The organism is Streptomyces sp. NPDC018964 (genome assembly GCF_044390325.1).
Classification (GTDB): Bacteria; Actinomycetota; Actinomycetes; order Streptomycetales; family Streptomycetaceae; genus Streptomyces.
Genome location: NZ_JBIRYZ010000003.1, coordinates 61812 through 118028, shown reverse-complemented (window position 1 = coordinate 118028; position 56217 = coordinate 61812). Strand labels below are relative to the sequence as shown.

The following is a 56217-nucleotide window of genomic DNA, read 5'->3' as shown; positions in this document are numbered from 1 at the left end:
ACCGGCGGTACGACGCACGGCCCCGGTGCCCGCCACCGACGCGCCCGCCGAACCGGCCGTACGGCGTACGCCCTCCGTCTCCGCCGTCGATGCGCCCACCGGGGTGCCTACTGGGGTGCCTGCGAAACCGGCGGTACGGCGCACGCCCCCGGTGCCCGCCACCGACGCGCCCACCGGAGCGCCCGCCGAACCGGCGGTACCACGCACGGCACCCGTCTCCGCCGCCGACCTGCTGGCCAAGGTGCGCACCTGCGCCCCCGTCTCCCACGGCCGCTACCGCGAGGACCACGGAGCCGAGGCCACCGTCCCGGTGTGCGGCACCCGCGACGCCGTCTTCTGGAAGGCCGACATGGACATCGACTGCGACGGCAGCCCAGGCCCCCGCTGCAACGCCCTCACCGACCCGTACTTCTCCGCGTCCACGGCCTTCACCCGGTCCGACGGACGCCCGCTGAGCTCCGAGGAGACCCCCTACGTGGTGGTACCCGCACCCAGCACCGTGTGGAACCACCGGTCCCACGGCGTGCACGGCGGATCGGTCGTGGCGGTGGTGTACCGCGACCGCGTGCGGTACGCGGTCGTCGGCGACACCGGCCCCGCCGACATCATCGGCGAGGCGTCCCACGCCACGGCCGAGTCGCTCGGCATCGACCCCGACCCGCGCACCGGCGGCACACCCTCCGGCGTCACCTACATCGTGTTCCGGGACAGCCGGGTGACCCCCATCGAGGACCACACGGCCGTGGTGACGGCGGGGGAGCGGCTGGCCCGGCGGTTCGTGGACGCCGACGACTGAACCGGCCGGGCGACACCACCGCCCTCCTCACACCTTCCGGTACGCGTACGCCTCGACGGCCGCCGCCTCCACCGCCGCCAGGTCCGCCCCCGTGGAGGCCGTGACCACCGCGGCCACCGCACCCTCCACGAACGGAGCGTCCACCAGCCTGGTCCGCTCGGGGAGTTCGTCGCCCTCGGCGAGCAACGCCTTCACGGTGAGCACCGCGCTGCCCAGGTCGGCCAGCACGGCCACCCCCGCCCCGCGGTCGACGGACGCGGCCGCCGCGGCGATCAGTTCGGCACTCGTGCCGAGCCCACCGCCCTCGGTGCCGCCCGCCGGTGCGACGGGGACCGCCCCGCCGGCGCCCGCCAGACCCTTCGCCAGCTCCGCCACCGCCGCGGCCACCGCCGCACTGTGCGACACCAGCACGATCCCCACCGGCTTCTCGTCACTCACCGTCGGCCTCCGCGTCCGCCCCGGCCGTCACGAGCCCGGCGATCAGCAGCGCCGCCGACGTGGCCCCCGGATCCTGGTGCCCGATACTGCGCTCACCCAGATAACTGGCCCTGCCCTTGCGCGCCCGCAGCGGCGTCGTCGCCACGGCACCCGCCTCGGCGGCGTCGCGCGCGGCGGCGAAGGAGTCACCGAGGGCCTCCACCGCGGGCACCAGCGCGTCGATCATCGTCTTGTCGCCCGGTGCGGCACCACCGAGCTGCCGCACCGCGTCCACCCCGGCGCGCAGCGCCTCGGCCAGCTGACGCCCGTCCACCTCGGCGGCGTCGCCGAGCGCCTTGCCGGTGCGCCGCAGCAGCGTCCCGTACAGCGGACCGGACGCGCCGCCCACCGTCGAGACGAGCAGCCGCCCGGCCTGGATCAGCACCGCCCCGGGAGTGGCGGGCGGCTCCTTGTCCAGCGCTTCCCTCACCGCCCGGAACCCGCGCTGGAGATTGCTGCCGTGATCGGCGTCCCCGATCGGCGAGTCGAGCGCGGTGAGCCGCGCCGCCTCGCGGTCCACGGACGCGGCGGCGGCCGTCATCCAACGGCGGAAGAAATCGGCGTCGAGCACGGAAACTCCTCGTGTGGTCATGGTCCCAGCGTCCCTCACATGCCCCAGCGCAGCCCCGGGGTGCGCACCGGCGCGTCCCACAGCCGCAGCAGCTCCTCGTCGATCTGGCACAGGGTGACCGAGGCGCCCGCCATGTCGAGGGAGGTGACGTAGTTGCCGACCAGGACCCGGGCCACGGGGACCCCGCGTTCGCCGAGCACCCGCTGCACCTCGGCGTTGAACCCGTACAGCTCCAGCAGCGGGGTGGCGCCCATGCCGTTGACCAGGACCAGGACGGGGTTGCGCGGCGTGAGGTCCTCCAGGATCGCGTCGAGGGCGACCTCGGCGATCTCGCCGGACGTCATCATCGGCCGCCGCTCCCGGCCCGGCTCGCCGTGGATGCCGATGCCCAACTCCAGCTCACCGGAGGGCAGATCGAAGGTGGGGCTGCCCTTGGCCGGCGTGGTGCAGGCGCTCAGCGCCACCCCGAAGCTGCGGGAGTTCTCGTTCACCTGCCGGGCGATCGCCTCCACCTGCTCCAGCGGCTGCCCCTCGTCCGCCGCCGCGCCCGCGATCTTCTCCACGAACAGGGTCGCGCCCGTGCCCCGCCGGCCGGCCGTGTACAGGCTGTCGGTCACCGCCACGTCGTCGTCGACCAGCACCTTCGCGACCTGGATGCCCTCGTCCTCGGCCAGTTCGGCGGCCATGTCGAAGTTGAGCACGTCGCCGGTGTAGTTCTTCACGATGTACAGCACCCCGGCCCCGCTGTCCACGGCCGCCGCGGCCCGCACCATCTGGTCGGGCACCGGTGAGGTGAACACCTCGCCGGGACAGGCCGCCGACAGCATCCCCGGCCCCACGAACCCGCCGTGCAACGGCTCGTGCCCCGAGCCCCCGCCGGACACCAGGGCCACCTTCCCGGCCACGGGCGCGTCCTTGCGTACGATCACCCGGTTCTCCACGTCCACCGCCAGCTCGGGATGGGCCGCGGCCATCCCCCGCAACGCGTCCGCGACCACGCTCTCCGGGACGTTGATCAGCATCTTCACGGGTACCTCCTGGGGAGCTTGGCAGGCAGCTTGCCGGCCTGCGTTCTTGCTGGTCAGAGTATCTATGGACAGTTCTTGATCTTGGCGGTCCACGGCGGTCGTGAGCGGGCTCCGGCGGTACTGATGCCGACTTGTCGCTGACTTTGACGACGCGACGTCAGATTCCTGCGGCAGGTCGACTGCGTACCGGCAGGAGCCCTACAGGGGCAGTATCGACCTTGCGACCGCGAAGGTCACGTGAGGCGGCATCCGGAGAGGCCGGGGAATATCGGTCCGGTGGATACGGCCAGAGCTGCTGCGCCGGTTGTTCTGGCTTGGCAGGACCAGAGCGACCGCTGGGAGTTGCTGCCCTTTCTCGCCGTGGATCGTGGAGAACGGCAGCGCGGGGCGGACGTGCGCCCGCCAGAGAGCGACCGTGCCCCGGACGGTTCACCTCCGCCTGCGCGGAGCGGACTTCAGCATACGTAACGCGCGCGAACACGTCCGCTCCGCGCAGGCGGAGGTGAACCGCTGTGGGAAGCCGGGCTCCTCGAGTCCGAGCGCCGCGCCGGCTGGGTGTACTACCGCGTTGCGCCCGGGGTGTTGACGGCCATGGCGGGCCTGCTGTCGCAGCGCACCTGAACGGTCGGTACCGGCCGTCCGCGGGTGGACGCGTCCGGCCGGACGCGGCGGCTCCCGGGCGCGTGGACGTGCGTGCCCACCGGTGACGGATCCCGGAAGGGGTGTGGGCAGGGGGCGCCATGGGCCGGAAAGGGGCCGGCTCGGCTTGTGGTGGTACGTGCTCGGAGCCGAGGGCGTACGTGCCCGGAGCCGGCGCGGCCGACACGGTCTGGTGGGCCGATGCGTTCGAGGTCCTCGGGGACCCGGTTCGCCCGCGGTTGCCGATGTGGCTCGCGGCACGGCGGTGACCGGGCGGTGGGGCGGGGCGGCCGCGTGCGTGTCCGTGGCCGGGCTCCGGCGGGAGAGACCGGGTTGTCGGGTTCCGGCGTAGGATCGGATGCCGATATCGGTTTCGTCACTGCCGGAGGGTGGGTCAGGGTGCGGGAGTTCCAGCGGGGTGCGGTGCGGCTGCACATCCTGCACCACGCGGCCGAGGAGGAGATCCACGGCGCGTGGATGACCGAGGAACTGGCCTCCCACGGCTACCGGATCAGCCCCGGCACCTTGTACCCGACGCTGCACCGGCTGGAGGCGGACGGACTGCTGGTCTCCGAGCAGCGGGTGGTCGACGGCCGCACCCGGCGCGTCTACAAGGCGACCGAGGCCGGGAAGCGGGCTCTGGCGGACGACCGGCGGGCACTCAGGGAGCTGGCCCGTGAGGTTCTGGGCGACGAGGTGCCGTAGCGCACCGGCCCGGTCCGTGGCGTGCGGGAGTCGGGAGCCGCGCGGGGGAACCGGGCCGGAGGCGTGGGCGAGGACCGCGAGCGGCGCCGAGCGGCTCGCGCCCTCCGGGCGGGTGTGCCCCGGACGGCCCGGTGCCCGACGGCGGCGCCGTCACGCCGACCGGCCCGCCGACGGACGACCGTCCGACCGCCACCCGGTCACGACGTGCGTGCGGCCACCGCGCGCCGGACCCCGTAGACGGCGGCACCGGCGGCCAGCACCGCTGCCCCGGCGGCCACCGAGGACAACGGCAGGGCGAAGGCCAGGAGGAGGCAGCCGGCCAGCCCCGCCACGGGGATGATCCGCGCGGGGCGGCCCTCCTGCGGCCGCAGGGTCCAGGCGGAGGCGTTGGCGACGGCGTAGTACACCAGCACACCGAACGAGGAGAACCCGATCGCCCCGCGCACGTCCGCGGTCGCCGCCAGCACCGCCACCACCGTGCCGACCGCCAACTCGGCGCGGTGCGGCACCTCGTACCTCGGGTGGACGGCGGCCAGGACGTGCGGCAGGTGCCGGTCGCGGGCCATGGCCAGCGTGGTGCGGGAGACACCGAGGATCAGCGTGAGCAGCGAGCCGAGCGCGGCGACGGCGGCGCTGACGCGTACGACCGGTGCGAGCCGGTCGGCGCCCGCCGCCCTGGCCGCGTCCGACAACGGCGCGGCGGACTCCGCCAGCCCCTTCGGACCGAGGACCGTCAGGACGGCGACGGCGACGGCGGCGTAGACGACCAGGGTGATGCCCAGCGCGATCGGGATCGCCCGGGGAACGGTGCGCTCGGGATCGCGGACCTCCTCGCCGAGGGTGGCGATGCGCGCGTACCCGGCGAACGCGAAGAACAGCAGGCCCGCGGCCTGGAGCACCCCGCCGAACGTGGCGTCGTCGCCGATGTCCAGACCGGCCGCGTCCGACGCGGACGAGGTGAGGCCGGTGACCACCACGGCGGCGAGGACCGCCAGCACCACCGCGACGATCGCGCGCGTCAGCCAGGCCGACTTCTCCACTCCGGCGTAGTTCACCGCGGTCAGCGCCACCACCGCGGCCACCGCGACCGCGTGCGCCTGGCCGGGCCAGGCGTACGAGCCGACCGTGAGCGCCATCGCCGCGCAGGAGGCGGTCTTGCCCACCACGAAACTCCACCCGGCGAGATAACCCCAGAAGTCGCCGAGGCGTTCGCGACCGTAGACGTAGGTGCCGCCGGAAGTGGGGTAGCGGGCCGCGAGACGCGCGGAGGAGGTCGCGTTGCAGTAGGCGACGACGGCGGCGAGCGCCAGGGCGACCAGCACCCCGGAACCGGCCGACCGCGCGGCCGGGGCGAGCGCGGCGAAGATCCCGGCGCCGATCATCGACCCCAGGCCGATCATGACGGCGTCCGGCACCCCCAGCCGCCGGCGCAGCTCGTCCGGTGTCCCGGCGGCGGTCGATGGCTCGCTCATGACTTCTCTCCTCGGCGGCAGGGCCATTCTTACGGACTTCGATATCGGGAGACGATATATGAGCGCGTGAGGCAACCCGGAGGGGAACGAGGCTCCGTCCGCCTGCCGCGCCGGACCGCGCCGGACCACGCCGGTAGGCGTACCGGCCACGGCAAGCACCGGGGAGCCGTGTCACACGCCGTCATCCGGCGGGAGTACCGAACTGCGGCCCGCCGTGCGGCGGCAGGCACCCTCGGGCATGCTCATCGCGAGACAGAACCGCACATTCCGCCCCGCCGGATGGAGGCGTCTTTGAAGACGACCCTGCTCATAGCCCTGGCCACCGCGCTGTCCACCGCCGCCCTGTCGACCGCGGCACCGGTCACGGCCGCGCCGGCCGCGGCCGAACCACTGCGATACGTCGCGCTCGGCGATTCCTACGCGGCCGCACCGCTGGTGCCGCCGGCCGATCCGGCCGATCCGATGTGCCTGCGTTCCCTGGCCGGTTATCCGCGCGTCGCGGCCGAGGAACTCGGCGCGCAACTCACCGACGTCACCTGTTCCGCCGCCACCACCGACGACCTGAGCACGTCCCAGTTCCCGGGCACCGCACCCCAGTACAACGCGCTCACGCCCTCCGCCGAGATCGTCAGCGTCACCATCGGCGCCAACGACGCCGACGTCCTGAGCGAAGCGCTGGACTGCGTCAACACCCTGCCCGAGCCCCACGGCACCAGCTGCGCGGAGGAGAACACCGCGGGCGGTACCGACGAGGTCAGGGCCCGCATCGACGCCTGGGCACCGGTCTTCGGCACCGCCCTGGACGAGATCGCCCGGCGCGCGCCGAACGCCAAGGTCTTCGTCGTCGGCTACGGCAACTACCTCCGCACCGACGGCTGCCACCCCACCCAGCCCTTCTGGAAGCAGGACGCCAACTACATCCAGGGCGTGGTCAACCACCTCAGCGCCGTACTGAGGCGGACGGCCGAAGAGCACGGCGCGACCTTCGTCGACACCTACACCCTGGGGAGCGGACACGACATCTGCGCCGACCCCGCCGACCGCTACATCGAGGGCCTGACGTCGACACGCCAGGCCGCGCCCCTGCATCCCAACGCTTCGGGCGCCCGGGCCATCGGAGAGGCCCTCGCCGCGGCCGTCCGCGCGACGCCGGCGCCGTCCCGCGGGACGGACACCGTACTCCCGAAAGCCTCGTGACCTCCGGGACACGTGTGGCGAGGACGCCCGGAAACCGAACAGGCGGAACGGCCCGCGGGCGTGCCGCCGGCGCGGCGGCAGGGCCATGACGGCACCCGGGGCGATGGGGGGGCGATGGGGGGCGATCGGGCGACGGCGGGGACGAGCACTCCGTCGCGGACCTCCCGCCGACGCCCGGCGGAGGAGCGTTCACCGGGAGCGCGCCGCCCTTCACGGTCCGGCCCCGGTCACCGTCACGGCCCCGTGGGCGTCCGAGCGGGTTCCGCTCCACGCCCGGACGGGTCCCGTTCCGCGCCCGGACGGCGGACGCGGTACGGAGTGAGGTGCGGCGCCGACGGTGGCCGCGGGCCGTTCTCCGGGGGGAACGGGACCGTCGGCCCTCATCTCCCGGCCGCGCCCGGCCCAGGGTGGAAGGACGCAGGACCGCTGCACCAGGCGAAGGACGGGCTGGCGATGTACCCCAATGACGGTTTCCGCGAACTCGGGCGGCAGGAGTGCCTGCGACTGATGGCCGGGGCACCCGTCGGCCGCATCGTCTTCACGCGCCGGGCCCTGCCCGCCGTGCTGCCCGTCAACTTCCGCCTGGACACCGGCGGCGCGGTCCTGCTGCGTACCGCCGCCGGTTCGGAACTGGCCCGCGCGGTTGACGGCGCGGTGGTCGCCTTCGAGGCCGACGACGTCGACGCCGCCCGGCAGTCCGGCTGGAGCGTCGTCGTCACGGGCCCGGCCGCGGTGGTGACCGATCCCGCCGAACACCGGCGCCTGGCCCGCACCGGACCGGTCCCCTGGGCGCCCTCGGCGCGGGAGGTCTTCGTCCGCATCGAGGCCGAACTGGTCACCGGTCGCGAACTCGTCGGCGGACGCTCCCTGTACGGGGTGAGCCTGACGGTCGCGGACGGATGAGGACCTCCGGCGGGGACCGGAGCGAAGGACGGCCGTCCCCGTCGTCCAGGAGCGCGGGTCCCGCACCGGGCCGGGCCGGGTCGGCCCGGCTTTCGCGCACGCGCGCGGGCGTCGGGGACTCTCCCCGCTGACGGGCCGCGTCCTCCTGCCGGACGGGGCGCCGGGCATGCCGGCCGCCCCGATCGCCTACCACCGCCCGGTCCACGGCGTGGTCCTCCTCGCCTCCCGCCGACACTGCCCCGGGACCGGACGGGCCTGTGCTCCGCCGGCCGGCGCCCCGACCGCTCCGACGGCCCGGGCCCGCGGGTGGGGCCGGACCGGCCCGGACCGGGGCGATGGGGCCGATCGGCCCTGGTCTCCCGGCCCTGGAACGCGCAAGATGTGGGAGCCGGGGATTCCGGACGGCCCGTACGGTCACACAGCGTGGAACGAGGAGCAACCGATGGCGGACGGCGAGCAGCCCGGACCCGACAGCCCGATCCGGGTCTTCCTGCTGGACGACCACGAGGTGGTCCGGCGAGGGGTGCACGACCTGCTGAACGACGAACCGGACATCACCGTGGTCGGTGAGGCCGCCACCGCGGAGCAGGCCCTGGTCCGCGTTCCCGCCCTGCGCCCCCGGGTCGCGGTCCTGGACGTACGGCTGCCGGACGGGGACGGGGTGAGCGTGTGCCGCGAACTGCGCTCGGCCATGCCCGACCTGGCCTGTCTGATGCTGACCTCGTTCGACGACGAGGAGGCCCTGCTCGACTCGATCATGGCCGGCGCGTCCGGATACGTGCTGAAGCAGATCCGCGGCTCCGACCTGGTGACCGCCGTGCGCACGGTGGCCCGTGGCCAGTCGCTGCTCGATCCGAGCGCCACCACCCGGCTGATGGCCCGGCTGCGCGGCGGACAGCGGAAGGAGGAGGAACAGCCGGACGCGCTGCCCGGGCTGACCGAACGGGAGCGCGAGATCCTGGCCCTGATCGGTGAGGGACTGACCAACCGCCAGATCGGCCAGCGGCTGTACCTGGCCGAGAAGACGGTCAAGAACCACATCTCCCGGCTGCTCGCCAAGCTCGGCGTGGAACGCCGCATCCAGGCCGCCGTCATCGCCACCCAGGTCCAGGACCGGCTGAGGCAGGAAGGCCGCTGACGGCACGCGGCGAGCCGCGTCGGCCGTGCGCCGGGGCTCACCGCCCGGCCGCCGCCCCCTGGACTCGCGTCCGGTGACGATCCCGCTCCGGCCGGAGCGGGAATCCGCCCGTCTCGAAGGCGGCCCCGGTGCCGTCGGCAACGACGACCCGCTCCTCGCCCTCCGGCACGGTCAGCGTGCCGGCCCTCCGTTTCTCGAGCAGCCGGACGACGTCCTCGAACGGGGTGCCGCGGCCGGCGGTCACGACGGCGCGCGCCGTGAGGCCGCCCACGGTGTACGGGCCGCCGTTCACGGCCCGTCACCCGGTTCCGCTGCCGTAGGGGGCGTACAGGTCGAGCAGCCGGACCCGGGTGGCGTGCAGGCGCTGGGCGACCACCCGGCCGACCCACACGGCGATCACGCGGCCGAACTCGGGATCACCGGCGCACAGCGCCCGTACGGCCTCCGCGTCGAACTCCCAGGCCCGCACCGGGCTCGTGGTCTCGGCGCCCAGGTGCCACATGCACGGCGGGTAGTGCCAGGACCAGCCGATCAGCTCGCCGTGGCCCAGCGACTCGATCACGGCCGCGCGGTGACCGGGGACCTGCAGGTCGAGGGCGACGGTTCCGGTCCGGACGATCCAGAACCGGTCGGCGCGCCGTCCCTCCTCGAACAGCCGCACCCCGGCCGCGAAGGAGACCTCGCGGGCGTGCCGCAGCAGCTCTTCGCGGTGTGCGACCGGGAGACCCGCGGTCAGAGTGGTGGTGGATGTCATCGTCCCGTCTCCTTCCGTGCCCGCCGCCACGGTCGAACGGCGGTTTCGGCCCCCGATGTTCAGGGTGGGCCCGTCCGACGGAGGACACCACGGGCCTACCGGCCCCGTCCGGGGACCGGTCGGCCCCATCGGGACGGCGGCCCCGCGGCGAGGACCCGGCCGCTCCCGCTCACCGGCCGCTCCCGCTCACCGGCCGGGTCCGCCCGAGGGCGGTGTGTCGCCGGTGTGCCCGGATCCGGGGGCGTACGGCCGCTGCACCTCCCCCTGGATCACCCGCGGGGCCGTGCCGGCCTCCCCGGTGGCGTCCTGCTCCTTCACGGCACGGGCCTCGGCCTTGAGGATGCGGGCCGACCTGCCTGCCGAGCGGGCGAGTTCAGGGAGCTTCTTGGCGGCGAGGACGGCTATGACGACGATGAGGACGACAGCCAGTTCACTCAGTCCGAACATGGATGCGATGCTCCTTCTCGCGAGCCCGGGCGGGGCGCAGGTCCGGGGCCCGCGGCGCGGACCCGCAGCAGAATCTACATCACTGTAGATAACTGTCGGGCGGCGTGCGGGGGTTGGGAGCGTCTATACGATGTCTGCCCGGCGAACAGGCGGCGACGGAAGGGAGGCGGGGCGCGTGGCGGAGCAGCGGGAGGGTTCCCGGCGGCGGGGGCAGGGTGAGCTGGAGGCGCTGGTTCTGGAAGCGCTGCGGGAGGCGGACGGACCGGCGACGGCCGGCTGGGTGCAGGAGCGCCTGGGCGGCGGCCTCGCCTACACGACCGTCATCACCATCCTGACCAGGCTGCTGGCCAAGGGAGTGGTCACCCGGGAGCGTACGGGCCGGTCCTTCGCCTGGACGCCCGCGTCCGACCAGGCGGGCCTGGCCGCCCACAAGATGCGCAGGGTGCTGGACTCCGAGAGTGACCGGGAGGCGGTGCTGGCCAGCTTCGTCACCGGCCTCGGCCCGGACGACGAACGCCTCCTGCGGGAACTGCTGGGCCGGTCGGGGGACGAAGGGGAAGACTGAGGCCGCCATGGGGGTGTTCGTCCTGTTGCCGCTGGTGCTGCCCCTGACGGCGTGGCCCATCGCGCGCCTCGCCGAGCAGCATCTGCACCCGCGCACGGCGACACGGCTGCTGACCGGGGTGGCCGCGGTGATGGCGGTGTGCAGCACGGTCTGCCTGGGACTGCTGATGGTCGTCGGCACCGCCCAGCTGCCCGGGAACCCGCTCCCCGACGGCTGGTCGGACCCCGAGGTGCGCGCGGCGGTGCCGTACGACGAGGTGGCCGGCAAGGCGGCGATCCCCGCCCTGTGCGCGGTGCTGGCGGCGTGCGGGCGGACGCTGTGGCGGCACGGGCGGGTGCGCCGCCGCGCCCACCGGGCGCTGGCCGGACTGCGGGAGACGGAGGCGGCGGTCCTGCCGGACGACGTGCCCTACGCCTACGCGCTGCCGGGCGGCCGACGGGACCGTGTCGTGGTGACCACGGCCATGCTGGAGTGCCTGGAACCGGCCGAACGCCGGGCGCTGTTCGCCCACGAACGGGCCCACCTCGCCGCCCGCCACCACCGCTTCCTGCTCGCCGTCCGGCTGGCCGCGCGGGCCAACCCCTTCCTGCGGCCGCTGCGCACGGCGGTGGCGTACACGGCGGAGCGGTGGGCGGACGAGGACGCGGCGCGGACGGTCGGCAGCCGCCGTACCGTGGCCCGGGCGATCGGCAGGGCGGCCCTGGTGTCGCGCGGCACCCCGGTGGCCACGCTGGCGGGCCTCGCCTCGGCGGGCCCTGTGCCGCGCCGGGTGGCGGCCCTGCTCGGGCCCGCTCCGGCGGCGCGCCGCCTGCCGTCGCTGTTCACCCTGGTCGGCCTGGCGGTGTGGGGCGCCGCCGCGGGGACCACCGTCTCCGCCATGTCGTCCGCGAACTCCGCCGTGACGATGGTCCTCATCCTGTACGCGGCCACGCCCCTGTGACCCCGCGGCGGGCCGGCCACCGCGGGACCGGGGCCGCTCAGAGGTCGAACTCGTGCGGCGGCAGGTCGAGGGCGTAGCACGCCTCGCGGACCACGGCCCGTTCGTTCTTGTCGAAGTCGCCGTCGGCGCCGCCGATGACGATGCCGATCTGGACGACCGCCCGCGCCTCGGCGGGCTTCTTCCTCGCCTTGGCGATCTCCTGCAGGACGCTCACCTTGCCGAAGGCGAAGTCGGCGGTCAGCTTGTCGATGTTGTCCTCGAAACGGCGGCGCAGGTCGTCGGCGGGGAAGTTCCGCAGCACCTCGTTGGCGGCGATGAGCTGGGCCACGCGCTGCCGCTCGGACGGGTCGACCGTCCCGTCGGCCGCCGCCACCAGGGCGCACATCGCCATGCTCGCGTCGCGGAAGGCGCCGCTCTTCAGATCGTTCTTCCTGGCCGTCAGCTGGGTCTGCATCGTCGACGCGGACTCCTTGAGGCGGTCCCACAGGGCCATGAGTACTCCGTACGGGTCGGGAGGCGCCCGGAGCGAAGTGCGCCGGGCGCCGTTACTTCTACAGTAATGTAGAAGTCACTCCTCTTCTTCCCCGCCCTGGAAGAAGTCCCCGATCTCGTCCACGGCCTCCGCCGCGACCATGCCCCCGAGCACGCCGACCGCCAGACCGGCGGCGCCCACGGCGACGACGGTGCCCATGCCGGGACCGGGGCGGTGGTGGTCGTAGGAGCCGTGGGGGTCGTGGGAACCGTGGGGGACGGGAAAGCCGTGGAGTGCCCGCCGCTCGACCAGCTCGCGCATCCAGCCGTCGACCTCGGCGGTCCAGTCGCGGGAGTCGCGGAGGCCGACGGTGAACCTGGCCGGCGCGTCGTGGCCGCCGGAGAGGAGACCGCCGCGCTTGTCGGCCTCCAGGACGACCTCCATGCCGCCCGGACCGGCCAGGAAGGTCACCTCGACCTCGTTCACCCGGTCCGCGTACCGCGAGGACGGGGCGATCTCGATCTCCTGGCGGAAGGGCAGCCGCTGCCCCGTGCCGCCGATGCGCCCGTACTCCAGGTCGGCCGACCTGAGGCCGAAGCCGAGCGCGCCGAACGCCTCCAGGACCGCCTCCTGCACGGGCAGCGGACCGACGGCCAGTGGGTCCGGGTCCCCCTTGTCCTTCGCCCCCGCCGTCGACAGCTCCGCGCGCACGCCGAGCGCGACGCCCAGCGGCTGTCCGTGCAGCTCGGTGACCGGGGTCTCCCACGGCAGCGGCACGCTGAACGGCACGTCGCGCTCCTCGCCCTCGGCGAGCCGGAAGCCGCCGCCGACCGTGAACCGTTCGAAGGCGACGGTGTCCTCGCTCCCGCCCTCCCCGTGCTCGGCCTCGACCCGTGCCACCAGCTCCAGTGTGATGGCCTCGATGTCGGAACCGGCCCGTCCGCCCTTGAGGCGGACCTGACCGGTGAGCGCGCCGCCGGGGCGGACCGGACCGGGGTCGAGCATCGTGTCGACGGTGGGGCCGCCCATGCCGAGCGGGCCGAGCAGTCGTGTGAACACCATGGTGGCGTCCGCTCCCTGGGTGTGCGCGTGTTCCGTGAAGGGGGTGCCGCCCGCGGGGCGGTACGCGATATAACTTCTACAAACACGTAGAAGCATAGGGGATCGACCCGAGGGGACTTTGCGTTTCCTTTACAGTGGGTGTAGGGGCGGGACATCCTGCCTCCCCTTCCACCCATGTCGTCCCGCGCGTCCGGGAACACCGTCGCGGCCAGAGTCGTTATGTACTCGCACACCCACAGAAGGAGCACGTACGTGTCCGCCAGACCGACGGACCCCCCGGGACACAGTCCCGGACCATCCCGCCAGGCATTCCCTGAGCACGGCACACGGCGGGATGGTGTTCGATGAGTGCCGCGAACGCCCTCCTGGGCCTGCTGGCCGTCTTCGTCCTGACCGCCGGCACCGGATACTTCGTCGCCCAGGAATTCGCCTACGTCTCCGCCGACCGCCTCGCCCTGGCGCGCGAGGCCGAGGCCGGGGACCGCAAGGCCGCCCGCGCCCTGAAGGTGCTGGAGCGGCTGTCCTTCATGCTGTCGGGCGCACAGCTCGGCATCACGGTGACCGGACTGGTCGTCGGCTTCATCGCCGAGCCGTCGGTGTCCGCCCTGCTGAGGCCCGCCCTGTCGGGCCTGGGCCTGCCCGGCGCGGCCGTGAGCGGCATCGCGGTCGTACTGGCCTTCATGCTGGCCACGGTCGTCCAGATGGTACTGGGCGAGCTGGCCCCGAAGAACCTGGCCATCGCCGTTCCCGAGCGGCTGGCGAAGGCCCTGGCCGGCTCCACGCTGGCGTATCTGAAGGTCGTCGGCCCCCTCGTGCGGGTCTTCGACGGGGCGGCGAACAGGCTGCTGCACCGGGTCGGCATCGAACCGGTGGAGGAGCTGCACCACGGCGCCACCCTGGAGGAACTGGGCCACCTCATCGGCGAGTCCCACGAGCGGGGCGCGCTGCCCGAGGACACCGCCGCACTGCTCGACCACGCCCTGGAGTTCTCCGACCGGACGCTGGACGAGGTGATGGTGCCCCGGGTGGACGCGGTCTTCGTCCGCGAGGACGCCACCGCGGCGGAAGCGGTCGACCTGATCGCCAAGTACGGCCACTCCAACTACCCGGTGCTCGGCGACCACCCCGACGACGTCGACGGCGTCCTCGGGGTGGCCGAGCTGATGCGCCTGCCCGCCGACCGGCTGACCGCCACCACGGCCGGCGCCCTCGCCCGGCGCCCGCTGCTGCTGCCGGACACCCTTCCGCTGCCCGACGCGGTGACCCAGATGCGCAAGCGGGGCGACGAGTTCGCGGTCGTCCTGGACGAGCACGGCGGCGTGGCCGGCATCGTCACCTACGAGGACATCGCGGAGGAACTCGTCGGCGACATCGCGGACGAGACCGACACCGTCACCGCGGTCGCCGTCGCGGACGGCGACGGCTGGCTGGTGGACGCGGGCCGCCGGCTGGACGAGGTGGCCGAGGCCACCGGCGTCGAACTGCCCGAGGAGGAGGACTACGACACCGTGGCCGGCCTGATCGTCGACCGGCTCGGACGCTTCCCCGCCATCGGGGACCGGCTCACGGTCGGGCTGCCCGGCGGCGGCACCGCTGTGATCGACGTACGCACCCTCGACCGGCACGTGCCCGACCGCGTGCGGATCCGGCAGGACCACAAGATGCAGGACTGCAAGACGCAGGACCACAGGACGGAGGAGCAGGCATGAGTTTCCCGATGGCGCTCTTCGTCACCGTGCTGCTGCTGATCGGCAGCGGATTCTTCGTGGCCGCCGAGTTCGCGCTGGTCGCCGCCAAGCGGCACCGCATGGAGAAGGCCGCGGCCGAGGGCCGGGCAGGCGCCGGTGCCGCCCTCGCCGGCATGCGCGAGCTGTCCCTGATGCTGGCCGGGGCCCAGCTGGGCATCACCGTGTGCACCCTGGGCCTGGGCTCGGTGTCCAAGCCCGCGATCTCCCACGAACTCGACCCGTTGCTGCACGAACTGGGCCTGCCGAGCGCGGTCAGCTACGGTGTCGCCTTCGCCGTCGCCATGACCGTGGTCGTGTTCCTGCACATGGTGGTCGGCGAGATGGCCCCGAAGTCGTGGGCCATCGCCCACCCCGAACGGTCGGCGATGCTGCTGTCGCCGCCCTTCCGGGCCGTGGTGAAGGCCGTACGGCCGCTGATCTCGGTGCTGAACAGGATGAGCAACGCCCTTGTACGGCTGTGCCGGGTCACCCCGCGCGACGAGCTGGCCTCCGTCCACGACCGGGAGCAGCTCACCCGTCTGGTGGCGGAGTCCGAGCGGCTCGGCCTGATCAGTGAGACGGACTCGGAGCTGCTGACGCGTTCGCTGACCGAACCGCAGACCCCGGTGCGGGAACTGCAGGTGCCGGCGTCCGAGATCGTCTCGGTGGACGGCGGCGCCGGCGTCGACGAGATCCTGCGCGTCGCCGCGGTCCGTGACCGCACCCGGCTCCTGGTCCGCGAGCACGGCACGGTCCTCGGCGCGGTGCACGCCCGTGACGCCGTGGTGGCCCGCGCCCGGGGGCGGCCGGCCGGCGCCCGCGCCCTGGCCCGCCCGGTGCCCGAGCTGACGGACGACGCCACGGTCGCCGACGCGATCGACCTGCTGCGCCGCCGCCGGGCTTCGCTCGCCGTGGTCCGCGACGGCTCCGGGCGGCTCACCGGCATGGTGAGCCTGGACGACCTGCTGGCCCGCTTCCTGCAGCCGCAGACGGTGTGACGGCGACCGCCCGGCGGGAGGGCGCCGACGCCCTCCCGCCCGGCCGGGCGGGTGCCGCAACGGTCACCGGGCGACGGAGGCGAGGGTGAGCGCGCCGTCGGCGCCGAGGGCGACGTCCACGCCGCTGATCCGGTCGAGCGACTCCCGCAGCCAGGCCCGCTCCTCGTCCGCCGCGGGCTCCAGCCGCATCCGCCGCGCCCTCAGCGGCACCATGCGCAGCCCGGACGGCCGCCCGCCGTCCGGGGACACCGACAGCAGGAAGGCGAGCCGCAGCTCGTCGCGGTACTCCTCGTAGCCGGTGATGCCCTCGTAGTCGTCGACGAAGTCGCCGCAGCCGTACAAGATCACCCGGCCCCGGTACACCTCGAGGGGGCGGGGGTGGTGCGAGGAGTGACCGTGGACGACGTCGACACCTCCGTCGACCAGCGCATGGGCGAAGCCCACATGGCTCCGCGGCACATGGTGGCCCCAGTTCGATCCCCAGTGCACGGACACCACCGCGATGTCACCGGGGCGCTTCGCCCGCCGCACCCGCCGGACGACCGCCTCCGCCGCGGCGGCCGAAGGCTCCGCGAGGTACGCCACTCCGGACCGCTCCGCCGACGCCGTCCAGCTCGGCGGGACGCCGCTCGACATCGTCCCCAGGGCGAACACCAGCACCCGGCCCCCGTCGACGGGGACCACCGCCGGCGCGTACGCCTCGTCGGCGTCCCGTCCCGCGCCCGCCGTCCTCAGGCCCGCGCCGTGGAGCACGTCCAGCGTCTCCCGGAGCCCCGGGCGGCCGAAATCGAGCACGTGGTTGTTGGCCAGGACGCACACGTCGGGCCGCGCCACCGCCACGGCGGGCGCGTTGGCCGGGCTCATCCGGTAGTGGACGGCCTTCCCGGGCGCGAACGCGTCGCTCCGCGTGACGGAGGTCTCCAGGTTGACGATCCGCACGTCCGGGGCGGCCTCCGCCAGCACCTCCAGTGCCCGGCCCCACGGCCACGGGAACGGGACCGGGCGGGGGACCGGACCGCTCACGGCCTCCGCCAGCTCCACGTAACCGCGGGCGTCCCGGATCCACTCCTCCCGCAGCGCGGGATCGCCCGGGTGCGGGAGGATCTGGTCGACACCGCGCCCGAGCATCACGTCCCCGCACAGGAACAGCGTCACCGTCCCGGCGTCCATGCCTCCACCGTAGGACTACGGCACGCCCAGCTCGAACAGGACGTATCCCGCGTACGAGCCGGAGGCCAGGGCCGCCGTGCCCAGCACCGCGGCCAGCGAGGGCCACCTCAGCCGGCGCATGGCCAGGGCGAGCGGCACAAACAGGGGGAACAGGGGGAGCAGGTAGCGGGAGACGTTGCCGAAGTACTGCTGGGTCGCCATCACCATCAGGTACGACAGCACCGTGTACACGACGAGGACGACGGGCGGCCGCAGCCGCACCAGCAGCACCGTCAGCACCGGCACCAGCAGCACCACCCCGACCCCGATCAGGTCCTCCACGGGCATCGCGAACCGGTAGTCGAAGTGCCCCACCGGTATGGAGGTCAGTACGTCGAGGCTGTGCCGGCCCCCGTCGAACTTGTGGGCCCAGGCACCGTCCTGGAGCTTGTTGTAGCCGCCCCAGTCGCCCATCCGGTAGCCGACCCAGCCCAGGTAGCCGACCGCGCCCAGCGGGGCGACCGCCACCGCGGTCAGCGGGCGGCGGATGCCCTCCTCACGGCGCCACACCGCCAGCAGCCCGGCGACGGCGAGGGCGGCGACCAGGGTGACGGCGGTGGGCCGGGCGAGCCCCGCGGTGAAGGTCAGCACCCCGGCGGTGAGCCAGCGACGGGTCATCACGGCGTAGCAGGCCCAGGCGGCCAGCGCCGTGTACACGGACTCGGAGTACACCGCCCACTCCGTGCCGGAACCGGGCCACACCGCCCACAGCCCCACGGCGACCAGACCGGCCCGGTACCCGCCCAGTCGGGCCGTGACGGCGTGGATCCCGAGCGCCGCGACGAAGGAGAACACCACCGACACGGTCATGCCGGCGCCGTACGGACCGAGCCCGGTGACCTCCGAGACCATCCGCATCAGCGCCGGGTAGAGCGGGAAGAACGCCGCCGAGTTGCCCTCGAGGGTGATCAGCCCGGTGGCGCCGGGGATCGGTTCCAGCGCCGGGTCGTAGCCGTGCAGGGCGATCTGCTGGTACCACCAGCCGTCCCAGCTGCCCAGGACGTCCCAGGTGTGGGCGCCGCCGCCGAAGCGCGGGTGCTTCTCGCGGAAGTCACCGGCCGAGTCCAGCAGGTACATGAAGACGGCGAAGCCGACGAGCTTCAGCGCGCCGTACACCGCGAGCACGGGCCCGCAGCGCACGGCGGCGCGGCGCAGCCGCTCGCGCGAGTCGGGGGAGGCCGGCGGGGCGTCCTCGGCCCGGGGCACGGGGGAGGGGGCCGGGTCGGCCGGGGCGATGGTCATGAGGTCGGGGATCCTGTCGTACGGCGGGGGCGTCGGCCGGGGAACACCCAGGCCCGTAGGAGGAGGAAGCGCAGCAGGGTCGCGGCGAGGTTGGCGGCGATCAGCGTCAGCAGTTCCACCCGGGGCCCGGCCCCGGGCGCCGTGCGGTGCAGCACGGCCAGCGAACCGCTGGTGAGGGCGAGGCCGACCAGGAACGCCGCCAGCCCCTTGAGCTGGTGGCGCAGCACCCCGGTCCGGCCCCGCACCCCGAAGGTGAGCCGCCGGTTCGCGGCGGTGTTGGCGACCGCGCTGGCCAGCAGGGCCAGCGCGTTGGCCGCCTGGGCGCCCGCGGCGGGCCGGAGCAGGCCGTACAGCAGCAGGTAGAACAGGGTGCTGGCCACCCCGACCGCGGCGAACCGGACCAGCTGCGGGACCAGCGCGGGCGGCAGGCCGGCGGCCTCGTCGAGTTCCCCGGGGCGGCGCAGCGCGGCGAGCGGCAGCCGGCCGCCGGCCAGCGCACGCCCCAGCCGGGCCATGCCGCGCAGGTCCGCCAGCGCCGTGGACAGGATGTCGACCCGGCTGTCGGGGTCGTCCACCCAGTCCACCGGCACCTCGTGGATGCGCAGCCCGGCGCGCTCGGCTATCACCAGCAGTTCGGTGTCGAAGAACCACTCCCGGTCCTCGACCAGCGGCAGCAACCGCTCGGCGACGTCCCGCCGCACCGCCTTGAAACCGCACTGGGCGTCGGAGAACCGCACGGCGAGGGCGCCGCGCAGCAGCCCGTTGTAGCAGCGGGAGATGATCTCCCGCTTCGGTCCGCGCACCACCCGGGAGCCACGGGCCAGACGGGTGCCGATCGCGATGTCCGAGTGCCCGGAGATCAGCGGGGCCACCAGTGGCAGCAGGGCCGCGAGATCGGTGGACAGGTCCACGTCCAGATAGGCGAGCACCGGCGCGGACGACCGGGACCAGGCGGTGTGCAGGGCACGGCCGCGGCCCTTCTCGGCCAGTCGTATCCACTCCGTGCCCGGCAGTTCCCGGGCCAGCCGCTCGGCGATCGCCGGGGTGCGGTCCGTGCTGGCGTTGTCGGCGACGGTGATCCGGAAGGCGTAGGGGAAGGTCTCCGCGAGGTGCGCGTGGAGCCGCCGGACACAGGGCTCCAGGTCGTTCTCCTCGTTGTGCACGGGCACGACCAGGTCCAAGACGGGGTCCGGATGGTGCGCCGGCAGCGGCGCCCGGCGCGGCAGCGCCACCTGCGCCGCGGACGCGGCGGACGATCGGCGGGCGGTCGGTGCCGCCTGCCTCGCGGTTCTCATGACGGGTTCACGGTCTCTTTCCGGCGCACGGCATGACGGGCCCTTGTGGTGGCATGCCGGATGCGCCTGGGTGATGGTCGGGGACACGCCCCGGGGCGGCTTTCGCCCGCGGGCGGGACGGCGGTGCGGTCTCACCGCTGCCGGGCGGCTCCTCGTCGGCCGAGGCGGAGGGCTACCGCGCCGGCGTGGTGGTCGGCGGCGCGGAGGGGGACGGCGGCGGTGCCGTCGTGGCCCGCCCGGTCGTGCCCGGCGTGGTGGTCGGCGGGAGGGTGGTCGGTGTGCCTCGGTACCCGGGTGCCGTGGTGGCGGCGTCCGTGGTTCCGGACGTGTGCGTCGGCGGCCGGGAGAAGCTCGGGTCCGGGCTCGGGACGGACGTCGTCGTCGGGGACACCGGGGGCGGCGTCGGACCGGTCACCGGCAGCGGCCCGCGGTCGGCGGGCAGGGACCGGGAGCCGGTGCCGGGCAGCAGGGCCAGCCCGACGCTCAGCCCGGCCACCGCGAGGGCCGACCCGCCGGCCCGCCACAGCATCCGGGACCGGCGGCGGACCCGGATGCCCGCGTACAGCCGCTCCTGGTGCTCGGACCGGAAGGGAGCCGGCTGCCGGGTGTCGCGCATCATGCGCGTCAGCTCACGCTCGAAGTCGTCCATCGCTTCTCCCCTCACCCCACGGGCCTGACGGACTCGGACAGGATCTGCCGCAGCCGCGCCACCCCGCGCGACGCGTGGGAGCGCGCGGTGCCCACCGGACAGCCGAGGACCTGGGCCACCTGGCCCTCGGGCAGGTCCTCGCAGTAGCGCAGGACCACCGCGGCCCGCTGCCGGGGCGGCAGCAGTGCCAGCGCGGCCTCCAGCCGCGAGCGCTCCGCGACGGCCGACGACACGTCGCCCGGCCCGGCCCGGTCGGGCAGCTCGCCCACCGGGCGCTCCCCCCACCAGCGGCGCCGGGCCGAGCGGGCCGCCATCCGCACCAGCACCTGGCGCACGTACGCCTCCGGTGCCTGCTCGGCGACCCTCGGCCAGACGAACCACAGCTTCACCAGGGCCTCCTGGACGAGATCCTCGGCCCGCTGCCGGTCGCCACCGGTGAGCAGGCGCGCGACATGGAGCAGCGCCGACCAGCGGGCGGCCACGAACTCGTCGAAGCCGTCCACCCGAAACCGCTGCATCCCCACCGCCCGCGTTCGAACAACCCTTCACACCCGAGACAAAGGCTCACGGTCCGGCGAAACGATGCACCCAAGCGCTGTGATCTGCCTCACTCCGAACGCGCCTCACCCGAACGCCTCACCTCCGGACACCGGACACCGGACACGCTCACCCCCGGACACGCGAAAGGGCGGGCCGTACGTCCGTCGACCGCGTCACAGCGGTCGACGGACGTACGACCCGCCCCGGGGCGGTGGCCGGTCCTGCCTACGTACGGTCACCCTTCGGCTTGCCCCGCTGGTCCGGGGTGCCGTGCGGTGGCGGGCTGGACGGCTGCGGAGAGGTGGCGGGCGAGACGGGGGACCCGGCCCGGCCGGCGCCCTGTTCGGGGCGCAGCGCGCCGGGGTCGCCCGACGTCGGCTCGGCACCCGCGTTCAGTTGCTCCAGACGGGCCGTCAGCAGCTGGGTCGCCGTGACCCGGTCGGCGTGCGACCGCTCGTAGGCCAGCAGCTCCTCGACCTCGCCCGCGGACAGCGAGCGGATCCGGCTCTCCAGCCCGCCGATGGGCAGATGGTCGTAATCGGGCAGCGGCAGGGTGTTGCGGGCGGGATCTGCCATGGCTCTCACTTCCCTGTGTACGACGTTGCGGGCCCCCGGCGGCGGGCCGCCGGGGGAGCGGGACGGTCAGTGGCCGCCCGGGCCGCCGCTGCCGAACGCCCCGCTGCTGTCCTCGTTCCAGCGGGGCCGCTCCTGCGACGCGCTCGTGCGGCTGCCGGCGTTGCCGTGGCCCTTCAGTTCGTGCGGCAGCAGCCGCTCGTCGCTCCTGGGCACCTCGTCCGGTTCCCGCCGCTCCCGTGTCTCCCGGACCGGGCCCCCCTCGGGCATCCGGGGCTGCTCCTGCGGGCCGGGCCGGCGCACCGTGCTGTTCCTGACCCGGCGGCTGCCGAACACGAACATGCCGACCAGCAGCGCCACGACCACCACCCCCGCCACCACGAGCCCCGCACCGAGGGCGCCGCGGCCCGCGGCGAGGTCGGCCGTTTCCATCCACGCGGTGTTCATCATGGCTCGCGGGTACCCCCGGACCCGTCCACCAACCTGCCCACCTCGCCCCACCATGCCGCGCGGACGCCCGCCGCGGAACCCGGGAAGCCGCACGGAACCCTTGCGGGCACAGGGTTTGACCGCCGGGGCGGGGGCTACCCGCGTGGTGTGACGACGACATCCCAGGAAGAGCTGTTCCGGTTCCTGGAGGACCGTTTCGCGTGCGCCCAGGCGTGCACCGAATGCGCGCGGGCCTGTGCGACGCGGGCGAGCCTCGTGGACCCGGACGGCACCGAGAACCAGGAACTCGTACGGCGCAAGGGCATCATGTGCGCGGAGGTCTGCGACGCGACCTGCCGGGTGCTGTCCGAGCAGAACCAGGTGGACGAGGCGACCATCCGCGTCCAGGTGGAATGGTGCCGCCAGGTGTGCCTGGAGAGCGCCCAGGTGTTCGACGGCTGCTCCGGGTCGGAACAGGCGGCACAGGCGTGCCGCGCCTGCGCACGGGCCTGCACGGAGTTCCTCGCCACGCTGAACTGACCCGCCGGTGGGCGAGGGGCCGGGCGCCGCGGCACCGTACGAACTCGGGCGAGTTGCCGCCATACTGGACGAGCCAGGGGAGGGCGGACTGCGACGGGGGCGGGCGAAGGAGATGGGGGACGACAGGCTGATCCACGGCCGGTACCGGCTGATCGACCGGATCGGACGCGGCGGCATGGGAGAGGTGTGGCGGGCACGGGACGAGTCACTGGGACGGCAGGTCGCCGTGAAGTGCCTCAAACCCGTCGGCCCGCAGCAGGACCGGTCGTTCGGCCGGGTACTGCGCGAGCGGTTCCGCCGGGAGGCCCGGGTCGCCGCGGCCCTGCAGCACCGGGGGATCACCGTCGTCCACGACTTCGGGGAGTCCGAGGGCGTGCTTTACCTGGTGATGGAACTGCTCCAGGGCCGCAACCTCAGCCAGCTCCTGGAGGACAACAAGCAGCACCCGCTGCCGGTCGACGAGGTGGTGGAGATCGCCGAACAGGTCGCCGCGGCCCTCGCCTACACCCATGACCAGGGTGTCGTGCACCGGGACCTCAAGCCCGCCAACATCGTGCGGCTCGACGACGGCACGGTGAAGATCTGCGACTTCGGCATCGCCCGCCTCGGCCACGACATCGGCTTCACCTCCCGGCTGACCGGCACCGGCGTCGCCATGGGCACCCCGCACTACATGTCGCCGGAGCAGATCACCGGCTCGGAGGTGGACCGGCGCAGCGACCTGTACTCCTTCGGCTGCGTGCTGTACGAGATCGCCACCGGCGTACCGCCGTTCGACCTCGACGACGCCTGGGCGATCCTCGTCGGCCACCGCGACACCCCGCCCCGCCCGCCGCGCGGCCACCGCGCCGAACTGCCCGAGCGGCTGGAGCGCATCATCCTGGACCTGCTGGCCAAGGAGCCCGGCGGCCGGCCGGACAGCGCCCGTGAACTGGCCCGCCGGATCGGCGCGCTGCGGGCCGCGCCGGCCGTGGTGGCGGCCGGCGCGGGCCCGGCGGGTCCGTTCGGCGCGCCCGCGGTCCGTCCGCACCGCTCGGCGGAGCCCGAGCCGGCGGGGCGCGCGGCCCGGCTGCCGTCCTGGACCCGCGGCAGGACCTCCGGACACCAGCCGGCCGGAGCGGGACTGCGCACCGCGCCCCCCGACCCGGCGGCCGGCCCGTCCGGCGAGTGGACCACCCGCCCCGCCACCGGCTCCCGCGCGCGGCCCGCGGCGGACGAGCCGCCCGCCCCCTCCGCACAGGCGCCGGCCGCCCTCGCCGGACGGCACAACGCGGGCCTGAGCCTGGGACGCCTCGGCCGCTGGACGGAGGCGGGGGAGGTGCACCGCGCGGTCGCCGCCGAGCGCGAGCGCCTCCTCGGCCCCGACCACCCCGACACCCTCGCCAGCCGCTACGAGGCCGCGTTCGCCCTCAGCCGCACCGGCCGCGCCGCCGACGCGCTGCGCGCCTACAAGCAGGTCGCCGAGGCCCGCATCCGCGCGCTCGGCCCCGACCACCCCGACACCCTCGCCGCCCGCCAGGAGATGGCGTACGTCCTGGCCCAGCTGGGCCGCCCCCTCGACGCCCACCAGGTCTACCTGTCGGTGCTCGCCGCCCGCGAGCGGACCACCGGGCCCGACCACCCCGACACCCTGCGCTGCCGCCACAACCTCGCCTTCAACCTCGGCCGGCTCGGCCGCCTGGAGGACTCCCACGCCATGGCGTGCGAGGTGGCCGCGGCCCGCGCCCGCGTCCTCGGCCCCGAGCACCCCGACACCCTCGTCACCCGCTACGACGTCGCCTACGCCCTCGGCCGGCTGGGCCGCTGGACCGAGGCCCTGGAGACCTACCGCGAGGTCGCCGACGCCCGCGCCCGCGCCCTCGGCCCGGACCACCCCGACACCCTCGCCGCCCGCTGCGAGACCGGCATCAGCCTGGGCCGGCTCGGCCGCAGCGCCCAGGCCCTCGACCTCTACCGCACCCTGGTCGGGGACCGCACCCGCGTCCAGGGCCCCACCCACCCCGAGACCCTGCGCGCCCGGCACGGCATCGGTGTCAACCTCGGCCGGCTCGGCCGCTGGGCGGACGCCCTCGCCGAGTCCCGCGAGGTGTGCGCGCTGCGCGAGCGGGTCCTCGGCCCCGACCACCCGGACACCCTGGTCAGCCGCCGCGAGGTGGCCGTCGGGCTGGGCTGGCTGGGCCGCTGGGCGGACGCGCTGACCGAGTACCGGCGGGTCGCCGGGACCCGTGAGCGCCTCCTCGGCCCGGACCACGCCGACACCCTCGCCGCCCGCGACGACGAGGCCCACTGCCTGGAACGGCTGGGCCGCGGCGCGGAGGCGGCCGAACTGCACCGCCGGGTGGCGGCGGCGCGGCAGCGGTGGGCGGCCGGCGGGGGGTGAGGCCCCGGCCACCCCTGGCCGGTCCGGCCGGCGCGTGCTACGAAGGACCATGACCGCACCCGAGGGAACCCGGACCTACGACGCCGTCATCGTCGGCGGAGGCCACAACGGCCTCGTCGCCGCCGCCTACCTCGCCCGCGCCGGCCGCTCCGTGCTGGTGCTGGAGCGGCTGGACCACACCGGCGGGGCGGCGGTGTCCACCCGCCCGTTCCCCGGCGTCGACGCACGGCTGTCCCGGTACTCGTACCTGGTCAGCCTGCTGCCCCGGAAGATCGTCCGGGACCTGGGGCTCGACTTCCGGCTGCGCGCCCGCACCGTCTCCTCGTACACCCCCGTCGAACGCGACGGACGGCCCACCGGGCTGCTCCTCGGCGGCGGCGAGCAACGCACCCGCGAGGCGTTCGCCCGGCTCACCGGCTCCGGGAGCGAGTACCGGGCCTGGCGGCGCTTCCACGACATGACCGGCCGCGTCGCACGCGGCGTCTTCCCGACCCTCACCGAGCCGCTCCCCACCCGCGAGGAACTGCGCCGCGCGGTCGGCGACGAGGAGGCCTGGCGGACCCTGTTCGAGGAACCCCTCGGCATCGCCGTCGAGAAGCGCTTCGCCGACGACCTGGTGCGCGGCGTCGTCCTCACCGACGCCCTCATCGGCACCTTCGTCGACGCCCACGACCCCTCGCTTAAGCAGAACCGCTGCTTCCTTTACCACGTCATCGGCGGCGGCACCGGCGCCTGGGACGTCCCCGTCGGCGGCATGGGGGCCCTCACCGACGCGCTGGCCGACGCCGCCCGCGCCGCCGGCGCGGTCATCGCCACCGGGCACGAGGCGGTGCGCGTCGACACCGACGGCCGCACCGCCGAGGTCGTCCACCGCACGGCCGACGGCGAGGGCGTCGCCGCCGCGCGACACGTCCTGGTGAACGCCTCCCCGCGGGAACTGGCGGCCCTCACCGGCGACGCGCCCCCGCCGCCCGCCGAGGGCGCCCAGCTCAAGGTGAACATGCTGCTCAAGCGGCTGCCCCGGCTGCGCGACACCTCCGTCGACCCGCGCGAGGCGTTCGCCGGCACCTTCCACGTCGCCGAGGGGTACGGGCAACTGGCCGCCGCCCATGCCCAGGCCGCCGCCGGCGAGCCGCCCGCCGTCCCGCCCTCCGAGCTCTACTGCCACTCGCTCACCGACCCCACGATCCTCGGCCCGGAGCCGGCCGCCCGGGGCTACCAGACCCTCACCCTGTTCGGACTGCACACCCCCGCCCGGCTGTTCGAGCGGGACAACGACACCGTGCGCGAGGAACTCCTGAAGTCCACGCTCGCCCAGCTCGACGCCCACCTCGCCGAACCCCTCGCGGACTGCCTGGCCACCGACGCCGACGGACGCCCGTGCCTGGAGGCCCGCTCCCCGCTGGACCTGGAACGCGACCTCAAACTGCCCGGGGGCAACATCTTCCACCGCGACCTGTCCTGGCCCCACGCCCAGGAGGGCACCGGCCGCTGGGGCGTGGAGACCCGGCACGCCAATGTCCTCCTGTGCGGCGCGGGCGCCGTGCGCGGCGGCGGGGTGAGCGGAGTACCGGGACACAACGCGGCCATGGCGGTGCTGGAGGCCGGGGAGGCGTGACGCGCCGACGGACGACTCCGAGCGTAGTACTCTACCTGAAGTGGTGTGATGGCGGGTGCCGTGGGCGGAGTGAGGGCAGTGGTCAGAAGGAACGAGCAGCGGCGGGCCGCCCTGGTGGACGCGGCGATCGAGGTGCTGGCCCGTGAGGGCGCCCGGGGGCTGACGTTCCGGGCGGTGGACACCGAGGCCGCCGTACCCGTCGGCACCGCGTCGAACTACTTCTCCTCGCGCGACGACCTGCTCACCCAGGCCGGCGCCCGGGTCTACGAGCGGCTCCAGCCCGACGAGGAACTCGTCGCCCGGCAGCGGGCCGCCGGGCGCGACCGGGAGACCTACGCGGAGCTGATGCGGGAACTGGTCGGCCGTATCGCCGCCTTCCGCACCGGCTACCTCGCGCTGCTCGAACTCCGGCTGGAGGCCACCCGCCGCCCGGAACTGCGCGAGGTGCTCACCGAACGGGTCCGCGCCGACGTCGAGGCCAACGTCCGCTACCACGAGGGATCCGGCCTCCCCGGCGACGCCATGGCCGTCAAACTGCTCTATCTGACCCTGAACTGGCTGATCGTCGAACAGCTCACCCTGCCGGACGTCTTCACCCCGCAGGAGCGCGAACGGCTGGTGACGGCCGCGGTCGAGCGGATCGTGGCCGCCGGGTAACCGGAACGGGCGGTCAGCGCCGCTTCTCGCGCAGGTCCACGATCCGCCGGATCTTGCCCACCGAGCGCTCCAGCGTCTCCGGATCGACGATCTCCACGTCCACCGACACCCCGATGCCGTCCTTCACCGCCGCCCCGATCGACCGGGCGGCCGCGTCCCGCGTCGTGGCGTCCGCGTCGGCACGGGCCTCCGCGCGGACGGTGAGGGCGTCCATCCGGCCCTCGGTGGTGAGGCGGAGCTGGAAGTGCGGTGCCACGCCCGGGGTGCGCAGCACGATCTCCTCGATCTGCGTGGGGAAGAGGTTCACCCCGCGCAGGATCACCATGTCGTCGCTGCGGCCCGTGACCTTCTCCATCCGCCGGAACACCCGGGCGGTCCCCGGCAGCAGACGGGTCAGGTCCCGCGTCCGGTACCGGACGACCGGCATCGCCTCCTTGGTGAGCGAGGTGAAGACCAGCTCACCCCGCTCGCCCTCCGGAAGGACCTCGCCGGTGACCGGGTCGACGACCTCCGGATAGAAATGGTCCTCCCAGATGTGCAGCCCGTCCTTGGTCTCCACGCACTCCTGCGCGACACCCGGTCCGATCACCTCCGACAGCCCGTATATGTCCACCGCGTCGATCGCGAACCGCTCCTCGATCTCCTGCCGCATCCGCTCCGTCCACGGCTCCGCGCCGAAGATCCCCACCCGCAGCGAGGTGGAGCGCGGGTCGACGCCCTGCCGTTCGAACTCGTCGAGCAGGGTGAGCATGTAGGACGGGGTCACCATGATGATCCGGGGCTTCAGGTCCTGGATCAGCGTCACCTGACGGGACGTCATCCCGCCGGACGCGGGGACCACCGTGCAGCCGAGCCGTTCGGCGCCGTAGTGGGCGCCCAGACCACCGGTGAACAGGCCATAGCCGTAGGCCACATGTGCCGTGTCCCCGGGGCGGCCGCCCGCCGCGCGGATGGACCGGGCCACCATGTCGGCCCACAGGGAAAGGTCACCCTCCGTGTAGCCGACGACCGTGGGGCGCCCGGTGGTGCCGCTGGAGGCGTGCAGACGGCGGATCCGGTCGCGGGGGACCGCGAACATGCCGTACGGGTAGTTCTCCCGCAGGTCCGCCTTGGTGGTGAACGGGAAACGGGACAGGTCGGACAGCGACCGGCAGTCGTCCGGATGGACGCCCGCCGTGTCGAAGGACTCCCGGTAGAACGGCACGTGGTCGTACGCGTGCCGCAGCGAACCGCGCAGCCGCTCCAGCTGGAGCGCCCGCAGGCCCTCGAGGTCGAGCCGCTCCGCGGGGTCCAGCAGGTCCGCCGCCTCCGTCATCAGGACGTTCTCCTCACCGGTCGGGCAATCGTACCGATCCGGGCGACCGATCATTCGGTCGCCCCGTCGGGACCAGTAAGTCAGGCCACGCCTCCCGGGGCAAGAGCCCGGCCCGCGCTTCTTCCCGCGTCGGCGTTCCTCACGGGGCCGGCACGGAGGAGCCGCCGCCCCGCGGTCCGTACGCCGTCATGAAGCGGTCGCGGAACTCGTCCATGGCCCAGCGCGGGGCGTCGGGCGCGGGCTTGAGGCCCTCGGTCCAGTTCCAGCCGGCCACCCGGTCCAGTACCTCCGGATCCTTGGCGACGATCGTGACCGGCACGTCCCTGCTGGTGCTCCCGGCGGTGACGGTGGGCACCGGCTGGTGGTCGCCGAGGAACACCAGGACCGTGTCCTCGTCGCCGTACCGCTCGACCCACCCGGTGAGGCTGCTCAGCGAGTACTCGATGGCCCGCCGGTACTCGGTGCGCACCTTCTCCGGGTCCTTCCAGACCTCCTTCGGGTCCGTGCCCTCCTTCTTGATCCCGTGGAACACCGAGCCGTCGCCGAGGTCGTCCCAGTCGATCATGCGGGCGATGGGGGACCAGGGGTTGTGGCTGGAGGCGAGGATGATCTCCGCCATGATCGGCTCACGGTCCGCCCTGCCGTGCTCCAGGCGCTCGAAGGCCTCCAGGCTGAACTGGTCGGGCACGGGAGTCCAGCTGAAGTACGGGCCGTGGTAGCCGAGGTGCTCGGAGTCGTAGATGTGGTCCAGGCCGAAGAACTCGCCCTCCGGCCAGGCCCGCCGCACCCCGGGCACGATGCCGACGGTCCGCCAGTCACCGGCCTTGCGGAAGTACTTGGTCAGGGTCATGCGGTCGCTGGTGGTCAGACTGCGGTAGCGCTGCTGGTTCTTGATCCACAGGCCGGACAGGAAGGTGGAGTGCGCGAGCCAGCTGCCGGCGCCGGTCACCGGCGACGTCAGCCAGCCGCTGCGGGAGGCGAAACCGGCGTCCTCGAGCCTGCGGGTGCCGTCCTCCAGCGCCGCGTCGACCGGTCCCGCCATTGCCGGGTCGTCGATCGCGACCCGGCCGTAGCTCTCGATGAAGGTGAACAGCACGTCCTTGCCGCGCAGCCCGGTGAGCAGCCGGTCGGGCGGCGTGTCCGCGAAGGCATCGACGGAGGCCTCCTTCTCGAAGACCCGCGCGTCGCGCACCCCCGCCCGCACCTGCTCCACCCGGTTGCCCAGCATCTCCGCGGTGCCCTTGGTGGCGACCGGCACGCCGGCGACCCGCACGCCCAGCGTGACGCAGGTGATCCACGCGACGCCCAGGACCAGCGTCGTGCGGACGGCGACGGGACGGTGGCGGACCATCAGACCGGTCAGCCGCACCGTCGCCAGCGTCATCAGCACCAGCAGGCCCACGAACAGCGCGATCACCCCGGCCACGGCCAGCACCTGCCCGCCGCGGCCGAACGACTCCCGGACGAAGTCCGTCGCGTCGTCCAGCAGGATCCAGTCGAGCACCAGGTCGAAGGGCCGGGCCAGCACCTGGTAGAAGCCCATGTCCACGAACTTCAGGACGGTGAGCAGACCGAGCAGGACGCCCGAGACCACCGCCGCGATCCGCCACCACCTCGACGGCAGCGCCAGCAGCAGCGTGGCGAGCAGGATGCCCTCGGCGGGCAGCCGGACGAACGCGCCGGCCTCGAGGCGTTCCACCCGGTTCGGCACGAGGAGCGCGAAGAGCACCAGCGCCCCGCAGAGAACGGTCGTCCCGACGGTGACGCCCCGCGCCGTACGCGGCCACCGGTGCCGCCAGCCGGACCAGCCCGGTGACGTGACCGCCGATGGTGTGCCCCCGGCGGTCTCCCCGGGCGCGGCCGGGCCACCGCCCCGGCCCGCTCCGCCCTCGGTGGTGTCCGGCAGCCGGCGGGGGCGAATGAAGAGCGACACCCGGAGGGTCCTTCCGTGCGGTCCTGCGATGGCATGGCGAACAGGGCCCGGTGAGCGGGCCCGCCCCCACCAGTACGTCGGGCCGCCGCCGCGGGTTCAAAGCGCGCCGGCCCGGTTCGGCCCGCCCGCCCCGGCGCCCCCGCGAAAGGTGCTCCTCGCGGCCTGTCGGGGGCAGGGACCGATCGCTAGGCTGGCCCGCGGACGACGGTAATCGGGAGGAGCACGGACGTGGCCGAGAGCACCACCCAGCAGCGCCCGCCGACGGGCTGGGACAAGCCGGACCTGGACCTCAGCAACGCGCAGTGGCAGTCCAGCAGCCGCGGCCTGGGCGATGTCCAGATCGCCTTCGTGGAGGGCTTCATCGCCATGCGCAACAGTGGCAGTCCGCAGAGCCCTTACCTGATCTTCACCCCCGCCGAGTGGGGCGCGTTCGTGTCGGGAGCGCGGGAGGGGGAGTTCGACCTGACGTGAGCGGCGTCGCCGCCACGGGGGTGTCCCGCGCGGTTTTCCGGACACGCGATCCGAAGCGCCGTTCCCGGCCCGCCCGGCTCGGGCGGGCCGGGGGCGAAGAGCGATGGTCGTGTCCCGGAGGCGAGGAACCATGAACACCCAGCCGGTCGTCGCGGCGGTCGACGGTTCGGACGACAGTCCGCGCGCCCTGGAGTGGGCCCTCGACGCCGCGCGCCGGCGCGGGGCCCCGCTGCGGATCGTGCACGTACGCCAGTACACCCTCTGGACGCGGCCCGAGGTGACGGCGGCCCGGCCGCCCGATCCCGACGCGGACCCGGTCCTCGACCGGGTCCGCGTCCACCTGGCACGGCGCGGCGGCCCGCCCGCCGTCGAGTACGCCGTGCTGGAGGGGGCGCCCGGCGTACTGCTGCCCGAAGCGGGGGCCGCGGCCCGGCTGCTGGTGCTCGGCTCCCGGGGCCGCGGGGGCTTCGCCGGTCTGCTGCTCGGCTCCCACTCCCTGGCCGCGGCCCGCGACGCCGAGTGCCCGGTCGTCGTCGTGCCCCGGCCCGGGCGCGGCGGCGAGGAGGAGCCGCCGGGCGGGTCCGGCCGGCCCGTGGTGGCCGGCCTGAACGCCGACGGACCCGACGAGGCCACGCTCGCCTTCGCCTTCGCGGAGGCGGCGCTGCGCGGTGCCCGGCTGCGGGTTCTCGCCGCCTACCCGTGGCCGACGCAGACCTGGACGCTGCCCGGGGAGATGCCGCCGCCGCAGGTCGACCAGGGTGCTGTCGAGCACGAGAACCGCCTTCTCGTCGACGGCTTCCTCGCTCCGCACCGGGAGCGGCATCCCGAGGTCACCGCCGGGATCGACGTGCTGCCCGGAGACGCGGCCGGCCGTCTGGTCGAGGCGTCGCGGGACGCGGAGCCGGTCGTCGTGGGCCGCCATCGGCGTCGGCTGCCGGCGCCGGCCCGCATGACGGGGTCGGTGACGCAGGCGGTGCTGCTCCACGCGGTGAGTCCGGTCGCGGTGATTCCTCCGGCGGCACCGGAGGAGCGGTCCGGAGGAGCCGGCTGAGCCGGGACGGGGCAGGGGGCGCGCGACCCGGCGCCGCGTGCGCCACTTCCCGAAGGAGCACCCGCGTCAGGAGGGGTGCGGGCCCTCCCGCGGCAACCGCGCCCGGGTGGCCCGCCGGCACGAGCGGCACCGGTGGTCCGGGTGGCCGGGAGCGGGTGTCGCCCGACCGTCCATACGCGGGTCCGGGCACGTACCATGGCGGCATGTCGTTCCTCCGCCGCCGCAGTGCCACGCCCGCCGGGCCCGACTTCGACGTTCTGGCCATGGACCCGGGCGACTGGCCCGGCAACCTGGGCGCCGGGCTGCTGCCCGCCCCCGACGGAAGCTGCCAGGGCGTCTTCCTGCGCTACGACCTGTTCGGCGGCCGCGGCCCCGCGATGGTCATCGGCAATCTGCCCGAGGGCTCCCCGGCCCGGGACATCCCGGAGGGCGAGGTCCCCTTCGAGGTGGCGCAGCTGCTGCTGGCGCTGGAGAACGACGAGGAGATCACCGTCGTCGGCACCGAGGACGTGCCGGTGATGCAGGGCGACAACCTGCTGATCGTGCGCCGGGTCAAGCTCTCCGAAGACCGGATCTCCTGCGTGCAGTTCGACCGCAGCGACAACGTCCTGGTGACCATCGCCGCCTGGGACCGCCCCATCACCGACGACCTGTACGCCCTCCTCAAGCCGCTCCCCGCGGAGCTGTTCCAGCAGGGCTGACACAGGGGGCCGGGTTCCGTGGGAGCCCGGCCCTCCCGCTGCGTCCTCCGCGCCGCTACGACGACGTCACCGTCACGTCCGCCGCCCGGACGAAGCCGACCCGGTGGCCGAACTGGATCTCGTAGTACAGGTCCTCGCCCCGCACCACCCGGTGGGACGCCTCGTCGAAGGTCACCGCGTAGTAGTACTCACCGGGCACCTTGCCCCCGGTGACGTACTTCTGGCCCTTGAGCACCGTGTACGGCAGCGGCGACACCGCCTGGGCCGGCACACCCTCGGGATAGGCCTCCTTCTCCGGGTACGCCCTGCCGTAGACCGGCACCGAGTCGAGGCCCTCCCTCGGGGTGACGACCTTGCCCTTCGCGGGCACGGCGGCCGGCTGCTCCTCCGGGTTCCTGAACCAGGCCTTCTGGCCGAGGTACCAGATGGCGGTCCAGTCGCCCCAGCGGCCGGCGACCGCGTAACTCTGGCCCGTGGAGGCCCGCGAGGACAGGTCGTTCACCCCGGTGGTCGGGGCGGAGCCGAGGCCGATGTCCCTGATCAGCGGGGCGTCCTCGGTGTGGTCGGAGTACAGTCGCACCGCGCTCGACCCGTGGCCGGCGCACGGCTCGCCCGCGGTCGCGCAGCCCGTGAAGACCGGCCGGTTGGCGGAGTAGCCGGGCCGGATCGTGACGATGCCCGCGTGCTTGCCGGCCGTGGCCTTCAGGGGCTTGCCCAGCAGTTCGAAGTAGTGCCGCCAGTCCCAGTACGGTCCGGGGTCGGTGTGCATGCCGGGGATGGTGGCGGCGGTCGTCCCCGGCACCGTGTCGTGGCCGAGGATGTGCTGCCGGTCGAGCGGGATGCCGTACTTCTCGGCGAGGTACTTCACCAGCCGGGCCGAGGACCGGTACATCGCCTCGGTGTACCAGGCGTCGGGATCCGCCAGGAAACCCTCGTGCTCCAGACCGATCGACCCCGCGTTGACGTACCAGTTGCCCGCGTGCCAGGCCACGTCCTTCGCCTTCACATGCTGGGCGATGTGGCCGTCCGTGGAGCGCAGACTGTACTGCCAGGACACATAGGTGGGGTCCTGCACCATGTCGAGGACGCCCTCCCAGGCGCCCTCCGTGTCGTGGACGACGATGTACCGGATGCGCTGCGAGGCGGGCCGGTTCCCCAGGTCGTGGTTGCCGTAGTCGCCGTCGCCGAACTCCTCGTACGGTGCCGGGATCCACTCGCAGGACACCGTCCTCGGGCACTCCGTGCCGACGGCGGAGGCGGTGCGCAGTCCGGCGCGCTCCAGCGCCGCGGTGTCGGGCGCGAGATCCGGGCGGGCGGCCAGGGCGACCCGCTGTCCGGCGTCGGTGACGCGTTCCTCCCCGGCGCGGATCACCTCGTACACGTCGTTCGCGTACGCCGCCGCCGACGCGGTGTCCTCGGCGCCGGAGAAGAGGGCGACCGCCGCGTACCAGTCCGCCGGGTCGTCGCTCCTGGGCCCGCCCAGCCGGCGCTGGGCCTCGGCCAGCAGGGCGGCGCCGCCCGCCACGTTCGCGGCCGGGTCCTCGCGCAGGCGTTCGGGACCGAGGCCGGTCAGGCGGGCGGCTTCCGGCAGCGTGGTGAGCCGGTCCGGCAGCTCCCCGGTCCGCGCCGCTCGCGTGCCGGGACGTTTCGGCGGGCGGGCCTCGTCGCCGCGCGGGTCCTCCGTGCCGAAGGAGTGGTGGTCGGAGGCGGCGAGCGCGGTGCGGGCGTCCGTGAGGTGCATCGGTCCGTAGCCGCCGGTCACGCTCGGGGCGCCGCCGTGGGCGTCCCAGCGGGACTGGAGGTAGGAGACGCCCAGCAGCACGCTCTGCGGCACGCCGTACTCGGCGGCGGCGGTGGCGAACGCGTGCTGGAGGCGGGCGGTGCCCGGTGGGGCGGCGGAGGGGGCGGCGCCCAGGAGGGGAAGGGCGAGGGCGGTCGCGGCGAGGGTGCGGACGGCGATCCGGGCGGGGACGGGTCGTCTCAATGCGGCCTCCTGGGGCGGTGGGGCGTGTGACGGGAGTCGAGCGGTGCGTCAGTGGTACCGGTCGGCCGATGATCCGTCAATCATGCCCAGGGAGGCGCGTATGACCTTGTCAATGGGGGTGCGCGTCGGTTTCGTGGTGGCGGGTGCCGGGCCTGCGGGGCGTCAGTGGTGTACGCCGGTGGTGGGGCGGGGGATGTCGCGCAGCCCGGCGTCGCGGGACGCGGCTGCGCCCGCCCTCTCCCGCTCGGCTTCGTTCGAGCGGGAGAGGGCGGGCGCAGCCGGGGCGAACGGGGTGTCAGCGCGTGCCCACCGCCGCGCGTACCGCTCGGCGGGCCATCTGGCAGTCGTCGTGGAGGCGGCGGAGGAGCAGGCGGTGTTCCTCGCCGGACGGGACCGAGGGGGACGCGTCCTGCAACGAACGCTGCACGGCCGTCTCGTAGGTACGGATCTCCCGGGTCAGCACCAGCATCAGGTTCACCAGGAAGGCGTCCCGCGAGGCGGGCCCCGCCGACTGGGCGATCTGGCTGATCTGACGCCGCGCCGCCGGTGCGTCCCCCAGCACCGACCACAGCGTCGCCAGGTCGTATCCCGGCAGGTACCAGCCCGCGTGCTCCCAGTCCACCAGCACCGGGCCGGCCGGTGAGATCAGGATGTTGGAGAGCAGGGCGTCACCGTGGCAGAACTGGCCCATGCCCTGCCGGCCGGTCGCCAGCGCGATGCCGTGCAGCAGCTTCTGCAGGTCGCCGAGGTCCCGGTCGGTGAGCAGCCCCAGTTCGTGGTACCGGGAGATGCGGGCCGCGTAGTCCAGTGGCGCGTCGAACGTCCCGGCCGGCGGCCGCCAGGAGTTCAGCCGGCAGATCGCGCCGAGTGCCGCCCTGATGTCCGCCCGCGGAGGTGCCTCCACCGGGTGCCGCTGGAGCGCCGCCACCCGGCCGGGCAGCCGCTCGATCACCAGCGTGCCGTTGTCCGGGTCCGCCGCGATCAGCCGGGGAGCCCGCACGGGCGGGCGGTGCCGGACGAACGAGCGGTATGCCGCTATTTCGTGGCGGATCCGTTCGCTCCACGCGGGGGAGTGGTCCAGTAAGCACTTGGCGACCGCGGTGCTCCGGCCGGTGGCGCCGATCAGCAGGACGGACCGGCCGGTGCGGCGCAGCACCTGGACCGGAGCGAACTCCGGGCAGATGCGGTGCACCGACGCGATCGCCGTGCGCAGTTGGGCGCCCTGGGGGCCGGACAGGTCGAGCCTCCCGCTGAGCGGCTGGGTGCCCGGTCCCGCGGTGCGCCGTACGCTGCCCGCGCCGAGCACGGGGTTCGCCGGGCGCGCGGGGGCGAGGTAGGGGCCGCTGTCCGACGGACGGGGGCGCAGCGGCCGAGGCGGGGCGGACACGGAGGACGATGCTGCGTACATGGGTGATACAGATCCCTTCGTGTGCCTGCGACGTCAGCGCGCCACCCGGCCCGGCCGCCCGGGCGCACCCTGGGGAATGTCCCTGGGGCGACGGGGTCGTGGTGGCGCGTTCCTACTCGACACCCGATGCCCCCTGGCACACCATCTGGCGCACCCTGGCGAACCCTGGCGAATAGTCGCCCGGCAACACGCACCGGGCTACTGTCAACTCAGCCGAGAACCTGGGGGCTTGACGTGAGCGGACAACCCAACACCCGGCTCTCGGACCTGTTCGGCCTGGCCGGCTGGTCCAAGGGCGAACTCGCGAGGCTGGTCAACCGGCAGGCGGCGGCCATGGGCCACCCCCAGCTGGCGACCGACACCTCCCGGGTACGGCGGTGGATCGACATGGGAGAGATCCCGCGCGACCCCGTACCGCGGGTGCTGGCGGCCCTGTTCACCGAGCGTCTCGGCCGTGTCGTGACCATCGAGGATCTCGGTCTGGTCCGGCACGGGCGTACGGGGAAACGGCCACGCCCCGGGAGTGCGGAACATCCCGACGGAGTGCCGTGGGCGCCCGAGCGGACAGCCGAGGTCCTCACCGAATTCACGGGAATGGACCTCATGCTCAACCGACGCGGCTTGGTGAGCGCGGGTGCCGCGCTCACCGCGGGCTCAGCACTCAGCAGCGCCATGCACGACTGGCTGCACACCGATCCGGCCCTGACCGCCGACGCACCCCGACTCGACGACCCCCTGCGCGCCGACCCCGCCGGGTTCGACCGTTACGAGGCCGCCCCGATCGGCTCGCAGGAGATCGAGGAACTGGAGCGCTCCGTGGAGGTGTTCCGCGCCTGGGACGCCGCCCGGGGCGGCGGTCTCCAGCGCAAGGCGGTGGTCGGCCAGCTCAACGAGGTGGGCGGCATCCTCGCCTACCACCATCCCCCCCATCTCCAGCGGCGCCTGTGGGGCGTCGCCGCCAACCTCGCCGTCCTCGCGGGCTGGATGTCGCACGACGTCGGCATGGAACCCACGGCCCAGAAGTACTTCGTGATCGCCGCCCACGCGGCCCGGGAGGGCGGCGACCGGCCGCGCGCCGGCGAGGCGCTCTCCCGGGCGGCCCGGCAGATGGTGCACCTGGGCCGGCCCGACGAGGCGATGGACCTGATGGAACTCGCCCAGTCCGGCTCGGGCGAGGAGGTCCTGCCGCGCACCCGCGCCATGTTCCACACCATCGAGGCCTGGGCGCAGGCGTCCATGGGCAAGGGCCAGGCGATGCGCCGCACCCTGGGACAGGCGGAGGACCTGTTCGTCTCCGACAAGGGGGACGTGCCCCCGCCGAACTGGATGCAGCTGTTCAACGAGGCGGACTTGTACGGCATGCAGGCCCTGGCCTACCGGACGCTCGCGGAGTTCGAGCCGGACGCGGCCGCGCACGCCCAGCACTACGCGGACAAGGCGCTGGCCCTGCGGGGCGAGGCACAGCAGCGGTCGAAGATCTTCGACTTCCTGTCCATGGCCTCCGCGTGCTTCATCGCCGACGACCCCGAGCAGGCGGACCGGTTCGCGCGCCTCGCCCTGGTGTCGATGGGCCAGAACTCCTCGCGCCGCACCTGGGACCGGCTGCGCCAGATGTACCGGCTCACCGCCGAGTACGCCTCCTACCCGAGGATCCAGGAACTCAGGGAGGAGATCGAACTGGTGCTGCCCAGGCCCAGGGGCAAGGGAGACAGCGCCCAGGCGTGAGGGCGGCCCGCGGGGCTCGCTCGCTACGGGGCGACCCGGGCGACGAGCACACAGGCGGCGTCGTCGCGCTCCCGCTCACCGAACTCCTCCGTGACCGCCCGGACGCAGTCCTGCGCGGTGCGGGCGGCGGCGAAGCGCGGGGCCAGTTCCAGCAGACGGTGTGCGGCCGCGGCTCCGGCGTGTCCGGGCACCAGCCCGTCGGTGTGCAGCAGGAGCACGTCACCGGCGTCGAGGGTCTCCTCGGCCTGTCCGTAGGAGGCGCCCGAGACGGCTCCGAGCAGTACCCCCTCCGGCGCGTCCAGTGCCCGCCCCGTCCCGCCGCGGAACAGCAGCGGGGCGGGGTGTCCGGCCTGCGCCCACAGCAGTGAGCGGGTCCCGGGCCGGTAGCGCAGGCAGGCGGCGCTGCCCAGGGCCGGCTGCGCGGTGGTGTCCAGTAACCGGTTGAGGCAGGCCAGCAGTGGTCCCGGCGCGGTGCCGGTCATCGCCATGCCGCGTACGGCGCCGAGCAGCATCGCCATGCCCGAGGCCGTGCCGACGCCGTGCCCGGTCAGCTCGCCGACGCTGAGCAGCGTCGTACCGTCGGGCAGTTCCAGGGCGTCGTACCAGTCGCCGCCGATCCGCGCGTGCGCCGACGGCGTCAGGTGGGCCGCGGCGAGGTCGAGGGTTCCCGTGCCGACCTGCGGGAACCGCAGAGGGCCGTGCCACGTCGGCAGCACGGCCTCCTGCAGTTCGACCGCGAGCCGGTGCTCGGTCCGCGCGGCGGCGTGCCGTTGGCGGTGCAGCGAGTCACGGGTCTCGCTCACCGCCGTCCGGCAGCGGCGCAGTTCGCTGACGTCGCGCAACACCGCCCACATCGAGGCGGTGCTGCCGTCGGCACCGAGGACCGGTTCGCCCATCATGTGCACGGTCCGTACACCGCCGTCCGGGCGTACGACGCGGAACTCCCCGTCGATGGGCCGGGCGTCGACGAGACAGTCCGTGACCATCGCGGTCAGCCCGGGCCGGTCCTCCTCGACCACCAGCGAGGGCAGTTCGTCGAGGGTGAGCGGCGCGGCGGCCGGGTCGCGGCCCAGGATCCGGTACAGCTCCCCGGACCAGTGGACCTCGTCCGTGAGCAGGTCCCACTCCGCGCTGCCGACCCGGCTGAGCAGGGCGCCGTGCGGTGCCGGCGCGGGGAGCGGGTCGTCCCGCAGCTGCGCCAGGTGCCCGTCCAGGTCGTCGAGCTGGTGCAGCGCCAGGTCGTACAGTGCGCGCCGCCAGCGCTCCCACGGGTCCGCCGCGTCGGCCGGACCGTCCCGGCGCGCGGCGTCGACCTCGCCCTTGAGCCGCCGGGTCTGCGAGATGAGCGCGTCGACCGGGCCGCGTCCTGGCGGCTGGGCGGCTGGGCGGTCCGCGGAGAGGTGGGACGGCATGACGCACTCCGATGCGGGGACGGTACGGCCTTCAGGCGGAGGGAGGGACCGTCACGACTCTCGCACAGCCCGCGACGGCCCGTAAGGGATTTGGCAACACACGATAAGGCGGTGCCCATGGCATATGTCACCGTCTTCACCGGGTTACCCGCGGGAATACGTCAGAGGCGCTACGGGCGTCTCAACTCCCATGGTACGCAAGTGATGTGACGACCCGTCGGCCTGCCGTCACCACTCGTTCACGCATTCGACGGACAAGTGTTCGCGTGAAGGTGACCGGTGGGTCGCCCCGTCCTCAGTAGCGCAGCACCGCCGCCATCCCGTCCGCGTTCCCGAGCGCGCCGTCCGGGACGAAGCGGACCTCGGCGCCGGTCTCCAGGCACTGCTCCACGATCTCGTCCACGATGTCCGCGTGGGCGTCCAGGTCGCCGTCCTCGGCGACGATCAGATGCTCGCCGGTGTCGCGCACCGTGATCCGGTAGTTCTCCTCCACGGCCAGCAGCCGGACCCGGCCCTCGCGGGCGTTCTGCCACAGCTCGTCGACGCCGGCCGCGAACTCCTTGCGGCCCCGGGCCGACTCCAGCGACCGCGCCACGTCCTCGGTGCTCCTGCGGGCCTCCGCCTCCAGCGTCGGCCGCACGGCCTGCCAGACCGCCTCGTGCGTGCCGTGCGCGAGTCCGCCGTGCGGGACGTGCACGGCGTCCCTGGCCACGCTGCCGGCCTCGCACAGCAGGGACAGGGCGGCGGGCTCACCGGTGACGTACAGCGGCCGCGGGTGGTCGCGCAGCAGCTTCCCCAGCGCGGTGTCCGCCTCGCGCAGGAACCGGCGGGTGTCCTCGCTCCGGAAGCCGCTCGGCTGGTCGCCGATCCACTCCTGCCGCTCGGGGTCGAAGTTCCGCTGCTCCCGGATCAGCGGGAAGCCGCCGGCGTGCTCCTCGACCACCCGGTCCACGCCGCCGCTCCACAGGGTGCACCGGTCGGCGGAGACGGACAGCACCCAGAACGGCCGCTGCGCCGTGTGGGCGGAGACGAGGTTGCGGGTCAGGAAGGTGTCCGAGAGGACGATGCGCTCGGGCACGCTGCGGGCGAGCGACCACACCTGGTGCTCGCCCGGCGCGGCGAAGATGGCCAGGCCGTCCTCGGAGTGCGACAGGTCGACCTCGGCCAGGGCCCGGTCGAGCTGCCGGGCCACATCGGTGCGCCGTTCCCGGGTGACCGCGGGATCGGCCTCCAGCTTCCTCTTGGCCTCGGCCACCGCGTTGCGCAGCCGGACTGCGTCCTGGGTGTTGAGGGGGTCGCGCCGGTGCGTCGGCGTCAGCACGGACACCGCGGGGTAGGGGCGCGGGCGACGAAGCTCGGCAAGGGTCGCGGGACTCAGATCGTGCTCCATCAGTCTCCTAGCGCCGGGCCCACCGGCTTCAGCCGGTGGGGAATTGCTTCCCTGGGCTGTGGTGATTTCCTTTCGTCCCGACAAGGGATCGGTTCGGGCCGGACCGCGACCCTCGGGTTGGAAGCCCCCCTCGGACGGGGGGAGCGGAGTCACGACAGCACCATAGGGCGAATTCGCCGACGGGGCATTCGGAGCAAAGCGGCCCGCACGTCTTTGGGGCCGGGCCGCCGCTCAGAGGCGGCCGTCGTCCTCGGATCCGCAGGAACTGCCGCTGCGCGGCAGGGAGCCGTAGAGCAGGAAGTCGTCGATCTTGCGGTGGACGCACTCGGACGCCCCGTAGCCGGTGTGCCCCTCGGCCCGGTTGTCCAGCACCACGGCGGAGGGGCCGAGCCGCTCGGCCGTCTCCACCGTCCAGCGGTACGGCGTGGCGGGGTCGCCCCGAGTGCCGACCAGCAGGATCTTCGGCGTGTCGAGGTCCTTGACCCGCTCGCGGATGTAGTCGGTCCCCTTGGGGCGGCCGTAGCACAGCACCACCTGGGCGAGCCGGTACGGCCCGAAGACCGGCGAGGCCTCCTCGTAGGCGCCGCGCAGCCGGGCCAGGTCCCGGGCCAGCCGTTCGGCGTCCGGGCGGTGGGGGTCGTCCGCGCAGTTCACCGCCATCAGCGCCGCCGGCAGGTTGTCCGGGGGCACGTCCTCCTCGTCGACGAGGGGGTGGTCGGCCCGCCCCGGCACGGGCGGCGCCATCCCTCCGGCCGCGAGGGCCTCCACCCCGCGCGTGTCCCCGTCCTCCATCAGCTGGGCGAGCGCCCGCTGCAGCAGCGGCCACATCTGCTTGGTGTAGAGGCCCTGCCCGATGGCGACGGCCAGGTCCTGGCCGGTGAACTCGTCACCGAAGTCGGTCGGCACCGGGTTCTCGTCGAGCGAGTCGACCAGGTGCACGACCTGCGTGCGGGCCGTGCGCGCGTCCTGCCCGAACGGGCAGGAGAGCTCCTCGGTGCACCACGTGAGGAAGTTGTCCAGCGCGGTCTGCTGCCCCCTGGCACCGGCCAGCCCCTGCTCGGCCAGCGGCTCGGTCAGCGTGTCCACGCCGTCCAGCGCCATGCGGCCCACCTTCCCGGGGAACCGGGCGGCGTACACCGCGCCGAGCCGGGTCCCGTACGAGAATCCCAGGTAATTGAGCTTCTCGTCGCCGAGCGCCTGACGCATCACGTCCAGGTCGCGTGCGACGTCCACGGTGCCGATGTGATCGAGGACCGGGCCCGAGTGCTCGGCGCATTCGGCGGCCACCTCGCGCAGCTTGCGCAGCGTGTCGCGCGGATCCGCCGTCTCCTCGCCGTCGGTGGCCTCCAGCGCCTGACCGGTGGCGTCGGTGCCGCAGCTGACCGGCGCGGAACGGCCGACGCCCCGCGGGTCGAAGGAGACCACGTCGTACTCCTCGGTCAGGCCCAGGAAGTCCTCGCGGCCCTGGGCGAGTCCCAGCACCCCCGAACCGCCCGGGCCGCCGAAGTTCAGCAGCACCGAGCCCCGCGGGTCGCCGGAGGCGCGGTAGCGGGCGAGGGCCAGTTCGAGGGTGTCCCCGTCGGGCTCCGCGTAGTCGAGCGGCACGGTGACCGTCCCGCACTGCAGGTCCTTCGGCAGGTCCGTACCCTCGCAGGCCGACCACGTGATCTTCTGGTCGTGGAACCGGTCGAGGCCGGAATCCGTCCGGCCGGTGGCCGTCAGTCCCGTGCCCAGCAGGGCCAGCCCGACCACCCCGGCGGCCGCGCAGCGCCGGACCGAGGGGCGCACCGCGTGGCGCCGGGCCGAGGGTCGCTTGGACAGCTTGGCCAGCATCGATGCCTCCAGGGGCGCCCCGACCGGCGCCCTCGCCCACCATAAGCGGGCCCCGGGGCTCCCGCCCGTCGGCCCCGCGGCGGCACACCGGGCGGTCCGGCCGGGTGTCCGGCCGGGTTTCCGGCCGCCACGAGCGCGACGGCCCGTGCCCGAGGACGCGAGCGGCGGGACACCCGATGAGGTGAACCGGCCGCGGACGTACGGCCGGACCGTCCGGGGAGACGACCGGTCCCGTGGGTCAGCCGCGTCCGCGGTGGAACCGCCGGTGCAGCTCCTTGACCTCCTCCGCCGGCCGGGGGACGGGTCCGGCCACGGTCACGCCCGGGGCGATCTCGGCGACGGGCAGCGTCCGCACCGGCGGGGCGGGCACCCCCAGCTCGGCGAGCCAGGACGCCGGCTGCTTGGAGGAGACGGCGTACACGATGCGTCCAAGGCCCACCCAGGCATGGGCGGCGGCGCACATCGGGCAGTGCTCGCCGGAGGTGTACACCGTGGCCGCGGCCCGCTCGGCGGGGGTCATGCGGGCGGCCGACCAGCGGGCCGGCTCGAACTCGGGGTGCCGGGTGCGGTCCCCGGAAGCCACGCGGTTGTGGTCCTCGGCGAGCACGGTGCCGTCCCCGGACACGAGCACCGAACCGAACGGCTCGTCACCGGACTCCAGCGCCTCGGCCGCCAGTTCCACGCAGCGCCGCAGGTACGGCAGTTCCTCGTCCCGCACGACCATGGTCCGGCTTCCTCGTCGCGTTCGACCGGGACAACGGTAATCCCGTTGTCCCGGACACCGCCCCGTGATGGGGTCCGGCGCATGGAACAAGCTGATGTACTCGCCCTGTTCGACCGTGAGATGCGCGAGGGGGCACGGTCCGACGGCCCCGGCGCGGAGGTGGAGCGAGCCGGCGCCGTGGTGCGCCAGGAGGGGCCCGCGCACGGCTGGAACGGTGTCGTCTGGTCCGCCCTGGAGGACGCGGACGCGGACGCGGTGATCGCGGAGCAGATCGCGTACTTCACCGGGCTCGGCCGCGAGTTCGAGTGGAAGCTGTACGGACACGACCTGCCGGCGGACCTCGGGCGGCGGCTCGCGGCGGCCGGGTTCGTCCCCGAGCCGGCCGAGACGCTCATGGTCGGCGAGGTCGCCGGTCTCACCCTGGACACGGAGCCGCCCGAGGGCGTCCGCATCGTGCCGGTCACCGACCGGGCGGGGGCCGACCTGGTGGCCGATGTACACGAGAGGGCGTTCGACGCCGACGCGTCCAGGCTCCGCCGGTACCTGTACGACCGGCTCGCCGCCGACGCCGACAACATCGTCGCCGTCGTGGCCCTGGCCGGTGACGAACCGGTGAGCGCGGCGCGTATGGAACTGGTGCCCGGCGCCTCGTTCGCCGGGCTGTGGGGCGGCGGCACCGTACGGCACTGGCGCGGGCGGGGTGTCTACCGCGCGCTGGTGGCCCACCGAGCCCGGGTCGCGGCCGACCGCGGTTACCGCTTCCTCCAGGTCGACGCCTCCAGCCGGAGCCGGCCCGTCCTCGAACGCCTCGGCTTCACCCCTGTGACCACGACCACGCCGTACGTGTACGCGCCCGTGCGGTAGGGCGGAGCGACACGACCTGTCATTGCAAGCACCCATCGCAGGAGTTATAGTCTCTAACAGTTGTGAGGGTCGATAATCGATCCTTCGTGCCGCCCGCCGAGGAGACCGCCATGCCCGCTGCCGCCCCCGCCTCCCGCCCCCTGCACGCCGTCCTGGGATCCGGTCCCGCGGGGACCACCCTCGCCCGGGAGCTCGTCCGGCGCGGTCACGAGGTCCGGCTCGTCTCCCGGAAGGGGGACGGCCCCGAGATCGAGGGGGTCCGGAGGCTCGCCGCCGACGTCGGCACCGCCGACGGCGCACGCGCGGCCGTCGCCGGTGCCGCCGTGGTGTACCACTGCGCCAACGTCGCCTATCACCTGCAGGTCGAGGTGATGCCGGGGATCCAGGAGGCGGTGCTCGCCGCCGTCGAGGAGTCCGGAGCCCGGCTCGTCGTCCTCGACACGATCTACCCGTACGGCCCGACCGGGGGAGCGGTGATGACCGAGGACACCCCCTGGCGGGCGACCAGCCGCAAGGGCCGGATGCGCGCGACGCTCGACGAGCGGTATCTCGCCGCGCACCGGGAGGGGCGTGCCCGGGTGGTCCTCGGCCGCTCGGCCGACTTCGTCGGTCCCGAGGTGCTCAACTCGTCCCTCGGCGGAGCCGTTTTCCCGGGAGCGCTCACCGGCGGCGAGGTGATGGGGGCGGGTGACCTGGACCTGCCGCACAGCTACACCGACATCAGGGACGTGGCGGCCGGCCTGGCCACCCTCGGCGAGCGGCCCGAGGGCGACGGGCGGGTGTGGCACCTGCCCACCGCGCCCGCCGTCAGCACCCGCGAGATCCACGCCATGATCGAGAAGCGGACCGGCCGGCCCCTGAAGGTGGTCGTCCTGGAGGAGCCGCGCCCCTTCGGCCCGTTCGACGAGGTCTTCATGGCCGAGCTCGCCGAGATGTTCTACCAGTACACCGAGCCCCAGATCATGGACTCCTCGGCCTTCGAGCGGGCCTTCGGCGTGACGCCGACGCCGATCGAGGAGACCGTGGACGCCACGGTGGCCTGGTACGAGCAGTGGCTGTCGCACCACTGACGCGGACCGACGGATGCCGTCCGCGGCCGCCCCGAAGGCCGCCGAGGCGGTCCCGTCCGCACGCGAAAGGGCCGGTCCGCGATCGGAGCGGACCGGCGCTCGGCTTCTTTCGTGGCCCTCCTACGACCGGCGGGCGGTCCTGGCGGCCGTGGCGGCGCAGGCCGTGCCCAGGATCAGGGTGAGGGCGCCGATGACGATGTTGTTCCAGATGACGCCGGCGTCGGGGTCGCTGCCGACGATCCACGGCGAGACGATCATCCACAGGCCCAGGGCGCACATGGCTCCGCTGAGGCCGTACATGCGGGCCGGGGCCGCGGTGAACCCCAGGGCGAGCAGACCGATCGCGATGCCCACGATCAGGTTGTGGGCCACGAGCGCGGGCTGGCTCGTCGTGTAGTGGAGTATCCACGGGGAGACCGCGCAGTAGAGACCGAGCAGGAACACCGGTCCGTCCACGAGGGCCACATCACGACCCCCGAGCATGCGGTCGTACCGTGCCCGCATCTCCGGGGCATCGGGGTGGCTCGCGATGTCACCGCGAGGGTGTGAGACGTTGGCCATGGGTCGTCTCCTTCGACTAGCAGGCCTGACCGCGTCTGGTGCGGTGTGCGGTAAGAGCCGCGCAGGTTCATTCTGCTCTTATTTTTCCTTTATGTGTAGAGCTCGTGGAGGGTCGGGTCCGGTCGCTGACCACGGTGCGGACCACCTCCGCGCGGCCCGCCCGCGGACGGTCGTGCGGCCGCTCCGGCGGACGGGCCGGGCGGCGTGTCCGGCACCCGGTGGCGGGGAGTCCGGGTGCGAGCCGGGCGCCGGAGCGGCCCGGCGCCCCGGTGGCCGGGCGGAGCGGTCGCGGCCCGGCGCCCCCACGGGGTCCTCCTCGCGTGGCGCGCGGTGGCGGGCGGTCGCTTCCCCGGTACCGCGCCTTTACGCGGGTCCACTTCCCTTCGGGGCGGGCGGGGGCGCGCGCCGTGCCCGGGAGGGCGTCCACCGGGTCCCCGCAGCCGCGGATCCCCTTCCGGCGCGGACCGCCGCGAGCCCGCGGACGCGTCCGCGGCCCGATGATTGGTCTAAACCCTTGACTGGTACAGACCAAAGCGGTTGAGTGTGCTCTCACACCCCCCACCACGGCCGCCCCCACCGCCGTGGCCGGCTCCGCCGGTATGTGCGGGCGAGGCCCTGCTCAGGCATGCCCTCGTCCGGGAGCGGCCGCGTTCCGCGAAGGAGTTGTTCCCTTGTCGAGAAGACGCATCGCCGCCGTGACCGCCGCCCTCGTCCTCGCGGGCGGCGCGCCGGTGCTGCTCCCCGCCGCCACCGCCTCCGCCGCCTCGTGCTCCAGCTATCCGAACTGGGTGGCCGGGAGGTCGTACAACGCCGGTGACATCGTGCGGTACACCGACGGCCGGGCGTACATCGCCGAGCACGCCAATCCGGGGTACGACCCGATCATCAGCACCTGGTACTGGGAGCCGTACGCCTGTGACAACGGCCCCGGAACGCCCGTCGGCAGCTTCGTCGTGTCCGAGGCGCAGTTCAACCAGATGTTCCCGAACAGGAACTCCTTCTACACCTACAGCGGGCTCAAGGCCGCGCTGAGCGCCTACCCCGGTTTCGCCAACACCGGCAGCGACACGGTGAAGAAGCAGGAGGCCGCCGCCTTCCTGGCCAACGTCAGCCATGAGACCGGCGGTCTGGTGCACGTGGTGGAACAGAACACCGCCAACTACCCGCACTACTGCGACTGGGGACAGCCGTACGGCTGCCCGGCCGGTCAGGCGGCGTACTACGGGCGCGGACCGATCCAGCTGAGCTGGAACTTCAACTACAAGGCGGCGGGCGACGCGCTCGGCATCGACCTGCTGGGCAACCCCTGGCTGGTGCAGAACGACGCGGCCGTCGCCTGGAAGACCGCCCTGTGGTACTGGAACACCCAGTCCGGGCCGGGCACCATGACCCCGCACAACGCCATGGTCAACCAGGCCGGTTTCGGCCAGACGATCCGCAGCATCAACGGCTCCCTGGAGTGCGACGGCCGCAACCCCGCGCAGGTGCAGAGCCGGGTGACCAAGTACCAGCAGTTCACCCAGATCCTCGGAACGTCACCCGGCGGCAACCTGTACTGCTGACGCCCGACCGCTCGGCGTGCTGTCATGCACCTGACCTAAGAGCCTCGGGTCACGGCCCGCGCACCGCACGTGCGCGGGCCGTCCCCCGGACGAAGGGCAGTCACCATGCGCACCCCCCACGCCCTGCTCGCCACGACCGTCACGGCCGCCGCGCTGGCCGCGACGGCCGTGGCGCCCGTACCCGCCGTCGCCGCGGCGACCGTGCCGCCCGGCACCTACTACGTCCAGAGCGCGACGACCGGACTGAACGCCGCCGACGCCTCCGGCGCGGTCGAACAGCACAGACCGCGCGGGGACGAGGACCACCAGCGGTGGAACCTGCGCGCCGACGGCACCCTGGAGAACACCGACAGCCCCGGCACCTGCCTCGGCCGCGCCGGCGACCGGGCCCGGACCGTCGCCTGCGCGAGCCCGGAGGCACGCTGGGAGATCGCCCCCGTGGGCGCGGACCGCTTCACGCTCACCGTCCCCGGCACCGACCACCGCCTCACCGTCGCGCCGAAACCCTCCGGCGCGGTCCATCCCGCCCCGCTCGCCGTCGGCGCCGGCACGGGCGACCTCGCCACCTGGTACCTGACCCCGGTCGATCCGGTGACCCGTCCCCTGCCGCCGTGGGACCGGCGCACCCTGGACGAGGTCACCTTCCTCACCGCCCACAACGCCTACGCCAACGGCGTCGACGGCGGCTTCGCCCCGCCCTTCATCGACCTCTTCCCCAACCAGAACCGGGGCATCGAGCGCCAACTCGCCGACGGCGTGCGCGGATTCATGCTGGACATCCACCAGACCCCGGACGGCGCGATCCTCTGCCACAACAGCTGCACCCTGGTCAGCAGACCCGTCGCCCTGTGGGTGGACCTCCAGCGGATCGTCGACTTCCTGCGCGCCCACCCCGATCAGTTCGCCACCGTCTTCCTGGAGGACTACGTCGACCCGGGCGTCCTGCGCGCCGAACTCGCCCGCGTCCAGGGGCTGTCGGACGTGCTCTACCGGCCCGACCGCACCGGTGTCCGCGAGAACGGCTGGCCGACCATGGGGGAGCTGGCCGCCGCCGGACACCGGCTGCTGATCCTCACCGACCACAGCCGCGCCGCCGACCAGGCCGCCGGACTGACCCGCGACACCTTCGGCGTGATGTACCAGCGCGAGTGGACCGTCGAGAACCACTGGTCCATGGGCCCGGGCGTCGGCGCCTCCGACTGGTCCTGCTACAGCCGGTGGTACGACGCGGGCACCACCCTCCCGCTGACCCGCACCGAACCCGGCTTCCGCCCCCTGTTCGTCATGAACCACTTCCGGGACACCACGATCGCCTCCACCGCCGGCACGGACAACTCCAAGCTCGCCGACCGCGCCCGCAGGTTCTGCCGGCCGGCCGCCCGCAAGAAGCCCAACTACCTCGCCGTGGACCGCTACGACCTCGGCGACCCGGCGGCCGCCGTCACCACCCTCAACACCTACGCGTACCCGTAGCGCCCTCAACACCTACGCACAGCCGCTCCCGCTCCCGCTCCCGTTCCCGGCCACCGGTCCCGGAGCGGGACTGGCGCGTTCAGCAGTTTTACGTATAACCTCTCCGGTCAATCCCCCTTCGAGAGGTCACGATGAGACGCATCCCCCTGGTCACCCTCGTCGTCGACGACTACGACGAGGCGATCCGCTTCTACACCGGGGCGCTCGGTTTCCGGCTCGCCGAGGACGCGCCCCGGCCGGACGGCGGCCGCTGGGTCGTCGTCGAACCGGACGCCGGACACACCGGCGCGGGGCTGCTGCTCGCCCGCGCCAAGGGGGAGGAGCAGCGGGCCAAGGTCGGCGACCAGACCGGCGGGCGCGTCGGCTTCTTCCTGTACACCGACGACTTCGCCCGCGACCACGCCCGCATGACCGCCGCCGGCGTGACCTTCCTGGAGGAGCCGCGCCACGAGCCGTACGGCTCGGTCGCCGTCTTCCAGGACCTGTACGGCAACCGCTGGGACCTGCTCCAGCCCGCCGTCCCCTGAACCGCTTTTTTGCCGAACGATCCGCTGAGGAACGACCGCACATGTCATCTACGCGCATAGACCCCGAGACCCTCCGCCGCCTCCCCAAGGCGGTGCTGCACGACCACCTCGACGGCGGCCTGCGCCCCGCGACCGTCGTGGAACTGGCGGAGGCCGTCGGCCACACCCTGCCCACCACCGACCCCGACGAGCTCGCCGCCTGGTACGTCGAGGCCGCGAACTCCGGCGACCTGGTCCGCTACATCGCCACCTTCGAGCACACCCTCGCCGTCATGCAGACCCGTGAGGGCCTGCTGCGCACCGCCGAGGAGTACGTGCTCGACCTGGCCGCCGACGGTGTCGTCTACGGCGAGGTGCGCTACGCCCCCGAGCTGAACACCCGGGGCGGGCTGACGATGCGCGAGGTCGTGGAGACCGTCCAGGAGGGCCTCGCCGCCGGCATGGCCAAGGCCGCCGCCGCCGGGACGCCCGTCCGGGTCGGCACCCTGCTCTGCGGCATGCGGATGTTCGACCGGGTCCGCGAGGCCGCCGACCTGGCCGTCGCCTTCCGGGACACCGGTGTCGTCGGCTTCGACATCGCCGGCGCCGAGGACGGCTTCCCGCCCGCCGACCACCTCGACGCCTTCGCGCACCTGCGCCGCGAGAACATGCCCTTCACCATCCACGCCGGCGAGGCCCACGGCCTGCCCAGCATCCACCAGGCCGTCCAGGTGTGCGGCGCCCAGCGCATCGGGCACGGGGTGCGCATCACCGAGGACATCGTGGAGGGCAAGCTCGGCCGCCTCGCCGGCTGGGTCCGCGACCGCCGGATCGCGCTGGAGATGTGCCCCACCTCCAACCTCCAGACCGGCGCCGCGACCTCGGTCGCCGAGCACCCGATCACCGCGCTGAAGGACCTCGGCTTCCGCGTCACCCTCAACACCGACAACCGTCTCGTCTCGGGCACCACCATGACGCGGGAGATGTCCCTGCTGGTCGAGCAGGCCGACTGGACGGCCGAGGACCTGCGCACGGTCACGGTGAACGCCGTGAAGAGCGCGTTCCTCCCGTTCGACGAGCGCAACGCGCTCATCCGGGACGTCGTCCTGCCCGGCTATGACGCGGTGCTCTGAACCAGCCCCCGCACGTAAGCGGCCTGTCCGACGTGCTGGAGATCGTCGGACAGGACGCTGACCAGCCGTACGCCCAGGGTCACCGGAGGATCCCAGCGCTCGTCGACGACGCGCTCCAGGTCCCCCGCGGTCAGCGCGCGCAGCGCCCCCAGGGTCTGCTCGTGCACCGCGTCGTGGTAGCCGGTCAGCAGGTCACCGGAGTCGACCCGCACCTCGGCGACCTGCGCCGAGGTGTGGCCGTACCCCGTGTCGTGGCGGGGCAGGCCGAGGCCCAGGCGTTCCTCCCAGCCCTGGGAGAGCCACACCTGGTCGAGCCCGAAGGCGTCGGCGACGTGGTCGTCCTGGACCCGGGTGAGGTGCCAGACCAGCCAGGCGACGGAGTTCGCGCCGGGGCCGGGCCGGGCGTTGAGCGCGTCGGGGCCGAGGCCCTCGACGGCGGCGTGGACCTCTTCCCGGATGCGGCCGAAGCCGTCGATGAGGATGTCTTTGGCATGCATGCCCCCACCCTCGCGCATCCGCGCGCCTCACGCGCCCCCGTCGTCCAGCAGGGTCATCAGCGCCCGCGCCGCCGGACTCGTCGCCCGCGGGGACGGCACCAGGGCGACCGTCTCGTACACCGCCTCCCCGGTGTCCTTCAGCGGGAGCGCGGTGAGGGCCTCCCGCTTGTGCCGGAAGTGCCGCGGCACGACGGCGACGCCCAGGTTCTCGTCGACCAGGTCGAGCAGGCTGTGCACGTCGTTCACCTCCAGCGCCACCGTGCGCCGTACGCCCGCGGCGGCGAAGGCCGCGTCGGTGGCGCGGCGCGGACCCCAGTCCGGGTGGAAGTCGACGAAGACCTCGTCGGCCAGGTCGTGCGGGGTCAGCGGTGTCCCCGTCCGTGCGAGCCGGTGGTCCGGGTGGCACAGCACGGTCATCGGCTCACTGGTCAGCGGCACCGACCGCAGCTGCTCCGGGTCCGCCTCCGTCCGGTAGGCGAAGGCCAGGTCCAGCCGCCCCGCCGCGACCTCCTCCGCCAGCGCGGCCGACCCCCACTGCCGCAGCCGGATCTCCACGTCCGGGTGGAGCCGCCGGAACGTGGCGAGCAGCTCCGCCACGTTCACCCCGGCGATGCACTGCTCGGCGCCGATCGCGAGGGTGCCGCGCAGCACGCCCTGGACCGCGGCCACCGCCTCGTGCGCGGCCCGCACCTGGGCGAGGATCCGCTCGGCCTCCGCCAGCAGTGCCCGGCCGGCCTCGGTGAGCGTCACCCTGCGGGTGGTGCGGACGAACAGCGGGGTCTGCAGCTCGCGTTCCAGGGCGCGGATGGACGCGGACAGGCCCGACTGGGAGACCATCAGCCGTTCCGCCGCGCGGGTGAAGTGCTGGTCCTCGGCCACGGCGACGAAGTGCTGGAGGTGACGCAGTTCCATGATTGAGAAGCGTATCCGCTGAATTCCATCGGATTCTCCTGTTGGACCACTGCCCGCAGGTCACGGCAGAGTGGACGGGCGGTTCGACGGAACCGTCAGTCATGCGTGCCAACCCCTCTGGAGTCGCGTTGTACACCGCACACCCCGACCGCTACGCGGACATGCCCTACAGGCGCACCGGACGCAGCGGCCTGAAGCTCCCCGCGCTCTCGCTCGGCCTGTGGCACAACTTCGGTCCCGACCGTGCGGCCGAGACCCAGCGCGCCATCCTGCGCCGCGCCTTCGACCTGGGCGTCACCCACTTCGACCTCGCCAACAACTACGGGCCCCCGCCGGGCGCCGCCGAGTCCGCCCTCGGCGAGGCGCTGAAGTCGGACTTCGCGCCGTACCGCGACGAACTGGTGATCTCCACCAAGGCCGGCTACCTGATGTGGCCCGGCCCGTACGGCGAATGGGGCTCGCGCAAGTACCTGCTCTCCTCGCTGGACCAGAGCCTGAGCCGGATGGGCCTGGACCATGTCGACATCTTCTACTCGCACCGCTTCGACCCCGAGACTCCGCTCGAGGAGACGATGGGCGCGCTGCACTCGGCGGTCCAGCAGGGCAAGGCGCTGTACGTCGGCGTGTCCAACTACTCGGCCGAGCAGACCCGCGAGGCCGCCCGCATCCTCGGTGAGCTGGGCACCCCGCTGCTGATCAACCAGCCGCGCTACTCGATGCTCGACCGCCGCCCGGAGGACGAGGGGCTGATGGACGCCCTGGACGAGCTCCAGGTCGGCTCCATCGCCTACTCCCCGCTGGAGCAGGGCCTGCTGACCGCCCGCTACCTCGACGGCATCCCCGAGGACTCCCGGGCCGCGAGCGACAGCCCCTTCCTGAACACCGACGCCGTCACCGGGGAGCTGGTGGGCCGGTTGCGCGCGCTCGACGAGATCGCCGCCTCGCGCGGCCAGAGCCTGGCGCAGATGGCGCTGTCCTGGGTGCTGCGCGGTGGCCGCCTCACCTCCGCCCTGGTCGGCGCGAGCAGCCCGCAGCAGCTCGAGGACAGCGTCGCGGCCACGCGGAACCTCGACTTCAGCGAGGAGGAGCTGGCCCGCATCGACGCGGTCGTGAAGCAGTAGGGGCACCGGGTACGGGCCGGGCGCCGTGCGGCCGCCCGGCCCGTGGCCGTCGACGTCCCCCGCGGGCCGGAAGGCGAAGCCGGGGGACCGCCCGTGCGTCGCCGCGGCCGCCGTGGTGATCGCCTCGTGGGCGACGGCCTCACGGCGGTGGGCGGCCGCGGTCGCGATGGATTTACCGGGGAGGGCGTGCCCGCCGGCCGGACGGCGGATCCCGGTCGGTCATCCCCGAGGTCACACGCATCCCGCCGGCCACACCCGCACCGTTTCGGCCAACAATGGCCGTGAATATGCCAGGAGACTGGCCGGAAACACATGGTGACAGTGTTTCAGCGGTGAACATACTCGACATCGAGAGCGCTTCACACCGCGCGACGGCGCCCTCACGCACAGCATGCGAGCCACGAGGCGGGCAGCCGGCCCGGCCCGGCGGGCGAGCGACGCAGCGGGGGAGGGAACGTGCACGACGAATTCCTGTGCCATGTCACCGCGTACGGGATCTGCGACGGCCGGCGCATCGGCGTACCGCTCGGCACCTACCGGGCGCCCACCCTCGCCCTGGCCCTGTGGTGGCTGCGCGACCGCGCCCTCTGGATCGCCGAGCGCCTCGACCCGCGGCCCGACGCCGAGCACTTACCGCAGGGGGCGCTCGTCCCCGTCGCCGACGGCGTGCCCGACGTCCCCGCCGTACTGCGCACCTGGTGCGGCGACGTCGCCCGGCAGGAGGAGGTGGCCGAGACGCTCGCCGCCGGACGGATGGTGCGCGTCGCCACCGGTGACGACACCACCGAGTACGAACTGCTGGCCGAGTCCGTGGACGCCCTGCGCATGCAGCGCGCCGCCCGGATGCTCGGCGTTCCCGTGGCCTGAGGCGCACGGCCGTACCCCGGCCGGTGACGCCGGGCACCCGAACGGGCCAATGGGTAGAATCCAGTCATGGCGGAGCGGCCGGTCGCCCCGGAGCTCGTCCTGGAGACCGAGACGGGCTCCACCGTGATGAGTCCGGTCCGCGACTACCACGTGGGACGCGACCCGTCGAGCGACATCGTCTTCGATGACGCCCGGGTCTCCTGGCACCATGCGGTGCTCCGTTCCCAGGACGGCCGCTGGACCGTCGAGGACGAGCACAGCACCCATGGCACGTACGCCAACGGCCAGCGCATCCGCGCCCGGGAGGTCGGCCCCGGCAACGTCATCCACTTCGGCAGTCCCGACGACGGCCCCCGCGCCGTCCTCGCCGCCCCCGCACGCGACCGGCCGCAGGCGGTCTCCCATCCCGCCCTCACCCACACCTTCCGGCAGCCGGCCTCCGTACGGCCGCTGCCCACCCGCACCGTCCGCATCGGCCGGGACCCCGGCAACGACCTGGTCGTCGACGACCTGCTCGTCTCCCGGCACCACGCCGAACTGCACGTCCACGCCGACGGCTCGTACGAGATCCTCGACCTCGGCAGCCACACCGGCACCTACCTCAACGGCGTCCCGGTCGACCGGGCCGACATCCGCCCCGGCGACATCGTCGGCGTCGGCCACTCCGACTTCTGCCTGATCGGCGACGAACTCCAGGAGTACGTCGACACCGGCGAGGTCTCCCTCGACGTCCAGGACCTCACCGTCACCGTCGACCGGGGCGCCAAGCGCCTCCTCGACCACGTCTCCTTCCCGGTGGGGGAGAAGTGCCTGCTCGCGGTCGTCGGCCCGAGCGGCGCCGGCAAGTCCACCCTGATGAACGCGCTCACCGGTCAGCGCCCCGCCGACCACGGCACCGTCCTCTACGACGGCCGCGACCTCTACCACGACTACGCCGAGCTGCGCCAGCGCATCGGCCTCGTCCCGCAGGACGACATCCTGCACACCCAGCTGACCGTCCACGCCGCCCTGTCCTACGCCGCCGAACTGCGCTTCCCGCAGGACACCGCCCAGGCCGAACGACGGGCCCGGGTCGACGAGGTGATCCGCGAACTCGGCCTCCAGGAGCGGGCCCGCCAGCATGTGCACAGCCTCTCCGGCGGACAGCGCAAACGGGTCAGCGTCGCGCTGGAACTGCTGACCAAGCCGTCGCTGCTCTTCCTCGACGAGCCGACCTCCGGCCTCGACCCCGGCATGGACCGCTCGGTGATGCGCATGCTGCGCGGCCTCGCCGACGACGGCCGGACCGTCGTCGTCGTCACCCACAGCGTGCTCAGCCTGGACGTCTGCGACCGCCTCCTCGTCCTCGCCCCCGGCGGCAGGGCCGCCTACTACGGCCCTCCCGGTGACGCCCTCGCCTTCTTCGGCTTCGAGCACTGGCCGGAGGCCTTCGAGGCGTTCGAGCAGCAGCGGGACCGGGACTGGGCGGGGCAGTACCGCGACTCGCCCTTCCACCGGCGGTACGTCGTCGAGGCCGCCGCCCAGCCCGAGCGGCCCCGCGAGGAGCCGGTCGCCGTGGGACCCCCGCCCCGGCCGCGCGGCTGGGGCGCCCAGCTCCGCACCCTGGTCCGCCGCTACACCGCCGCGCTCGCCGCGGACCGCACCTTCCTCGTCGTCATGATCGCGCTGCCGTTCGTGATGGGCGCCATGGCGCGGGCCCTCGCGGGCAGTGAACTGACGCGCAGGTCCGCCATGAACGCCCTGCTCATCCTGTGCGTCGGCGCGGTCCTCACCGGCGCGGCCAACGCGGTGCGCGAACTCGTCAAGGAGCGGGTGATCTACCAGCGGGAGCGGGCCGTGGGCCTGTCCAGATCGGCGTACCTGATGTCCAAGGTGGTCGTACTCGGCACGGTCACCGTGCTCCAGGCCGTGGTGCTGACCCTCGTCGCACTCCTCGGCGTGGACCTGAACGCGCCCGGCGGTGAAGGCGTGCTGATGCCGCCCCTCGTCGAGATCACGGTCGCCGTCGCGCTGCTCGCCTTCACCGCGATGATGCTCGGCCTGCTGATCTCCGCGGTGGTCCGCAAGGAGGAGGTGACGATGCCGCTGCTGGTGCTGCTCGCCATCGTCCAGGTCGTCTTCTGCGGCGCCCTGCTGCCGCTCGACGGCGTGCTCGTGCTGGAGCAACTGGCCTGGCTGATACCCGCCCGCTGGGGATTCGCCGCGATGGCCCGCACCATCGGGCTCCCCTCGCTCTCGCCCGGCGACCTGAGCCGTGATCCGCTCTTCGCGCACACGGCGGACGGGTGGCTGCTCTCCGTCGGCATGCTGCTCGCCCTGTCGCTGGTCCTCGGCCTGCTGGTGTCCCGTCTGCTGCGGCGTCACGAACCGGCCGTGATGCGGAGGTAAGCGCCTGCCACGACGGACCCCGTCCTCCGCGCGTCGTCCCGGGCACGGCCTGTCCGCCGGGGAGACCACCGGCCCCGGCCGGCCCACCGTGCCCCGCGGTTGCTGGTGCGGCGCGGTGGTCGGGGCGTCCGCTGTGCCCCGACGGTCGGCCGGCGTGGATCGGCGGCTGCCTGGTCTTCGTACCCTGGGGTCCCGTCGGCCCACCGTGCCCCGCGGTTGCTGGTGCGGCGCGGTGGTCGGGGCGTCCGCTGTGCCCCGACGGTCGGCCGGCGTGGATCGGCGGCTGCCTGGTC

General features: G+C 73.7%; 53 protein-coding genes and 1 pseudogene (1 of these 54 cut by a window edge). 27 read left to right on the top strand and 27 right to left on the bottom strand.

Annotated elements, in window-relative coordinates:
* Window positions 1-796, top strand: the 3' portion of a protein-coding gene (locus tag ACH5AO_RS05955) for a glycoside hydrolase family 75 protein (protein WP_398922855.1). It extends 95 nt beyond the left edge of the window; 796 of the gene's 891 nt are visible here — the last part of the coding sequence; its start codon lies beyond the left edge, outside the window; the stop codon is at window positions 794-796.
* A gap of 27 nt (window positions 797-823) precedes the next feature.
* Here the strand turns inward: ACH5AO_RS05955 and ACH5AO_RS05950 are convergent, their stop codons facing one another.
* From ACH5AO_RS05950 to dhaK, 3 genes are read right to left on the bottom strand one after another with little or no spacing between them, the layout of a single operon-like run.
* Window positions 824-1234 (bottom strand): PTS-dependent dihydroxyacetone kinase phosphotransferase subunit DhaM, encoded by a 411-nt coding sequence (locus tag ACH5AO_RS05950; RefSeq protein ID WP_398922221.1) that lies wholly within the window; start codon window positions 1232-1234, stop codon window positions 824-826.
* Window positions 1227-1844 carry a dihydroxyacetone kinase subunit DhaL gene (gene dhaL, locus ACH5AO_RS05945; protein ID WP_398922853.1) on the bottom strand — a complete coding sequence of 206 codons (618 nt, stop codon included), beginning with the start codon at window positions 1842-1844 and terminating at the stop codon, window positions 1227-1229. The genes ACH5AO_RS05950 and dhaL overlap by 8 nt, the downstream gene beginning before the upstream one ends.
* A 35-nt stretch (window positions 1845-1879) precedes the next feature.
* A complete protein-coding gene (gene dhaK / locus ACH5AO_RS05940) occupies window positions 1880-2872 on the bottom strand; it encodes a dihydroxyacetone kinase subunit DhaK (protein WP_398922219.1) in 993 nt (330 codons plus the stop codon).
* A 510-nt stretch (window positions 2873-3382) separates the two neighbouring features.
* Here dhaK and ACH5AO_RS05935 point away from each other — a divergent pair.
* Both ACH5AO_RS05935 and ACH5AO_RS05930 read left to right on the top strand, forming a co-directional pair.
* A pseudogene (locus ACH5AO_RS05935) lies at window positions 3383-3493 on the top strand (transcriptional regulator); the annotation flags it as partial.
* Between the two features lie 417 nt (window positions 3494-3910).
* A complete protein-coding gene (locus tag ACH5AO_RS05930; RefSeq protein ID WP_398922218.1) occupies window positions 3911-4216 on the top strand; it encodes a PadR family transcriptional regulator in 306 nt (101 codons plus the stop codon).
* 197 nt (window positions 4217-4413) lie between these two features.
* Here the strand turns inward: ACH5AO_RS05930 and ACH5AO_RS05925 are convergent, their stop codons facing one another.
* Window positions 4414-5688 carry an APC family permease gene (locus ACH5AO_RS05925; RefSeq protein ID WP_398922216.1) on the bottom strand — a complete coding sequence of 425 codons (1275 nt, stop codon included), beginning with the start codon at window positions 5686-5688 and terminating at the stop codon, window positions 4414-4416.
* A gap of 291 nt (window positions 5689-5979) precedes the next feature.
* Here ACH5AO_RS05925 and ACH5AO_RS05920 point away from each other — a divergent pair, with 291 nt between their 5' ends.
* From ACH5AO_RS05920 to ACH5AO_RS05910, 3 genes are all read left to right on the top strand, one after another.
* Complete coding sequence (locus ACH5AO_RS05920) at window positions 5980-6885, top strand: SGNH/GDSL hydrolase family protein (protein WP_398922214.1); 906 nt, start codon at window positions 5980-5982, stop codon at window positions 6883-6885.
* A gap of 453 nt (window positions 6886-7338) precedes the next feature.
* The gene (locus tag ACH5AO_RS05915; protein ID WP_398922212.1) at window positions 7339-7788 is read left to right on the top strand and encodes a pyridoxamine 5'-phosphate oxidase family protein; all 450 of its coding nucleotides are present in this window, start codon (window positions 7339-7341) and stop codon (window positions 7786-7788) included.
* A gap of 442 nt (window positions 7789-8230) precedes the next feature.
* Window positions 8231-8926: a response regulator gene (locus tag ACH5AO_RS05910; protein ID WP_398922210.1), complete on the top strand. Its 696-nt coding sequence runs from the start codon at window positions 8231-8233 to the stop codon at window positions 8924-8926.
* A 37-nt stretch (window positions 8927-8963) separates the two neighbouring features.
* Here the strand turns inward: ACH5AO_RS05910 and ACH5AO_RS05905 are convergent, their stop codons facing one another.
* From ACH5AO_RS05905 to ACH5AO_RS05895, 3 genes are all read right to left on the bottom strand, one after another.
* The gene (locus tag ACH5AO_RS05905; RefSeq protein ID WP_398922208.1) at window positions 8964-9218 is read right to left on the bottom strand and encodes a hypothetical protein; all 255 of its coding nucleotides are present in this window, start codon (window positions 9216-9218) and stop codon (window positions 8964-8966) included.
* A 6-nt stretch (window positions 9219-9224) separates the two neighbouring features.
* On the bottom strand, window positions 9225-9680 hold the full coding sequence (locus tag ACH5AO_RS05900; protein ID WP_398922206.1) for a Crp/Fnr family transcriptional regulator: 456 nt from the start codon (window positions 9678-9680) through the stop codon (window positions 9225-9227).
* 186 nt (window positions 9681-9866) lie between these two features.
* Window positions 9867-10127, bottom strand: a complete 261-nt coding sequence (locus ACH5AO_RS05895; RefSeq protein WP_398922204.1) for a twin-arginine translocase TatA/TatE family subunit — start codon at window positions 10125-10127, stop codon at window positions 9867-9869.
* Window positions 10128-10302: 175 nt separating this feature from the next.
* Between ACH5AO_RS05895 and ACH5AO_RS05890 the strand changes: the two genes are divergently transcribed.
* Window positions 10303-10692 carry a BlaI/MecI/CopY family transcriptional regulator gene (locus ACH5AO_RS05890; protein WP_398922202.1) on the top strand — a complete coding sequence of 130 codons (390 nt, stop codon included), beginning with the start codon at window positions 10303-10305 and terminating at the stop codon, window positions 10690-10692.
* Between the two features lie 7 nt (window positions 10693-10699).
* A complete protein-coding gene (locus ACH5AO_RS05885) occupies window positions 10700-11632 on the top strand; it encodes a M56 family metallopeptidase (protein WP_398922200.1) in 933 nt (310 codons plus the stop codon).
* Window positions 11633-11669: 37 nt separating this feature from the next.
* Here ACH5AO_RS05885 and ACH5AO_RS05880 read toward each other — a convergent pair whose 3' ends face one another.
* Complete coding sequence (locus ACH5AO_RS05880) at window positions 11670-12125, bottom strand: tellurite resistance TerB family protein (protein WP_398922198.1); 456 nt, start codon at window positions 12123-12125, stop codon at window positions 11670-11672.
* Between the two features lie 75 nt (window positions 12126-12200).
* Complete coding sequence (locus ACH5AO_RS05875) at window positions 12201-13166, bottom strand: sporulation protein (RefSeq protein WP_398922196.1); 966 nt, start codon at window positions 13164-13166, stop codon at window positions 12201-12203.
* Window positions 13167-13510: 344 nt separating this feature from the next.
* Here ACH5AO_RS05875 and ACH5AO_RS05870 point away from each other — a divergent pair, with 344 nt between their 5' ends.
* Window positions 13511-14875 (top strand): hemolysin family protein, encoded by a 1365-nt coding sequence (locus ACH5AO_RS05870; RefSeq protein ID WP_398922193.1) that lies wholly within the window; start codon window positions 13511-13513, stop codon window positions 14873-14875.
* A complete protein-coding gene (locus tag ACH5AO_RS05865) occupies window positions 14872-15891 on the top strand; it encodes a hemolysin family protein (protein WP_398922191.1) in 1020 nt (339 codons plus the stop codon). Before ACH5AO_RS05870 ends, ACH5AO_RS05865 begins: the two co-directional genes overlap by 4 nt.
* Window positions 15892-15954: 63 nt before the next feature.
* Here ACH5AO_RS05865 and ACH5AO_RS05860 read toward each other — a convergent pair whose 3' ends face one another.
* From ACH5AO_RS05860 to ACH5AO_RS05830, 7 genes are all read right to left on the bottom strand, one after another.
* On the bottom strand, window positions 15955-17061 hold the full coding sequence (locus ACH5AO_RS05860) for a CapA family protein (protein ID WP_398922189.1): 1107 nt from the start codon (window positions 17059-17061) through the stop codon (window positions 15955-15957).
* A gap of 15 nt (window positions 17062-17076) precedes the next feature.
* Window positions 17077-18342 (bottom strand): hypothetical protein, encoded by a 1266-nt coding sequence (locus ACH5AO_RS05855; RefSeq protein WP_398922187.1) that lies wholly within the window; start codon window positions 18340-18342, stop codon window positions 17077-17079.
* The gene (locus tag ACH5AO_RS05850; RefSeq protein WP_398922185.1) at window positions 18339-19637 is read right to left on the bottom strand and encodes a glycosyltransferase; all 1299 of its coding nucleotides are present in this window, start codon (window positions 19635-19637) and stop codon (window positions 18339-18341) included. The genes ACH5AO_RS05855 and ACH5AO_RS05850 overlap by 4 nt, the downstream gene beginning before the upstream one ends.
* 172 nt (window positions 19638-19809) lie before the next feature.
* The gene (locus tag ACH5AO_RS05845) at window positions 19810-20286 is read right to left on the bottom strand and encodes a cellulase (protein WP_398922183.1); all 477 of its coding nucleotides are present in this window, start codon (window positions 20284-20286) and stop codon (window positions 19810-19812) included.
* An 11-nt stretch (window positions 20287-20297) separates the two neighbouring features.
* Complete coding sequence (locus tag ACH5AO_RS05840; protein ID WP_398922182.1) at window positions 20298-20804, bottom strand: SigE family RNA polymerase sigma factor; 507 nt, start codon at window positions 20802-20804, stop codon at window positions 20298-20300.
* A gap of 247 nt (window positions 20805-21051) precedes the next feature.
* Window positions 21052-21402, bottom strand: a complete 351-nt coding sequence (locus ACH5AO_RS05835) for a hypothetical protein (RefSeq protein WP_398922180.1) — start codon at window positions 21400-21402, stop codon at window positions 21052-21054.
* Between the two features lie 66 nt (window positions 21403-21468).
* Window positions 21469-21846 (bottom strand): DUF6479 family protein, encoded by a 378-nt coding sequence (locus ACH5AO_RS05830; RefSeq protein ID WP_398922851.1) that lies wholly within the window; start codon window positions 21844-21846, stop codon window positions 21469-21471.
* A gap of 150 nt (window positions 21847-21996) precedes the next feature.
* On the opposite strand from ACH5AO_RS05830, the gene ACH5AO_RS05825 reads away from it, so the two are divergent.
* From ACH5AO_RS05825 to ACH5AO_RS05810, 4 genes are all read left to right on the top strand, one after another.
* Entirely contained in the window at window positions 21997-22368 is a 372-nt protein-coding gene (locus tag ACH5AO_RS05825) for a ferredoxin (RefSeq protein WP_398922178.1), read from the top strand.
* A 112-nt stretch (window positions 22369-22480) separates the two neighbouring features.
* Window positions 22481-24748, top strand: coding sequence for a tetratricopeptide repeat protein (locus ACH5AO_RS05820; protein ID WP_398922176.1), 2268 nt, complete (start codon window positions 22481-22483; stop codon window positions 24746-24748).
* 49 nt (window positions 24749-24797) lie between these two features.
* On the top strand, window positions 24798-26366 hold the full coding sequence (locus ACH5AO_RS05815) for a phytoene desaturase family protein (RefSeq protein WP_398922175.1): 1569 nt from the start codon (window positions 24798-24800) through the stop codon (window positions 26364-26366).
* 78 nt (window positions 26367-26444) lie between these two features.
* Window positions 26445-27023, top strand: coding sequence for a TetR/AcrR family transcriptional regulator (locus ACH5AO_RS05810; protein ID WP_398922173.1), 579 nt, complete (start codon window positions 26445-26447; stop codon window positions 27021-27023).
* A gap of 13 nt (window positions 27024-27036) precedes the next feature.
* On the opposite strand, the gene paaK is transcribed toward ACH5AO_RS05810, so the two are convergent.
* Window positions 27037-28338, bottom strand: a complete 1302-nt coding sequence (gene paaK / locus ACH5AO_RS05805; protein WP_398922171.1) for a phenylacetate--CoA ligase PaaK — start codon at window positions 28336-28338, stop codon at window positions 27037-27039.
* 139 nt (window positions 28339-28477) lie between these two features.
* The gene (locus ACH5AO_RS05800; protein ID WP_398922169.1) at window positions 28478-30271 is read right to left on the bottom strand and encodes a sulfatase; all 1794 of its coding nucleotides are present in this window, start codon (window positions 30269-30271) and stop codon (window positions 28478-28480) included.
* A gap of 228 nt (window positions 30272-30499) precedes the next feature.
* Between ACH5AO_RS05800 and ACH5AO_RS05795 the strand changes: the two genes are divergently transcribed.
* The 3 genes from ACH5AO_RS05795 (at window position 30500) to ACH5AO_RS05785 (ending at window position 32494) form a co-directional block, all read left to right on the top strand.
* Entirely contained in the window at window positions 30500-30742 is a 243-nt protein-coding gene (locus ACH5AO_RS05795; RefSeq protein WP_398922167.1) for a DUF397 domain-containing protein, read from the top strand.
* Between the two features lie 130 nt (window positions 30743-30872).
* On the top strand, window positions 30873-31793 hold the full coding sequence (locus ACH5AO_RS05790; protein ID WP_398922165.1) for a universal stress protein: 921 nt from the start codon (window positions 30873-30875) through the stop codon (window positions 31791-31793).
* 203 nt (window positions 31794-31996) lie between these two features.
* On the top strand, window positions 31997-32494 hold the full coding sequence (locus ACH5AO_RS05785; RefSeq protein WP_398922163.1) for a hypothetical protein: 498 nt from the start codon (window positions 31997-31999) through the stop codon (window positions 32492-32494).
* A 55-nt stretch (window positions 32495-32549) separates the two neighbouring features.
* On the opposite strand, the gene ACH5AO_RS05780 is transcribed toward ACH5AO_RS05785, so the two are convergent.
* Both ACH5AO_RS05780 and ACH5AO_RS05775 read right to left on the bottom strand, forming a co-directional pair.
* Complete coding sequence (locus tag ACH5AO_RS05780; protein ID WP_398922161.1) at window positions 32550-34478, bottom strand: N-acetylmuramoyl-L-alanine amidase; 1929 nt, start codon at window positions 34476-34478, stop codon at window positions 32550-32552.
* Between the two features lie 295 nt (window positions 34479-34773).
* On the bottom strand, window positions 34774-35886 hold the full coding sequence (locus ACH5AO_RS05775) for an aminoglycoside phosphotransferase family protein (protein WP_398922159.1): 1113 nt from the start codon (window positions 35884-35886) through the stop codon (window positions 34774-34776).
* Between the two features lie 234 nt (window positions 35887-36120).
* Between ACH5AO_RS05775 and ACH5AO_RS05770 the strand changes: the two genes are divergently transcribed.
* Window positions 36121-37611: a hypothetical protein gene (locus ACH5AO_RS05770; RefSeq protein ID WP_398922158.1), complete on the top strand. Its 1491-nt coding sequence runs from the start codon at window positions 36121-36123 to the stop codon at window positions 37609-37611.
* Between the two features lie 23 nt (window positions 37612-37634).
* On the opposite strand, the gene ACH5AO_RS05765 is transcribed toward ACH5AO_RS05770, so the two are convergent.
* The 4 genes from ACH5AO_RS05765 to ACH5AO_RS05750 all read right to left on the bottom strand — a co-directional run bounded on the left by ACH5AO_RS05765 (window position 37635) and on the right by ACH5AO_RS05750 (window position 42970).
* Window positions 37635-39023: a PP2C family protein-serine/threonine phosphatase gene (locus tag ACH5AO_RS05765; protein ID WP_398922156.1), complete on the bottom strand. Its 1389-nt coding sequence runs from the start codon at window positions 39021-39023 to the stop codon at window positions 37635-37637.
* 295 nt (window positions 39024-39318) lie between these two features.
* Window positions 39319-40413 (bottom strand): chemotaxis protein, encoded by a 1095-nt coding sequence (locus tag ACH5AO_RS05760; RefSeq protein WP_398922154.1) that lies wholly within the window; start codon window positions 40411-40413, stop codon window positions 39319-39321.
* 231 nt (window positions 40414-40644) lie between these two features.
* Window positions 40645-42246, bottom strand: a complete 1602-nt coding sequence (locus tag ACH5AO_RS05755; RefSeq protein ID WP_398922152.1) for an alpha/beta hydrolase — start codon at window positions 42244-42246, stop codon at window positions 40645-40647.
* A gap of 238 nt (window positions 42247-42484) precedes the next feature.
* Complete coding sequence (locus tag ACH5AO_RS05750) at window positions 42485-42970, bottom strand: nucleoside deaminase (protein ID WP_398922150.1); 486 nt, start codon at window positions 42968-42970, stop codon at window positions 42485-42487.
* Between the two features lie 81 nt (window positions 42971-43051).
* On the opposite strand from ACH5AO_RS05750, the gene ACH5AO_RS05745 reads away from it, so the two are divergent.
* Window positions 43052-43834 carry a GNAT family N-acetyltransferase gene (locus ACH5AO_RS05745; protein ID WP_398922148.1) on the top strand — a complete coding sequence of 261 codons (783 nt, stop codon included), beginning with the start codon at window positions 43052-43054 and terminating at the stop codon, window positions 43832-43834.
* A gap of 110 nt (window positions 43835-43944) precedes the next feature.
* Window positions 43945-44904 (top strand): NAD-dependent epimerase/dehydratase family protein, encoded by a 960-nt coding sequence (locus ACH5AO_RS05740; RefSeq protein ID WP_398922146.1) that lies wholly within the window; start codon window positions 43945-43947, stop codon window positions 44902-44904.
* A 120-nt stretch (window positions 44905-45024) separates the two neighbouring features.
* Here ACH5AO_RS05740 and ACH5AO_RS05735 read toward each other — a convergent pair whose 3' ends face one another.
* Window positions 45025-45465, bottom strand: coding sequence for an SPW repeat protein (locus ACH5AO_RS05735; RefSeq protein ID WP_398922145.1), 441 nt, complete (start codon window positions 45463-45465; stop codon window positions 45025-45027).
* Window positions 45466-46136: 671 nt separating this feature from the next.
* On the opposite strand from ACH5AO_RS05735, the gene ACH5AO_RS05730 reads away from it, so the two are divergent.
* The 4 genes from ACH5AO_RS05730 (at window position 46137) to ACH5AO_RS05715 (ending at window position 50139) form a co-directional block, all read left to right on the top strand.
* Window positions 46137-47027, top strand: coding sequence for a glycoside hydrolase family 19 protein (locus ACH5AO_RS05730; protein WP_398922142.1), 891 nt, complete (start codon window positions 46137-46139; stop codon window positions 47025-47027).
* 105 nt (window positions 47028-47132) lie between these two features.
* Complete coding sequence (locus ACH5AO_RS05725) at window positions 47133-48500, top strand: phospholipase (RefSeq protein WP_398922140.1); 1368 nt, start codon at window positions 47133-47135, stop codon at window positions 48498-48500.
* A gap of 131 nt (window positions 48501-48631) precedes the next feature.
* The gene (locus ACH5AO_RS05720; protein ID WP_398922138.1) at window positions 48632-49027 is read left to right on the top strand and encodes a VOC family protein; all 396 of its coding nucleotides are present in this window, start codon (window positions 48632-48634) and stop codon (window positions 49025-49027) included.
* A gap of 41 nt (window positions 49028-49068) precedes the next feature.
* Window positions 49069-50139, top strand: a complete 1071-nt coding sequence (locus ACH5AO_RS05715; protein ID WP_398922136.1) for an adenosine deaminase — start codon at window positions 49069-49071, stop codon at window positions 50137-50139.
* On the opposite strand, the gene ACH5AO_RS05710 is transcribed toward ACH5AO_RS05715, so the two are convergent.
* Window positions 50121-50636 (bottom strand): DUF664 domain-containing protein, encoded by a 516-nt coding sequence (locus ACH5AO_RS05710; RefSeq protein WP_398922134.1) that lies wholly within the window; start codon window positions 50634-50636, stop codon window positions 50121-50123. The two genes, ACH5AO_RS05715 and ACH5AO_RS05710, sit on opposite strands and share 19 nt — an antisense overlap.
* A gap of 27 nt (window positions 50637-50663) precedes the next feature.
* Complete coding sequence (locus tag ACH5AO_RS05705) at window positions 50664-51548, bottom strand: LysR family transcriptional regulator (protein WP_398922132.1); 885 nt, start codon at window positions 51546-51548, stop codon at window positions 50664-50666.
* Between the two features lie 128 nt (window positions 51549-51676).
* Here ACH5AO_RS05705 and mgrA point away from each other — a divergent pair, with 128 nt between their 5' ends.
* From mgrA to ACH5AO_RS05690, 3 genes are all read left to right on the top strand, one after another.
* Window positions 51677-52669 (top strand): L-glyceraldehyde 3-phosphate reductase, encoded by a 993-nt coding sequence (gene mgrA / locus ACH5AO_RS05700; protein ID WP_398922850.1) that lies wholly within the window; start codon window positions 51677-51679, stop codon window positions 52667-52669.
* A gap of 456 nt (window positions 52670-53125) precedes the next feature.
* Window positions 53126-53536 (top strand): hypothetical protein, encoded by a 411-nt coding sequence (locus tag ACH5AO_RS05695; RefSeq protein WP_398922130.1) that lies wholly within the window; start codon window positions 53126-53128, stop codon window positions 53534-53536.
* A gap of 66 nt (window positions 53537-53602) precedes the next feature.
* Entirely contained in the window at window positions 53603-55924 is a 2322-nt protein-coding gene (locus ACH5AO_RS05690) for an FHA domain-containing protein (protein WP_398922128.1), read from the top strand.
* Window positions 55925-56217 lie beyond the last annotated feature (293 nt).

Coding starts and splice junctions, on each gene's coding strand:
- ACH5AO_RS05710 (WP_398922134.1), bottom strand. CDS start 50,636: ATGCATGCCAAAGACATCCTCATCGACGGCTTCGGCCGCATCCGGGAA.
- ACH5AO_RS05870 (WP_398922193.1), top strand. CDS start 13,511: ATGAGTGCCGCGAACGCCCTCCTGGGCCTGCTGGCCGTCTTCGTCCTG.
- ACH5AO_RS05790 (WP_398922165.1), top strand. CDS start 30,873: ATGAACACCCAGCCGGTCGTCGCGGCGGTCGACGGTTCGGACGACAGT.
- ACH5AO_RS05705 (WP_398922132.1), bottom strand. CDS start 51,548: ATGGAACTGCGTCACCTCCAGCACTTCGTCGCCGTGGCCGAGGACCAG.
- ACH5AO_RS05760 (WP_398922154.1), bottom strand. CDS start 40,413: ATGGAGCACGATCTGAGTCCCGCGACCCTTGCCGAGCTTCGTCGCCCG.
- ACH5AO_RS05815 (WP_398922175.1), top strand. CDS start 24,798: ATGACCGCACCCGAGGGAACCCGGACCTACGACGCCGTCATCGTCGGC.
- ACH5AO_RS05885 (WP_398922200.1), top strand. CDS start 10,700: ATGGGGGTGTTCGTCCTGTTGCCGCTGGTGCTGCCCCTGACGGCGTGG.
- ACH5AO_RS05725 (WP_398922140.1), top strand. CDS start 47,133: ATGCGCACCCCCCACGCCCTGCTCGCCACGACCGTCACGGCCGCCGCG.
- paaK (WP_398922171.1), bottom strand. CDS start 28,338: ATGACGGAGGCGGCGGACCTGCTGGACCCCGCGGAGCGGCTCGACCTC.
- ACH5AO_RS05715 (WP_398922136.1), top strand. CDS start 49,069: ATGTCATCTACGCGCATAGACCCCGAGACCCTCCGCCGCCTCCCCAAG.
- ACH5AO_RS05915 (WP_398922212.1), top strand. CDS start 7,339: ATGTACCCCAATGACGGTTTCCGCGAACTCGGGCGGCAGGAGTGCCTG.
- ACH5AO_RS05860 (WP_398922189.1), bottom strand. CDS start 17,061: ATGGACGCCGGGACGGTGACGCTGTTCCTGTGCGGGGACGTGATGCTC.
- ACH5AO_RS05720 (WP_398922138.1), top strand. CDS start 48,632: ATGAGACGCATCCCCCTGGTCACCCTCGTCGTCGACGACTACGACGAG.
- ACH5AO_RS05855 (WP_398922187.1), bottom strand. CDS start 18,342: ATGACCATCGCCCCGGCCGACCCGGCCCCCTCCCCCGTGCCCCGGGCC.
- ACH5AO_RS05865 (WP_398922191.1), top strand. CDS start 14,872: ATGAGTTTCCCGATGGCGCTCTTCGTCACCGTGCTGCTGCTGATCGGC.
- ACH5AO_RS05740 (WP_398922146.1), top strand. CDS start 43,945: ATGCCCGCTGCCGCCCCCGCCTCCCGCCCCCTGCACGCCGTCCTGGGA.
- ACH5AO_RS05735 (WP_398922145.1), bottom strand. CDS start 45,465: ATGGCCAACGTCTCACACCCTCGCGGTGACATCGCGAGCCACCCCGAT.
- ACH5AO_RS05755 (WP_398922152.1), bottom strand. CDS start 42,246: ATGCTGGCCAAGCTGTCCAAGCGACCCTCGGCCCGGCGCCACGCGGTG.
- ACH5AO_RS05765 (WP_398922156.1), bottom strand. CDS start 39,023: ATGCCGTCCCACCTCTCCGCGGACCGCCCAGCCGCCCAGCCGCCAGGA.
- ACH5AO_RS05840 (WP_398922182.1), bottom strand. CDS start 20,804: ATGCAGCGGTTTCGGGTGGACGGCTTCGACGAGTTCGTGGCCGCCCGC.
- ACH5AO_RS05785 (WP_398922163.1), top strand. CDS start 31,997: ATGTCGTTCCTCCGCCGCCGCAGTGCCACGCCCGCCGGGCCCGACTTC.
- ACH5AO_RS05750 (WP_398922150.1), bottom strand. CDS start 42,970: ATGGTCGTGCGGGACGAGGAACTGCCGTACCTGCGGCGCTGCGTGGAA.
- ACH5AO_RS05820 (WP_398922176.1), top strand. CDS start 22,481: ATGGGGGACGACAGGCTGATCCACGGCCGGTACCGGCTGATCGACCGG.
- ACH5AO_RS05745 (WP_398922148.1), top strand. CDS start 43,052: ATGGAACAAGCTGATGTACTCGCCCTGTTCGACCGTGAGATGCGCGAG.
- ACH5AO_RS05880 (WP_398922198.1), bottom strand. CDS start 12,125: ATGGCCCTGTGGGACCGCCTCAAGGAGTCCGCGTCGACGATGCAGACC.
- ACH5AO_RS05775 (WP_398922159.1), bottom strand. CDS start 35,886: ATGTACGCAGCATCGTCCTCCGTGTCCGCCCCGCCTCGGCCGCTGCGC.
- ACH5AO_RS05835 (WP_398922180.1), bottom strand. CDS start 21,402: ATGGCAGATCCCGCCCGCAACACCCTGCCGCTGCCCGATTACGACCAT.
- ACH5AO_RS05830 (WP_398922851.1), bottom strand. CDS start 21,846: ATGAACACCGCGTGGATGGAAACGGCCGACCTCGCCGCGGGCCGCGGC.
- ACH5AO_RS05850 (WP_398922185.1), bottom strand. CDS start 19,637: ATGAGAACCGCGAGGCAGGCGGCACCGACCGCCCGCCGATCGTCCGCC.
- ACH5AO_RS05875 (WP_398922196.1), bottom strand. CDS start 13,166: ATGGTGTTCACACGACTGCTCGGCCCGCTCGGCATGGGCGGCCCCACC.
- ACH5AO_RS05845 (WP_398922183.1), bottom strand. CDS start 20,286: ATGGACGACTTCGAGCGTGAGCTGACGCGCATGATGCGCGACACCCGG.
- ACH5AO_RS05900 (WP_398922206.1), bottom strand. CDS start 9,680: ATGACATCCACCACCACTCTGACCGCGGGTCTCCCGGTCGCACACCGC.
- ACH5AO_RS05925 (WP_398922216.1), bottom strand. CDS start 5,688: ATGAGCGAGCCATCGACCGCCGCCGGGACACCGGACGAGCTGCGCCGG.
- ACH5AO_RS05910 (WP_398922210.1), top strand. CDS start 8,231: ATGGCGGACGGCGAGCAGCCCGGACCCGACAGCCCGATCCGGGTCTTC.
- ACH5AO_RS05895 (WP_398922204.1), bottom strand. CDS start 10,127: ATGTTCGGACTGAGTGAACTGGCTGTCGTCCTCATCGTCGTCATAGCC.
- ACH5AO_RS05690 (WP_398922128.1), top strand. CDS start 53,603: ATGGCGGAGCGGCCGGTCGCCCCGGAGCTCGTCCTGGAGACCGAGACG.